Raw genomic sequence first — 55,129 nt, forward strand, 5'->3', positions numbered from 1 at the left:
CGCAGGGCCCTGATGCCGAGGTGGAAGCCGGAGCCGGTCTGATCCTGCTCGACCCAGCCGGTACGGACCAGTGTCATGAGCAGGGCGTAGGCGCTGGCCCGCGGGATGCCGAGGTCGCCGGTGACGTCCCGCAGCGTACGGGGCGACTCGGCGGCGCTGAGGTATTCGAGCAGGGCGATGGTCCGGTCGGCGGATTTCACGCTGCGTACTCGACCGGCGTCCTGCGGCCCGTCCGATTCCGTCACGGTTTTCTCCTCTGCATCTCTTGACGCCTGCGCCCGGGCAGCACTTTACTCCCGTCTACAAAGTTAGACGACGTCTTCATACGTAGACGACGTAGACAGTGCAGACGACAGATGGACAAGGGGTTTTCCGGTGCCGGCACTTCCACAGCGGCCGAACGCTCTCCAGGGGCTGCTCGCCTTCCCCGTCACGCCGTTCCGCGAGGACGGTGAACTCGACCTCCCGCGCTTCGAGGAGCACCTGGCCGACATGGCGGACGCGGGTCCTTCCGCCCTCTTCGTCGCCTGCGGGACCGGCGAGTTCGCCTCGCTCACCCCCGCCGAGCACCGCGAACTCGTGCGCGTCGCCGTGTCGGGCACCGGCGGCCGGGTGCCCGTCTACGCCGGGATCGGCGGCGGCACCCGGCTCGCGGCCGAGTTCGCCGTGGCCGCGGAGCAGTCCGGCGCCGACGGGGCCCTCGTGCTGCCGCCCTACCTCCAGGTCGGCCCGCCCGCCGGTCTGGTCGCGCACTACCGGCAGATCGCCGCGGCCACCGGCCTGCCGCTGGTCCCCTACCAGCGCTCCACCGCGGTCTTCACCCCCGAGGCCGTGGCCGAACTTGCCGAGATCGAGCAGGTGGTGGCGTTCAAGGACGGCCACGGCGACCTGGAGCTGCTGCAGCGCGTCCACACCGCGACCGGCGGCGCGCTCCCGCTGCTCAACGGGATGCCGACGGCCGAGACGTTCGCCCGCGCCTACGCCGCGGTCGGCGCGCGCGCCTACTCCTCGGCGACGCTGGCCTTCGCCCCCCGCATCGCCCGCGCGTTCTTCGACGCCTTCGAACGCGGCGACGACACCGTGCAGCGCACGCTGCTGCGGGAGTTCTACGTGCCGCTCACCCAACTGCGGCTCACGACGGACGGCTACGCGGTGGCCCTGGTCAAGGCTGGTCTCGCGGTGCAGGGCAGGTCCGCGGGCCCGGTGCGCCCGCCGCTGGCGGACGTCACGCCCGAGCACCGGGACCGGCTCGCCGGCCTGATCGAACGCGGCCACGCGGCCCTGGACGCCGCCGCGCACGCCTGAGGCCCGCGCCAGGAAGCTACCCCGCGAAGGGAGAACGATGAAGTCCCCTCTCCGCCCGCGCCTCGCCGGACCACCGGGCCGGCGGACCGCCGCCCTGCTCGGCGCGGGCGCGATGCTGCTCGCGGCCGGCTGCACGGTCGCCAACTCCGGCTCGGCCGCGGCCGGCGCCGACACCGTGCGCATCGTCCTGCCGGAGGAGCCGCCCACGCTCGAACCGTGTGACGCCTCCCTGACCGCCACCGGCCGCGTGACGCGTTCCAACATCACCGAGCCCCTGACCGAACGCGTCCCGGCCACCGGCGAGCTGGAGCCCAAGCTCGCCGAGGAGTGGGAGCAACTGGAGCCAACGACCTGGCGGTTCACCCTCCGCGAGGGCGTGACCTTCCACGACGGCACGCCGTTCACGGCCGAGGCCGCCGCGTTCTCCATCGACAGGACGGTCAACTCCGACATCGGCTGCAACGTGGACGGTTACGTCTTCGGCGACATCGAGATCTCCGCGACGGCCGTCGACGCCACGACACTTGAGGTCACCACGGGCGAGCCGGACCCGATCCTGCCGCTGCGCCTGTCGTTCGTGGAGATCGTGCCGACGGACACCGCCACGGACGGCAAGGTGCGCGAGCCCGTCGGCACCGGCCCCTACCGCATCGACACCTGGAACCAGGGCATCAACCTGCGGCTCGCCCGCTACGACGACTACTGGGGCGAACGGCCGGACTACGCCGCCGCCCTCTACTCCTGGCGCTCCGAGGGCAGCATCCGCGCCGCGATGGTCACCAGCGGCGAGGCGGATGTCGCGGTCGGCCTGGCACCGGCCGACGGGGCAGGCGACACCGCGGTCGAGTTCCCCAACAACGAGACGTCCTACCTGCGGATGGACGCCACCAAGGCGCCGCTTGACGACATACGCGTGCGGCAGGCCATCAACTACGCCATCGACCGGGAGGGTCTTGTCGCCTCGGTGTTCGCCGGGCTCGGCGAGCCCGCGGGCCAGGTCGTCCCGGACGGCGTGACCGGCTACAACCCGGACATCGCGGCCTGGCCCTACGACATGGACCGTGCCAGGGCCCTGATCGACGAGGCCCGCGCCGACGGCGTGCCGGTGGACGAGACGATCACCCTCATCGGCCGCAACGGCATCTACCCGAAGGCGGCGGAGGCCCTGGAAGTGGTACAGAACTCACTACTTGAGGCGGGTCTTGACGTGGACATCCAGATGCTGGACGTGAACGCCTGGATGGAGTACCTGCTCCGGCCGTTCCCCCAGGACATCGGCCCGACGCTGCTCCAGGCCCAGCACGGCAACCAGGCCGGCGACGCCGCGTTCACCATGGACCAGATCTACGGCAGCGAGGGCGCGCAGAGCAGCTACGGCACCGCCGAACTCGACCGGCTGATCCACGAGGGCGAACTGGCCGCGGAGGACGAGCGGCAGGCCGCGTTCGCCGACGCGCTGGCCCACCAGAACGACGAGGTCGTGCGGGACGCCGTGCTGGCGCACATGACCGGCATCATCTCGATCGCGCCGAACGTGACGTACGAGCCGAATTCGGCGACCAACGACGAGATGCATCTGGCCGCGATGCACCCGGCGGACTGAGGGGGCGCCATGTTCACCTTCCTGAGACACCGCATCCTCTCCAGCGCCATTCCGCTGCTGTTCGTCGTCCTCGGCGTCTTCTTCCTGGCCCGCCTCACCGGCGACCCGGCCAACCTCTACCTCCCGCTCAGCGCCACCCCGGAGATGAGGGAGACGTTCTCGGCGCAGCACGGCTTCGACGAACCGGTCTTCGTGCAGTTCGGGGACTATCTCGCGCAGATCGTGCAGTTCGACTTCGGCGAGTCGCTGCGCACCGCGCAGCCGGCCGCCGAGGCCGTGCTGCGCGCGTTCCCCGCGACGCTGCAACTGGCCGGGTTCACCATGCTGTTCGCGATCGTCGGCGCCGTGGTCGTCGGCAGCCTCGCCGCGTACCGGCCGAACTCGGCGATCGACCGGATCGCCAGCTTCCTGTCGGCCACGGCCGCGAGCACGCCCGACTTCTGGTTCGCCATCATGGGCGTGCTGATCTTCGCCGTTCAGCTGGAGTGGCTGCCGACCTCGGGCACCACCGGCGCCGGCGTGTGGGTGCTGCCCATCGCGACGCTGCTGATCCGGCCGTTCGGCGTGCTCGTGCAGGTGGTACGCGGCGCGATGGTGTCCGCGCTGTCCGCGCCCTACATCAAGGTGGCGCGCAGCAAGGGCGCGAGCGAACCGCGCGTCGTCTTCCGGCACGCGCTGCGCAACGCGGGCGCCCCGGCCCTCACCGTGGCGGGCGACCTGGCGGTCGGCCTGGTCAACGGGGCGGTCGTGGTCGAGACGATCTTCGGCTGGCCCGGCATCGGGAAGCTGATGATCGATTCGATTCTCCAGCGGGACTTCGCGGTGCTCCAGGCGGCGGTGCTGCTGACGGCGCTGACGATCTTCGTGCTGAACATCCTCATCGACATCGGTTACGCGCTGCTCGACGCGCGGGTCAGGCAGGGGGCGCTGGCATGACCACCGCGAACGAGACACCCCGCAGAGCACGCTGGCTGCACCTGCTCCGCAGGGACCGCATGGCCTCGGCCGCCGCCGTCGTCCTGCTGCTCGTGGGGCTGTGCGCGCTGCTGGGCCCGATGCTGCTCGGTGACCTGGCCAGGGAGCAGAACCTGCGCGCGATCAACCTGCGGCCACTGAGCACCGACGAAGGCTGGGAGTTCCTGCTCGGCAGCGACTCCCTGGGCCGCAGCGTCCTGGCCCGGCTGATCGTCGCGGCCGGCACGACGCTGGCGGTGGCGGTGCCCGCGGTGCTGCTTTCGCTGCTGATCGGCTCGCTGTGGGGGATGTGGGCCGGATTCCACCGCGGCTGGCGCGAGAACGTGTCCATGCGTATCGCCGACGTGATCCTCAGCTTCCCCTCGCTGCTGCTCGCCGTCGTGGTGCTCTACGTGTTCGACCCGAGCGTGGCCAACATCATCGCGGTGCTGGCCCTGGCCCGTATCCCGGTGTACCTGCGCACGGCGCGGGCGGAGTCGGCGGAGCTGCGCAGCAGGCTGTTCGTGGACGCGGCCCGCACCTTCGGCACCGGCAACTGGGCGGTGATCCGGCGGCACGTCGCCCCGGTCGTCGCCCCCACACTGCTGACGGTGGCCGCGGTGGACTTCTGCTTCGTCATGCTGACGGAGTCCTCGCTGAGCTTCCTCGGCATCGGGATTCAGCCGCCGGACGTTTCCTGGGGCCTGATGGTCGCCCAGGGCCGGCAGGAACTCCAGACCGCCTGGTGGATCGCGGTGTTCCCCGGCCTGGCGATCATTCTCACCACCGTCTCGGCGACCGTGCTGGCCTCCTGGGCCCGGATCGCCGGCGACCCCGCGCAGCGCTGGCGGCTCACCGCGCCGCGGCGCGGCCGCCGCGACCGGAAGGCCGCGGCGGCAGCCGCGGCGGCAGCCCCGGCCCAGGCCCCGACCGAGGCCGCAGGAAAGGAGTCGGCATGACGACCGTCACGAGCACCGAACCGGACGTCGCGCTGGAGGTGAAGGGCCTGTCGGTGGAGATCCGCACGCCCTCCGGGCCCGTTCCCGTGGTCAGGGGCGTCGGCTTCACCGCGCACTCAGGACAGACCCTGGCCCTGCTCGGCGAGTCCGGCTGCGGCAAGAGCATGACGGCACAGGCCGTCGCGGGGCTGCTCGACCCGGTCGCGGAGGTCACCGGCGGCGAAGTGCTGCTGAACGGGCGGGACGTGCTGCGGCTCGGCGCCCGCGAACGCCGCCGCCTCGCCGGGCCAGGGCTCGCCGTCGTCTTCCAGGACGCGCTGACCGCGCTGAACCCGGTCTACCCGGTCGGATCACAGCTGGCCGAGCCGTTCCGCATCCACGAACGGCTCTCGCGCAGGGCCGCCGCCGAGAAGGCCGTCGCACTGATGGAACGGGTCGGCATACCCGAGCCGCGGGCCCGCGCCAAGGCGTACCCGCACCAGTTCTCCGGCGGCCTGCGGCAACGGCTGCTGATCGCGATGGCCGTCGCGCTGCGGCCCACGGTGCTGCTCGCCGACGAGCCCACCACCGCGCTCGACGTCACGGTGCAGGCCCAGATCATGGAACTGCTCGCCGAGTTGCGCCACGAGACGCGGATGGCGCTCGTCCTCATCACCCACGACCTGGCCGTGGTCGCGGAGGAGGCCGACCGGGTCGCCGTGATGTACGCGGGCAGCGTCGTCGAATCGGGGCCCACCGCCGAGGTGTTCAACGCGCCGCGGCACCCCTACACCCGCGGTCTGCTGGACTCCGTCCCGGCCGGGCGGCCCCGCGGCTCGCGGCTGAACTCGATCGAGGGCGCCCCGCCGCAGCCGGCCGCGGTGCCCTCGGGATGCGCGTTCCGCGACCGCTGCCCGCTGGCGCGCGAACGGTGCGCCACCGAGGCGCCGCCGCCCGCCGCGACGGGACCGGCGCGGATGTCGGCGTGCCACTACTGGAAGGAGCTGGCCGATGCCTGAGTCCGGCGCGGCCGAGGCCGCACCGCTGCTCGAAGCCCGCGGCCTGGAGAAGACGTTCCGGGTGCCGCGCAGCGCCTCGGGCAGCACCCGGCTGCACGCCCTGGGTGGCGTGGACCTCACGGTGCACCGCGGCCGCACCCTCGGCCTCGTCGGCGAATCCGGCTGCGGGAAGTCGACTTTGGCGCGGGTACTGCTGATGCTGGAACGCCCCGACGCGGGCACCGTCCGCTTCGACGGCGTCGACCCGTTCGCACTGCGCGGCAAGCAGTTGCTTGCGTGGCGGCGGCGCGTGCAGATGGTGTTCCAGGACCCGTTCGCCTCGCTCAACCCGCGGCTGACCGCGGCCGAACTGATCGCCGAGCCCTGGCTGACGCACCGCGACCTCGTTCCGCGGGCGGACCGCCGCAAGCGGGTCGGCGCGCTCCTGGACATGGTCGGCCTGCGTTCCGGCGACGCGGACAAGTACCCGCAGGAGTTCTCCGGCGGGCAGCGCCAGCGCATCGGCATCGCCAGGGCCCTGGCCCTGAAGCCCGAGCTGATCGTGTGCGACGAGCCGGTGTCCGCGCTCGACCTGTCGGTACAGGCGCAGGTCCTCAACCTGCTGACCGACCTCCAGGCCGAGCTGGGCGTGGCGTACGTGTTCATCTCGCACGACCTGTCGGTGGTCCAGCACGTCGCGGACCACGTCGCCGTGATGTACCTGGGCAAGGTCGTCGAATCCGGCGCCGCCGAAGAGGTCTTCGCCACACCGCGGCACCCCTACACCGCGTCGCTGCTGTCCGCCGCACCGTCCCTGAAAACGGTACGGGAACGGCGCGAACGGATCGTGCTGTCCGGCGAGGTGCCCTCGCCGGTCGACCCACCGTCCGGCTGCCGCTTCCGCACCCGCTGCTGGAAGGCCGAGGACGTCTGCGCGACCACCGAGCCCGCACCGACGGGCGAGCACCACCTGGCAGCCTGCCACTTCCCCCTCGAACCAGCCACGGCCCACTGACCCCCGCCCCCCCGCGGACGAGGCCCCCGCCGCCCGTTCAGCCGGGCGGCGGGGGCCGACGGTCCGGCGGCAGCTCGTACAGGAACGCTCGCGGGGCGGGCGATCCACCCCGCCGAGGCGAGCCCCGACGCACCGAGTCCAGCCACTCGACCAAGCCGACGTACCGCGGATCGACCCACTCCACAGGCCGCCCGTCATCCGGCTGCCCGAGACTCCCTGCTGCACTCATGGCTGCCCCTCTCGTGTGCGTCCGGTTTCAGACTGTACCGGCCGATGCCGTTGTCGGTTTGGGCTTCGGCTTGGGCTGGATCACCGTGCAGTTCGGCCCTTTCGGCGTGTGCTGCGCCGGGGCCCGGACCGGGACGGTGACGTCTTCCGGGCCGCGCCACAGATCCTCGTCGACCTCGTACCCGGCCTGCCGGATCGCGTCGGTCGTGCGGGGGAGCCAGTCAGGGTCGTATGCCGCCCGGGTGCTGTCGGGGCGCTCGGGCACGTGGTGCACGAACTGGCCCAGACGGTTGCCCAGTGCTTCGTACAGCCGGGTGTGCAGGATCAGGGCGTGCCAGCCTTCGTCAACCACACGCGAGGGCGCAAGAGGCAGTTCCGTGCCCGCGGCCGTGGCGACGAACGCCAGGGCCTGCTCGGCGATCCGCTCCGCAGTGACCATGCGCATGCCGGGGTTGTTGTCCAGCACGGTGGCCGTGACAGCGGCGAACTCTTCGTCGGTCAGCAGTTCACGCCCGGTGCGCGGCGCTACGGTGGGAATGCTGCTCATTCCGGTTTCCTTTCGGGTGACTGGTGTGTCGCGGGCCCGTCTCGGCGCTTGGCTGTCCAGGCGAGAGCGCCGGGACGGGAGTCAGTGGTGCTGTCGTCGGCGGGGGTCGACGCGGCGGGCGGCCCACAGGACCGTTGTGCGGGTCATGACGAACGACTCGCCCGAGCCGAACACGAGCCGCTTGCGGCCGGGCCCGAGCGCCGCCATGTCGTGAACGGTGAACGCCTGCCCCCCGACCATGATCTGATCCCCGCGCCGCACAGTGTGCGCGTCGACCTCGACCGATACGACCACCCCCTTCATGAGGCGGCCCCCTCGGTCCGGACCGGCGGCGGAGCCGGGGGCGCTGTCTCAGCGGGATAGATCAGGACATCGCAGTCCTGACAGTGCGCGCCGTCCTCGCGGCGGTCGAGCTGGCCAGTATGGGGACATCCGGGCACGTGCACTCCTACGAGGTGAGAGAGGTACAGCAGCGGGATCAACGCGACCGCGTTGGCTGTGATCAGTAGTGGGCCGCCACGTCGGGCCCGTGTGTCAGCGACCGAGGGCGGCGGAGATGGCGCGCGCAGTGTCGAGGTTGCATCGGCCGAGTTCGATCAGCGGTTCGGTGTACGGACTCGTGAGGGTGGCTCGGTCCAGTTCGAGCGAAGGCAGTGTGATGCCGTGCTCGGCGAGGACGGCGGTCAACTCGGCCAGCACGTCGTATGCGTTGCCCGGCGAGGACGGCGCGCCGGTGAGGGGCGCGGGGGTGTGCGGCATGTTTGCCTCCAAGGCCAGCCCGGGCCATCCGAACGTGATCGATTCAACACGCCCAGTGGCCATCGGTAGCCAGACTGCACCTCATCCAATTGAATCTGCAAGCCTTCATTCACGCTCTTTCACTAGAAAATTTCGATGAGTTGACCAGCATTGCGGAATCAAGCACACGATGCTTTCATTTTGATGGTCAGAGATACTTCGCAATGGAGAGGAGGGCGCCATGGCAGCAGTGACAGGCTCGACGGTTCCGAGACGGCAGTTGGGTCGGCATCTTCGAGAACTCCGCATGCGGGCACGGTTCACGCTCAAGGCGGCTGCGCACGAACTGGAGTGGTCCGAGGCAAAGATGTGGCGCATCGAGTCGGGTCAGACCTCGGTACGCAGCCACGATGTGCGCACCATGTGCGAGATCTACGGCGCACCACCGGACCTGGCCGAGGCGCTGCTCGGGCTGGCGAAGGAGACCAAGGCCCGCGGATGGTGGCACAGCTACGGTGACGTCATCCCCGAGCAGTTCGACGTGTTCATTGGTCTGGAGGAGGCGGCAAGCGAGATCGACTGGTACGAATCCGACCTCGTACCGGGCCTGTTCCAGACCGCGGACTACGCGCGCACGGTCATGCACGAGTACGACCCGAAGTTGAGTCCGGAAGAGGTGGGCCGACGGGTAGCCCTGCGGCTCGCTCGGCAGGCACTGCTCACACGGCCAACGAACGCTGCTCTGTTGCGCGTTGTGCTGAGCGAGTCAGTCGTCAGACGGCCCGTGGGCGGGCATAAAGCCATGGCCCAGCAGATCCGGCGGATGATAGAGCTAAGCGCACTCCCCGTGGTCAGCCTGCGTGTCGTCCCGTTCAGCGTGGGGTTCCACCAAGGCGTGCTCACCAGTCAGTTCGGCATCCTGCGGTTTCCGACGAACGGCAATGGTGCACCTACCGAGCCGCCCACCGTCTACGCGGACGGCTACACCGGAGACCTGTACCTGGACAAGGAGAAGGAGGTGAACCTGTATGACGAAGCGTTCGCGAACATCTGGTCTGTGGCGCTCAGCGAAGAGGCAACGACCGATCTACTGACAGACCTGGTAGGGAGATATGAACAGGTACAAGACTGACGCCCGCGGGTGGCGCAAGTCCAGCTACAGCAACGGACAGTCGGCCTGCGTGGAGGTTGCGGATGGCGTGCCCGGTATGGTGCCGGTGCGCGACAGCAAGACGGCCGGTGGACCGGTCCTCGTCGTTCCGGCGCACAGTTGGACGGCATTCCTCGCATCGCTCGACATCGACGACGCCTGAGACGACGACAGCGCCGCCGTGCGCCGGCCCGGCTTGGATTCCGCTTCGCAACTCCGGGCTTTGGAGCCACGATGGCCTTGAAGATGCGCAAGGTCCACACGTCACAGGGACGCGGGGGACTGGTCCGTGAGCTGGAGAAGCACTTCCGGCCTCAGGAAGCATGCCGACTTGTCGGCAGCAACCGCCGGGCCGACAAACGGTGGCGCAACGGCATCCCAGCGAAGAAGCGACCCGCTCAGCCCGCACCGAGTGCGGGCCGGGCGGGGTAAGCAGGACACTCGTGCTGTCGTCCCTCCCACGGTCTTGAAGCAGGACCAGACGATTTTCGCCTGGAGGTGTCCGTGTCGGCGGCCTGCCGGGCCTCGGGGGGCGGCGGCTGTCGTGTTCTTCCGTGGGGCGTCTTGGTCAATCACGGTCCTCATGACTCGGTGTCCAGGACTATCGAGGGCATCAAGGCCACGAACGAGGGGCCGACCGGCCTCCGGCAACGGTGACCAGGGAGAAGATCGCGTGAGCAACGACCAGCAGGGGATCACCGGGGACCAGTGGCGCCAGGCCAAGCTGATCTGGGACTACCACCAGATGCGGCACGAGCTGCGGCCCGTCAACGTGGCGATCGGGCTGGGCAGCCACGACCTCGGCGTCGCCGCCCACTCCGCCGAGCTGTATCGCTCCGGGCTCTTCCCGACCCTGGTGTTCACCGGCGGCAACAGCCCCACTACCGCCGAGGTCTTCCCGCGTGGGGAAGCCGTCCACTTCCGCGAGCACGCCATCGACCTCGGCGTCCCTGCCGAGGCGATCCTGCTGGAACCGAACGCGACCAACACTGGGCAGAACATCACCCTTTCCCGTGAGGTCCTCGCCGCCGCCGACATCACCCCGGAGTCGGTACTGCTGGTCTCCAAGCCGTACATGGAAAGGCGATCGTTCGCGACCGCCCGCAAGCTGTGGCCCGACGTCGAGATCCTCTGCGCGTCGGAGCCGCTGGAGTTCGACGACTACGTGAAGTCCATCGGCGACGAGAAGCTCGTTCTGGACATGCTCGTCGGCGATCTACAGCGGGTCATCGAGTATCCGAGGCTCGGATTCGCCATCGAGCAGGAGGTCCCGGAGGACGTGCATGCCGCGTACGAATCCCTCATCCGCAACGGCTTCACCAGCCGCCTCATCACCTCGTGACCTGCCGGAACCGGGCGGATTGTTCGCGTTCCACCAGCCTGGATGCCTTCGATTGTCCACCTGACCATCGGCGCGTAGACGAGGACTCCCATGCCGACCATCGCCGTCACCGGCCATATGGATCTGACCGAAGCGACCGTTCCCCTGGTTTCGGCCGCCCTGCGTGACTTGCTGGCAGACCACCCGGCCGCCGGGCTTGTCGGTGTCTCCTGTGTCGCGGCGGGTGCGGACAGTCTGTTCGCCGAGGCCGTGGTGGCGGTGGGCGGGCGGCTGGTCCTGGTGATTCCGTCGCGCGACTACCGGGCGCGCAAGGTGAAGCCCGAGCAGGCAGAGCAGTTCGACCGGCTGGTGGCAGCCGCGCACGAGGTGATCACGATGCCGTTGGAGCGCGCCGACCGGGCGGCGTACGAGGCCGCGGGCAAGGAGCTGCTCCGGCGCGCCGACCGGCTCGTTGCGGTGTGGGACGGCTCGCCGCCGAGCGGTAAGGGCGGGACCGCCGACGTGGTGCGCGCCGCGCGCGACGCGGGCCTTCCCGTGGACGTGGTGTGGCCGGAGGGCGCCGCCCGCGGCTGAGACGCTGCGGATTCGCGCCGCGCGGCGCGTTCGGCCATTGGGGGGCGCCGCCGGGGGCGTCCGGCGTGCCGGTCGGTCCCCTCAACGGCCTGCTGCTTACCGTCCGTGAACCGAGAAGGGCGCGGCCACTTGGCGCTTCGCGACCCGACCACCGGCACGAAGGGGAGAGCAGCATGACGGACGATTTCGTCGTCGACGTGACCAGGATTCGCGACGAGGCGCGGCGGCGGATGGAAGCCGGCCCGGTGACGGACACCTACGGCGTGGACAAGGACCGGGTGATCGCCATTCTCAACGACGTGATCGCCACGGAGGTGGTGTGCTGGCTGCGGTACACGCGGCACGCGATCGCGGCGACGGGGATCGACAGGGCGCAGGTGTCCGCGGAGTTCACCGAGCACGCGAAGGAGGAGATGGACCACGCGCTGCGCGCGGCCGAACGCGTCTCGCAGCTCGGCGGCGACCCCGACTTCGACCCGGCGACGCTGCACGAGCGGGCGCACACCGACTACACGACGCCGGACGACGGCGATCTGAAGGAGATGCTGCGCAACAACCTGTACGCCGAACGCATCGTGATCTCGACGTACCAGGAGATCATCCGCTGGCTCGGCGACCACGACCCCACCACGCGGCGGCTGCTGGAGTCGATCCTGGAGGAGGAGGAAGAGCATGCCGACGACCTCGTGGACTTGCTGGGGATGTGACCCGCGGTGAACAGCAGGCTGGTGCACGAGCACGGCGGGCTGCGGACGTTCGTCCTCGTCCTCGTGAAGGGCGACGAGGCGTACGCGGAGATCTCGGCGTTCGCCGCCGAGCAGCGGGTGACGGGCGCGGCACTGACGGCCGTCGGCGGCTGCCGGGAGGCGACGCTCGGCTACTTCGACCCGGAACTCCTCGACTACCGCAGCACGCACATCGACGAGCAGACGGAAGTGCTGTCGCTCATCGGGGACATCGCCATCCACGACGACGTCCCGGCCCTGCACGCGCACCTGGTGCTCGGCCGCCGGGACTCGACGGCGCTCGGCGGCCACCTCCAGCGGGCGGTCGTCTTCCCGACGATGGAGGTGGTCGTCACCGAGACGCCCACCCACCTGCGCAAGCGCGTCGACCCGCAGACCGGCCTCGCACTGATCGCCCTCGACGCGTCCTGACCTGCCCCGCCCGGCCCCGCCCGGCTCACGTTCCCGCGGCCGGGCGGTGGGCCACCACGACGGTCGCGTGGCGGCCCGCGTCGTCGAGCACGCGGGCCGTGAGGCCGGCCTGCCGGGCGGCGGTCACGGCGCCGGCGGCCTGCCGTTCGCTCGTTTCCACCAGCAGGTGGCCGCCGGGTGCCAGCCAGCGGGGCGCGCCCGCCGTCACCCGCCGCAGCACCGAGAGGCCGTCCGCGCCGCCGTCGAGCGCCGCGCGCGGCTCGTGGTCGCGGGCCTCGGGGGGCAGCAGGCCGACCTCGCCGGTCGGCACGTAGGGGGTGTTGGCGACCAGCACGTCGATCCGGCCGCGCAGTGCGGCGGGCAGCGGGGCGTACAGGTCGCCCTCGTACACCTGGCCGCCCGTGGCGGCGACATTGCGGCGGGCGCACGCGGTGGCGGCCGGGTCCGAGTCCGCGGCGTGCAGGATGATGCCGGGCACGGCCGCGGCCAGCGCGGCACCGACCGCGCCGGAGCCGCAGCACAGGTCGAGGACGACCGAACCGGGCGCGGCCAGGGCGGCGGCCTGCCGGGCGAGGAATTCGGTACGGCGCCTCGGCACGAAGACGCCGGGGCCGACGGCGACGCGCAGGCCGCAGAACTCGGCCCAGCCGACGACCTGTTCGAGGGGCAGTCCCGCGGCACGCCGCGCCACCATGGCGGCGAGGTGGTCGGGCGAGCCGGCGGTGGACAGGAGGATGCGCGCCTCGTCCTCCGCGAAGACGCAGCCCGCGGCACGCAGCCGCGTGGCGATGCGGGAGGGGGAGGAAGAGAGGGAAGAAGAAGGGGGCGGGGGAACCGACATGAGGGCCTTCCGGGGAACCGAAGGGCGCTCCGCCGTTCACCTGCGCGCGGGCGACCGCGCGGGGCGGGACGGAAGCACCCGGACCGACCTGGCAGTAATGGGGCTCACCTCCCGGAACCGGACGTCTGACGAACGGATGGCCACTCTACCCGAGGCGGTCGCGGCCCCCCGGCGCCCGTACCGCGGTGAGCCGCGCCAGGTGGGCTTCGAGGGCGGCGCGGGCGGCGGCGGGGGTGAGGTGCCCGACGAGGACGTGGGTGGTGAGGCCGTCGGCGAGGGCGAGGAGGGTCTGTGCCTCGCGCACGGGATCGGCGGCGCCGCCGGCCGCGGCGACCAGCCGGGCGAGCATCTCCGTCAGGCCGGTGTACGCCTCGCGCAGCACCGCGGCGAGCGGCGGGCTGACGGCGGCCTGGGCGACGAACGCCAGCCAGACCCGCGCCTCGGCGCGCTGTTCCCCGCGCAGCAGCGCGGTTTCCACGGCGGCCCTGGTCAACGTTTCCGCCGCGTCGCCGCCGGTGCCGCCGCCGGTGCCGCCGTCGTCGCTTCCGTCGTCGCTTCCGTCGTCGCCGGTGCGGATGCGGGCGAGGACGCGGCGGCCGACGTGGGCGAGCGCGAAGCGCAGCATCTCCTCCTTGGTGCGGAAGCAGCGCTGCACGGCGCCCATGGAGACCCCGGCGCGGGCGGCGACGTCCCGCAACGTGACGCCTTCGAGGCCGTGTTCGTCGGCCAGCGCGCAGACCGCGTTCGCGATCAGGCGGCGTCTGGCCTCGTGGTCGATCTGCCGTGGCACCGTGCCCCCTCGTTTCCCTCATTCCCCTCGGCCCGCCGCCAGGACCGTTATTGCGATGCAACTGTATCGGAAGCCCTCTAGGATGCGATGCACTTGCATCGGAACGAGGTTCGAATCATGGAAAATGCGCTCTGGGCCCGGTCGGCCACCGAGCAGGCGGAGCTGGTGCGTTCGGGCGCGGTGTCCGCCGCCGAGCTGGTCGGCAGCCACCTGGAACGGATCGAGGCGGTCAACCCCGAGGTGAACGCGATCACCCAGCTACTCGCCGACCGGGCCCGCGCGGACGCGGCCGAGACCGACCGGCGGCGCGCCGCCGGGGAGGAGGCGGGGCCGCTGGCCGGGGTGCCGTTCACGGTGAAGGAGAGCATCGGCATCGGCGGCGTGCCGACCACGCACGGCGCACAGCGGCTGCGCGGCCTGGTGGCCGGGGCCGACGCCCCGCCGGTCGCCCGCCTCCGCGCCGCGGGCGCCATCCCCGTCGGGCACACCAACATGCCCACCCTCACCCTCGCGGGCATGCACACCAGCAGCGAGCTCTTCGGCGACACCGTCAACCCCTGGGACCCGGGCGTCACTCCGGGCGGCAGCAGCGGCGGCGATGGCGCGGCCGTGGCCACCGGGATGACCGCGCTCGGACTCGGGAACGACGCGGGCGGCTCGGTCCGGGTGCCCGCGTCGTTCTGCGGGGTCGCCGGGCTGAAGCCGACGTACGGCCGCTTCCCCGCCGACCACCGCATCGGCCCGGACGATCCGCCGCTCGGCGCCCAGCTGTTCGTGGTGGACGGCCCGCTGGCCCGCCGCGTCGGCGACCTGCGCGCCGCCTGCCGGGTGCTGGCCGGCACCGACCCGCGCGACCCGCGGGCCGTTCCCGTTCCATTGGAAGGCGCGCCGCTGCCGGGACCCGCGCGGGTCGCCGTCGTCACCGACCCGGGCGGGCTCGGCGTTCACCCGGCGGTGCGGGAGGCGGTGCGCACCGCTGCCGGGGCACTGGCCGAAGCCGGGTACGCGGTGACGGAGGTGCCGGACGTGCCGCGCCTCGCGGAGGCGGTCGAGACCTACGGCAGCCTGCTGATGACGGAGTTCGCGCCGTCCTGGCCCACCGTGCGCACCCTGCTCGGCGAGGGCGGGCACCGCTACATCGAGATGTCCCTGGCCAAGACGAACCCCGTCGACGTGGCGGAGTACCTGCGGCTGACCGGGGTACTGCTCGGTCTCAAGCGCGCCTGGTCGGAGTTCCTCGACACCTATCCGCTGCTGCTCGCGCCGGTGTTCACCGAGCCGCCCGTCGAGCCCGGCATCGAGTCGCGGGACACGGCGGGCCACGAACGGGTGGGCACCGCGATGCGGCTGTGCTCGGCGACCAGCCTCGCCGGGGTCCCCGCCGTCGCCGTTCCGGCCGGGGTGGCGGACGGGCTGCCGATCGGCGTGCAGATCATCGGCCGCGCCTACCGCGAGGACCTGTGCCTCGACGCCGCCGAGGCCGTAGAACGGCACGTCGGCCCCCTCACCCCGATCGACCCGGCGCGGCGCGGGTGAACGGTTGCGCATCGTGAACGGGCGCGGGCCGCACGCCGGTTGACGCCCCCGGCCGCCGCGGGGCACTCGCGGCGGCCGGGGACCGCCGCCGGCGCCATGTACCGGAACGGTCCCGAACGCCGGACGACGTCCGCCGACCGGCCGCCGAGGCGGTACCGTCACCGCTCAAGGGGTCGCACATACGTCTCAGTCCGACGCCAATTGCGATTGGTTCGTAACACTATGTCCCGCCCCTCCCGCGCCGGGGATAGCCTGCCGGGAACAAGCACATGTACGAGGGGAACACTCCATGCGTAGGTCCATACGACTCGCCCTGCCCGTCGTCGCAGCCGCGACGGCCCTGGCTCTCACCGGCTGCAACAGCGACGAGGAGTCGCCGTTCGACGGCCCGAACCCCGGGGACGGTGGCCAGGAGGAAACCGAGGGCGGGGCCTCCGAGGGAGAGACCGGCGGCGAGACGCCGGAGGAGACCACGGGCGGCGAGACCGGCGGTGAGGTCCCCGGCGACACCACCGGCGGCGAGACCGGCGGGGACACCGGCGGCGAGACCGGCACGATCGGCGGGGACACCGGGGGTTCGGGCGGCGGCGACGCCGGAGGCAGCGTCGAGGGCGACTGGTACACCGGCACCACGATCGACGACGCCAACCTGGAGATCACCAGCGGCGACGACACGGTCACGTTCTACGAGGACTTCGGCCAGGAGGGCGACGTCTGCGAGGGCACCATCACGAACGGCACCATCAGCCTCGACTCGTGCGACCTCTACGGCGACAGCGAGTGGACCGACATGGAGGCCACCTACACCGTCGACGGCAGCACCATGCAGGTCACCTGGTCCTCCGGCGCCAGCCAGACGTACTACAACGCGCTGGGCGGCGGCTTCAGCGAGGCCGAGATCACCGAGCTCCAGGAGATGCTGCAGAACCTCCCGGGCGCGCAGAACAACTTCTGACGCCGAACGGCCCGGCCGGACAACGGCCCGGCCGGACAACGGGGCGGCCCGACAACGGGGCGGCTGTGCGGTGCGGAAGCACCGTGCAACCGCCCCGTCGGCATGCCGGGGCGAGGGCGGAGACAGGGATCACAGACGCGGCCCTCTTGACGGGACGGGAAACCTCCCCGCAACATCTGTAAACGATTCCAGCAGCTGGAAACGTTTACAACAATCCGAAGTTCGTCAAGGAAAAGGACAATTGGGATGCCGAACGGCGGCCAGCCGACCATCGTGTCGATCGCGGCGCGCGCGGGCGTCTCCATCGCCTCGGTCTCCCGGGTCCTCAACGGCCAGGGCGCGCGCCGCGACACGGTCGAACGCGTCAGGCGCGCCGCCGCCGAACTGGGCTACGTGCCCAACGCGGTGGCCCGTTCGCTGAAGGACGGCAGGACCAGGCAGCTCACGTTCGCCATGCCCGACATCGGCAACCCGGTGTACGTGGCGATGGTCCGCGCCATCCAGGCCGTCACCAAGGCCGCCGGCTACCGGCTGCTGCTGCACTCGACCGACGCCGTCGCCGAGGACGAGCTCGCCGTGCTGCACAGCCTCGGCGACCGCACCAGCGACGGGCTCATCCTGTGTCCCATCCGCATCACCGACGAGCACATCGAGGCCCTGACCACCGCCGCGGGGCCGGTCGTCGTCATCGGCTCGCTGCCCGACGGCGTGCCCGTGGACAGCGTCCGCGCCGACTCCGTCGCCGGGTCCGCCATGGCGGTGGCGCACCTGTTCCGCACCGGCCGGCGCCGCATCGCGTTCATCAACGGACCGTCCGACACCGTCCCGGGACGCAACCGCGACCTGGGCTACCGCACCGCGCTCACCGCATGCGGCCTGCCCCACGACGAGGCCCTCGTCGTCCACACCGACTTCGGCATCGACTCCGGTGCCGCCGCCGTCCGGCGGCTGCTGCCCGCCCGGCCCGACGCGCTGTTCTGCGCCAACGACCAGCTCGCGCTCGGCGCGGCGCACGCGCTGCTCGCGCGCGGCGTGCGCATACCCGAGGACATCGCGGTCGCGGGCATGGACGACAGCGCCCTCGCGCAAGCCGGGTGGCCGCCGCTGACCAGCGTCGACCTCGGCTCGTCGACACGCGGCCGACGCGCCGCCGAGTTGCTGCTCGACCGCCTCGAAGCGCGCGGCGGCACCGGGACCGCTCCCCCGCCGCGCACCACCACCGCCCCGCCCCGCCTCGTCGTGCGCGCCTCGACCGCGCCGGCGACCGACTCCCCCGTAACGAGGACCGCATGAGTCTCACCGCCCGCCGGGCCAAGGCCGTCCCGGGCAGCCGCGGCACCCCGCCGCCCAGAACACCGGCCGGACGCAAACGGGCGCTCGGACTCGACCGGGGGGCGTGGTTCCTGCTGCTCCCCGCGCTGATCCCGATACTCGTGCTGAGCGCGGGCCCGCTGCTGTACGGCGTGGCCCTGGCGTTCACCGACGAGCAGGCGGGGCGCACCGAGTCGGCCGAGTTCGTCGGCCTGCTCAACTTCACCGACCTGCGGCACGACTCGCTGTTCTGGGAGTCGTTCCGCGTCGGCCTGGTGTGGGCGGTCTGCGTGACGACGCTCCAGTTCGTGCTCGCCCTCGGCCTCGCCCTGCTGCTGAACCAGAACCTGCGCTTCCGCTGGCTGGCCAGGACGCTGGCGCTGGTGCCGTGGGCGATGCCCGAGGTGGTCGTGGGCATCATGTGGCGGCTCGTCTACCACCAGGACGCGGGCATCCTCAACAAGACGCTTTCGCAGCTCGGTCTCATCGGCGAGAACGTCGACTGGCTGACCAACATGTCGCTCGCGCTCCCCGCCGTCATCGTCGTGGGCATCTGGGCCGGGATGCCGCAGACCACCGTGGTCCTGCTGGCGGGCCTCCAGAATGTGCCGCACGAGCTGCGCGAGGCGGCGCACATAGACGGCGCGGGTCTGTGGCGCCGCTTCACGACGGTGACCTGGCCCGCGCTGCGGCCGGTGGTCCTCGCGATCACGGCGCTCAACTTCATCTGGAACTTCAACTCCTTCGGCCTGGTGTACGTGCTCACCCAGGGCGGGCCCGGCAGCCAGACCCGGCTGCCGATGCTGTTCGCGTACGAGGAGGCGTTCAAGTACGGCCAGTTCGGCTATGCGGCGGCGATGGGCCTGGTGATGGTCGCGGTCATCGCCGTGCTGCTCGCCGTGTTCCTGCGGAACCGCCTGAAGGAGGACTCCGAGTGAGCGACGCACGCGCGGCTGCCGGGCCGCGGACGACGACGCTTTCCGCAGCATGCCGCGCGGGCGGAGAAGCGAACCACAAAAACCAGCGCAACGCACGCGCGGCTTCCGGGCCGCGGACGACGATGGTCCGCTTGGGCGGACGAGTGATGGGGGAGAACCGATGAGCCGTACCTTCTCCCCCGCACCGCCCGTTCCCCGTGGGCGGCGGGCCGGGCGGGCCGCCGGGCGGGTCGGGCAGTACGCGGCGCTGCTCTGCTACCTGGTCTTCCTGGCCTTTCCGCTGCTGTGGCTGCTGTCGACATCCTTCAAGTCGCCGCAGGAGCTGGGCTCCATCGACCCGACGTGGATTCCGCGCGAGCCGAGCCTGGAGAACTACCGCATCGCGTTCGACGCGCATCCGCTGGCGCGTTCGGCGCTCAACAGCCTGCTGGTGGCCGGCAGCGCCGCGCTGATCGCCGTGACGATAGCCGTGCCGGCCGCGTACGTGATGGTCCGCTACCGCTCGCGGGTCAGCAAGGCCGGGACGGTGTGGATTCTGGTCAGCCAGATGTTCCCGCTCGTGCTGATCATCATTCCGCTGTTCCTGGTGCTGAAGAACCTCCAGATGATCAACTCCCTGCCCGGCCTGGTCCTGGTGTACGTGGTGTGGAACCTGCCGTTCTCGCTGTGGATGCTCCAGGGCTACGTCAAGGCGGTGCCGCTGTCCCTGGAGGAGGCCGCCGCCGTCGACGGCGCGAGCCGTCTCCGCGTCCTCACCGGCGTCGTGCTGCCACTGCTGACGCCCGGTCTGGTCGCGACGCTGATGTTCTCGTTCGTCACCGCGTGGAACGAATTCTTCTTCGCCCTGGTCCTGCTCAAGTCCCCCGAGAGGCAGACGATGTCCGTGATCCTCACCCACTTCGTCGGCGCGGAGGGCGTCGCGGACCTGGGCCCGCTGGCCGCCGCCTCCTTCCTCGCCACCCTGCCCAGTCTGCTGTTCTTCGCGCTGCTCCAGCGGCGGCTGGTGAACGGCATGCTCGCCGGGTCGGTGAAAGGCTGATGCGCGCCCCCCACCGGCGGACCCTGCGCGCCGGAACCGCCGCCGCCCTCGCCCTCTCCCTCGCGGTGCTCGCCGGCTGTGGCAACGGCGACGACGCGGCCGACGGCACGGTCACGCTCGACTTCCTCAGCCTCGCCTGGCAGGCCGAGTCCGTGACGGCCTACAAGGCGCTCGTCGACGAGTGGAACGAGGCCAACCCCGACGTTCAGGTGCGCTACGTCCAGGGCTCCTGGGACAACATCCACGACCAGCTGCTGACCTCGTTCATGGGCGGCGAGGCGCCGGACATCATCCACAACGACGCCTCCGACCTCACCGACTTCGCGAACGGCGGCTACCTCGCCGACCTGACCGGACTGCTGCCCGAGTCGCTGGTCGAGGACATCCCGCAGCAGGCGTGGGACACCACGGCGTACGAGGGCGGCACCTACGGGGTGCCGTTCCTCCAGGAGCCGCGCGTCCTGGTGGCCAACACGCGGCTGCTGGAGGAGGCCGGGGTACGCGTTCCCACGCCGGAGGACCCGTGGACGTGGGACGAGTTCGAGGAGGTCAGCGCGGACCTGACCCGGGACACGGACGGCGACGGGGACACCGACACGTACGGCGTCGCCTGGTCGATGAAGGAGCCGGTCACCCAGTCGGTGAACCTTTCGCTGTCCACCGGCGGCCGGATCTTCGACCGCGAGGACGGCGAGAACGTGATCCGCTTCGGCGACGATGAGTCGGCGGTCGCCGAGCTGATCAGCCGGCAGGTCAACGAGGACGGCACCGCGCCGCGCAGCAGCCTGGGCATGTCGGGCTCCGACACGCTGCCCGGCTTCTTCGCCGACCGCTACGCGATGCTGCCGCTCAACTTCTCCTTCCGCCAGCAGGTGGACCAGCAGGCGCCCGACGACTTCGAGTGGAGCGTGCTGCCGATGCCGTCCGGCGGCGGCGAGGACGGCCTCGCGCAGGGCGTCGCGCCGCAGACGCTGTCCGTCGCCGAGGACGCCGAGGACCAGCAGGCCGCCGCCGACTTCATCGCTCATCTCACGCGCGCCGAGCACGCCATGGACCTCGCCCGCGGCGACTGGATGCTGCCGACCAGCGAAACGGCCCTGTCCGATCCGTCGCTGAACACGGCGGAGCACGGCTGGCGCACCGGCGTCGAACTGGCCGCGCACCTGCGGCCCTCGCCGGTGCTCGGCGTCCGCGGCTACCCGGAGTGGAAGGACAAGATCGCCACCCCCGCGTTCCAGGAGTTCTACAGCGGCGCGTTCGGCCTGTCCGAGCTGCGCGGGCGGCTCCGGGACGACGGAAACCGGGTCCTCGACCGCTACCAGCGCTGACCTGCCCGTGTGACGCACGGGCCCGCACGACAACGGAAGAAAAGAGCACGAGAACACGATGAGCCCCGACCCCGACCCACGTGACCCGCGTGACCCACGTCAGGAACTGGACGGCACGGACAGATCACGGCGGCTCCGCACGGTGCCGCTCCAGCAGCCGCAGGCCCCGGCGGTGCCCAGGGACCGGGCCAGGGGCGCGCTGCTCGGGCTCGCGGTCGGCGACGCGCTGGGCGCCCCCGCGGAGAACATGAAACCGTCGCAGATCAGGGAGCGGTGGGGCCGCATCGAGGGCTTCGTGTCGGACGACCCGGCCGGGACGGACGACACCGAGTACGCAATCTTCTCCGGTCTGCTGCTCGCCGAGCACGGCTCCGCGCTGACCGTGGGGCATGTGGAGTCGGCGTGGCACGAGTGGATCGCGGACCGGGACGAGGGCCCGTTCCGCGGCGCCGGGTTCAGCGAGCGCGGCACGCTGGAGAACCTGCGGCGCGGGCTCGCCGCGCCGATTTCGGCGCAGCACCGGCACGCGTGGAGCGACGGCCTCGCGATGCGGGCGGCGCCGTTCGGGGTGTTCGCGGCGGGCAGACCGGCCGAGGCGGCGCGGCTGGTGTCGATCGACGGAACGGTGTCGCACGACGGGGAGGGCATCTACGGCGGGCAGGCGGTCGCGGCCGGTGTCGCGGCGGCGATGGTCGGCCACAACCCGGACGCGGTGGTGCAGGCCGCGCTCTCCGTGGTTCCGGAGGACTCGTGGACCGCGCGCTCCCTGCACCGGGCGGTGTCCGCGGCCCGCAGGGCGCGGCGCGATCCGCGGGCCACGCAGCTGTCGGTGGAGCGGACCGTCCGTTCGGCCACGGTCATCGGCGGCTACCCGTGGACGGACCTGGCGCCCGAGGCGGTGGGGCTCGCGTTCGGCGCGTTCGTGGCGGCCCGCGGCGAGCTCGCCGAGGCGGTGCCCATGGCGGTGAACATGGGCCGCGACGCCGACACCACCGCCGCCGTCGCGGGCGCCCTGTCGGGTGCGCTGCGCGGTGAGGGCGCGATTCCCGCCGAGTGGGCGAAGGCGATCGGCCCGGTGCGGGGCAGCTGCCTGCCCTCGATGGCCGGCATGCACATCCTGGACGTCGCCGACCGGCTCACGCCGCCGCCCGACGACCACGAGGGGGCCGCGGCATGACCGTTCTTCCCCTGAGCCGCGCCGCCCGGCCCGGCAACCGGCCCGGCAACCGGTCGGGCAACCGGCCCGCTGCCGGGACCGCTGCCCGCAGGACCATCCGCACGCCACGCACCGAAGGACACCGGAGATGACGCCGCCCACCGTGACCGAAGCCGCTCTCGGGGGGCCCGTCGCCGCGAACGGACCCCGGCGCATCGAAGGGCTGCTGCTCGGCATCGCCGCGGGGGACGCCGCCGGCTGGCCGTCGGGGCGCCACCGCGCCGCCCGGCTGCCGGACTGGACCAGGCGGCTGACCCGCGAACTCGACACGTTCGCCGAGCAGAACGCGACCACCACCCTGCCCGTTCCCATAGCGCTCAACCAGCCGCCAGAGCCGCTGCGCCTCGGCCCCTCCGACGACGCGGAGTGGGCGGCGTTCACCGCGCAGTCCGTGCTGTCCGCGACGGCCGCGGGGGGCAGCGACCTGCCCGCCGGGCAGCGGGTGCGCTCCGCGCTCGCGCTGGCGTGGAACTCGCTCGCCGACGAGGTGGCCGCCGCGGCCGACCGCGCCGACGAGATCGAGTCGGCCGAGATCCCGCTGCGCGCGCGGATCTCGGTGCGCGCCGGGCTCGGCAACCTGGCGGCCGGTCTGCGCCCGCCCGCCACCGGCCACGACAACCCGCACTACTTCGACGACGCGGCCTGCGTGCGGGCGGCCGTGCTCGCCGTCGTCCACCCGGACGAGCCGGAGGCGGCGGCCGACCTGGCCGAGTTCGACGCCCGCTACACGCAGGACGGCGACGGGGTGCACGGCGCGCGCGCCATGGCCGCCGCCGTCGCCGCGGGGCTCGGCGGCCTGCCGGTGGACGAGTGCGTCGACGCGGCGCTGCGGCAGCTGCCCGAGGGCAGCGAGATCCGCCGCAACGCGCTGCACGCCGTCGAACTCGGCCGCGCCGCGGTGGCCGCGCGGCCGGGGCTGCCAGGTAACGCGTTCGCGCTGGTGCCCGTGCTGGAACACGAAATCGTCGACCACGTCTACAGCTACGGCATCGCCGCGGCCGAAACCGTTCCCGTCGCGCTCGCGGTGGCCACCGCCGCCGCGGGCGCCGTCACCGAGGCGGTGCCCACCGCGGCCTGCCTCTCCCGCGTGGCCGACTCGGCGCCGGCCCTGGCCGGGGCGCTGACCGGCGTCGTCGGCGGCGCGGACGCGCTGCCCGCCACGTGGCGCGACGCCTGCCGCACGCTGGCGGGCTGCGCCCTGCCGCGGCTGGCCGGCCTCGACCTCGTCGACCTCGCCGAGCAGCTCACCCGAACCCCCCTCACGGCCTCCTCGGAAGGACCCCTCGCATGACGACGACGCAGACACCGACCGCACCGCCCTCGTCACTGGAAGACCGCACGGCCGGCGCGCTGGTGGGCGCGGCCGTGGGCGACGCCCTCGGCGGGCCGGTCGAGGGCTGGACACCCGAGGCCATCGTCGAACGGCACGGCGGCCGGGTGCGCGGCATCGTCGAGCCGTTCCACCGGGACAACTGGCGCACCGCCCGGCCCATCGCGCCCTACCACAAGGGCGACGGGCACGTCACCGACGACACGCTCATGACGCATGCCCTGGTGCGGGTGTACGAGCGGGTGCGCGACCACCTCGACGCGTACGCGGTCGCCGACCACCTGGTGCCGGACCTCATCACGACCCCCCGCTGGATTCCCGAACTCGGCGCGGAGGCCCTGCCGCTGCAACGCATCTTCCTCGCGGAGAAGTGGATCGTGGCGCGCATCCACTACGGGCACGTCGACCCGCGCGAGGCGGGCGTCGGCAACATCGTCAACTGCGGCGCGGCGATGTACATGGCACCGGTCGGCGCCGTCAACGCCGGGAATCCGCGGGCCGCTTACGCGGAGGCGCTGGACGTGGCCGGCGCGCACCAGTCCAGCTACGGGCGGGAGGCCGCCGGGGTGTTCGCGGCGGCGGTGGCCGCCGCGTTCAAGCCGGGCGCGACGCCCGCGTCCGTGGTGGCGGACGCGCTGGCCCTCGCCAAGGACGGCACGCGTGCCGCGATCGAAGCGGTGTGCTCGGTGGCCGCCCGCTACGACGACTTCGAGGAGGCGCTCGTGCCGCTGCGCGAAGCCGTCGCCCCGTTCGACACCGTCGGGCCCGAGTACCGCAATCCCTCGCTCGGGGCGCGCCGCCCCTCGCGGCTGCACGCCATCGAGGAGCTGCCGGTCGCGCTCGGCATGCTGCTGGTCGGGCGCGGCGACTACCGGCACACGGTGCTCGGCTCGGTCAACTACGGGCGCGACTGCGACTCGATCGCCACGATGAGCGGCGCCATCGTCGGCGCGCTGCACGGGGAACGGGCCGTGCCCGCCGAGTGGAGCGACGAGATCGCGCAGGCCAGCAAGCTGGACCTGCGCGCCCCCGCGGCGGCGCTCTCCGCGGTGACGCGCGAGGTGTTCGCGCGCGATCTCGAACGCCGCCGCGCGCACGAGGCGCTGTTCGGCGCGATCGCGGGCGCCTGATGGGCGGCCGGCAGGGCGCCGCCGACGCGGTGCGGCTGACGTGGGTGCAGCCCGAGGACCTGCTCGGGCACGAGCTGCGCCAGGCGGAGCAGGACGGGCGGGACGCCGCCGCGGTCCGGGAACGCTGGCTGGCCGCGGGCGGCCGGCTCGCGCCCGAACGCGCGGGCGCGTCCCCCGCGCCCGCGGCGCCCGGGCTGCGGGCGCTGGCCTGCGACCTCCTGGACGAACTCGCCGCGCTGCCATCGCCGCTGGCCGGGGCGGAGCCGACCGGGCTCGCGGAGATCAGGGCCGCCTGCCAGGACTGGCCGGAACCGCACCGCGCCTCGGCCCCGCACCGCGCCTCGGCTCCGGCTCCGGCTCCGGCTCCGGCTCCGGCTCCGGTGGAACGGCTGCACGCCGGCTGGCTCGGGCGGGCCGCGGGGTGCGTGCTGGGCAAGCCGGTCGAGAAGGTCACCCTGGCCGGGATCAGGGCGCTGGGCCGGGCCGTCGGCAACTGGCCGCTCGACGACTGGTTCACCGAGGTGGGGCTGCCGCCCGAGGTGGCCGCGGCTCACCCGTGGAACCGCCGCTCCCGCGCCACCTCGCTCGCCGAGACCATCGACGGCGCGCCCGAGGACGACGACCTGAACTACCCGCTGCTCGGCCTGCTGCTGCTCCGGCGGTACGGGCGGGACTTCACCTCCGCGGACGTGGCGCGCCTGTGGCTGGACGAGCTGCCCGCGGGCCGCACGTTCACCGCGGAACGCGTCGCCTACCGCAATCTGCTCGACGGTATCGAGCCGCCGCTGACGGCCGCGTACCGCAACCCGTTCCGCGAATGGATCGGGGCGCAGATCCGCGGCGACATCTTCGGCTGGACCCACCCAGGCGATCCCGGCACCGCCGCGGCCCTCGCCCACCGCGACGCGGTGCTCACCCACACCGCGAACGGCGTGTACGGGGAGATGTTCGCCGCCGCGGCCGTCGCCGCCGCGGCGGGCGGGGCGGCCGACGTGCACGCCTGCCTGCGCGCCGGGCTCGCGGTGGTGCCGCCGGGCTCCCGGTACGCGCACGCCGTCCGCGCGGGGATCGACGCGGCGCGCGCCCGGCCGGCCGCGGCGGAGTTCGACGCCGTCGTGGACGTGCTGCACGCCGAGTTCGGCGCGTACCACTGGGTGCACGTCCTGCCGAACGCGGCGCTGCTCGCCGCCGCGCTCACGCACGCGGACGGCGACTTCACCGCGTCGATCTGCCGGACGGTGTCCGGCGGCTGGGACACCGACTCCAACGGCGCGACGGCCGGTTCGGTGGCCGGCCTGCTGGCCGGGTCGCCGGAGGCGATTCCCGGCCGGTGGACCGCGCCGCTGAAGAACCGGCTGGCGACCTCGGTGGCCGGCTTCGACGGCATCGGCTTCGACGCACTGGCCACGCTCACCCGGGAGGCATCCGCATGACGACCAGCCGCACGACGGCCCTCACCGTCCTCGGCTCCACCAACATGGACCTGGTCGCCTACGTACCGGCCGCGCCGCGCCGCGGCGAGACCGTGTTCGGCCGCGAGTTCAGAACCGTGCCAGGCGGCAAGGGCACCAACCAGGCCATCGCCGCGGCCCGCGCCGGGGGCGCGGTCACCATGATCGGCGCGGTCGGCGAGGACGACTTCGGCCCGCGGCTGCGCGCCGCGCTCGCCGGGGCGGACGTGTCCGTCGAGGCGCTGCGCACCGTGGCGGGGCCGAGCGGCACCGCGCACATCGTCGTCGACGACGACGGCGGCAATTCGATCGTGGTCGTGCCCGGCGCGAACGCCACCGTCACCGGCCTCGCGCCGGGCGACGAGGAACGTATCGCCGCCGCCGACGCGCTGCTGCTCCAGCTCGAACTGCCGATGGAGGGCGTGCTCGCCGGCGCCCGCGCGGCCCGCGCGCACGGGGTGCGGACCGTCCTGACCCCGGCGCCCGCGCAGCCGCTGCCCGCCGAACTCCTCGCCCTGACCGACCTGCTGGTGCCCAACGAGCACGAGGCCGCGGCGCTCACCGGAATCGACGACCCGCGCCGCGCCGCCCTCGCGTTCCTGGACGACGTGCCCGAGGTGGTCGTCACCCTGGGCGCCGCGGGCAGCCTGTACGTGGCGCGCGGCTCCGAACCGGTGACGGTGCCCGCCGTACCGGCGCGCGCGGTGGACACCACGGCCGCCGGGGACACGTTCGTCGGCGCGCTCGCCGTGGCGCACGGCGAGGGGCGGCCGATGCCGGAGGCGATGGCCTGGGCCGCGTCGGCCGCCGCCCTCGCGGTGCAGCGGGCGGGCGCCTCCTCCTCCATGCCGGACCGTGGGGAGATCGACGCCGGGTACGGCGCGCACGCGGAAGCCGCGGCGCGGACCGGGCAGCACCGGGAGCGGGAGAACGCCCCACCCGCCGGGGAAGCACAACGAGCCGGGGAACCACGATGAGCCGGGGAACCACCATGGACAGCCACGCACCTCTGGAGGGCCTGAAGGTCCTCGACCTCGCCACTCTCTTCGCCGGGCCGCTCGCCGCGACGATGCTCGGCGACTTCGGCGCCGAAGTGATCAAGGTGGAGCACCCGCGCAAGCCCGACCCCTCCCGCGGCCACGGCCCGAGCAAGGACGGCGTCGGCCTGTGGTGGAAGCTGCTGGGCCGCAACAAGCGGAACGTCACCCTCGACCTGTCGACGCCCGGCGGCCGGGACGTGCTGCTGCGGCTGGCCGCCGAAGCCGACGTCGTCATCGAGAACTTCCGACCCGGCACGCTGGAGCGCTGGCAGCTCGGCTGGCCCGAGCTGTCCGCGGTCAACCCGCGGCTGGTCCTCGCCCGCGTCACCGGCTTCGGCCAGGTCGGCCCGTACGCGCGGCGCCCCGGCTTCGGCACCCTGGCCGAGGCGATGAGCGGCTTCGCCGCGATCACCGGCGAGCCGGAAGGACCGCCGACGCTGCCGCCGTTCGGCCTCGCCGACTCCATCGCCGCGCTGTCCACGGCCTACGCCGTGATGACGGCGCTGGCCGGACGGGACCGCACCGGGCACGGCCAGGTCGTCGACATGGCCATCATCGAGCCGATGCTGACCGTCCTCGGCCCACAGCCGATCTGGTACGACCAGCTCGGCTACGTGCAGCAGCGCACGGGGAACCGCTCGGCGAACAACGCACCCCGCAACACCTACCGCACCGCCGACGGCTCGTGGGTCGCCGTGTCCACCTCCGCCCAGTCCATCGCCGAACGCGTGATGCGGCTCGTCGGCCGCCCGGACGTGATCGACGAGGACTGGTTCGCCACCGGCTCCGGCCGGGCCCGGCACGCCGACGAGCTGGACGAGGCCGTCGGCGCGTGGATCGGACGCCACGACCGTGCCGAGGTGATCGCCGCCTTCGAGAAGGCGGAGGCGGCGATCGCGCCGGTCTACGACATCCGCGACGTGCTCGCGGACGAGCAGTACCGGGCGCTCGGCTCCATCACCGAGGTCGAGGACGAGGAACTGGGCCGCGTGCGGATGCAGAACGTCCTCTTCCGCCTCTCCGAGACGCCGGGCGCCGTGAAGTGGGCGGGCCGCCCGCACGGCGCCGACACCGACGACATCCTGTCCGGACTCGGCCTGAGCGCACAGGAGATCGCCGCACTGCGCGCGGACGGTGCCCTGTGACGGCCGCCGGCTGCCTGACGTGGCTCTACGCCCCGGGCGACCGGCCCGCGGTGGTCGCCAAGGCGCTGGCCTCCGGCGCGGACGTGGTGCTCGTCGACCTGGAGGACGCCGTCGCGCCCGACCGCAAGCGCTACGCGCTGGACGCCACCGCCGACCTGCTCGCCACGCCGCCCCCGGTGCCGGTGCACGTCCGCGTCAACGCCCTCGACGGGCCGCTCGCGGAGACGGAGGTGCGCCGCCTGGCCCCCCTCCCCGGACTCGGCGCGCTGCGCCTGCCCAAGGTGACCGGGCCCGCCGACATCGGCCGCGTCGCCGACTGGACCGGCGCCCGCGTCCCCCCGCTGTACGCGCTGTTGGAGAACGCGCTGGGCGTGGAGCACGCCTACGCGGTCGCCACCGCGCACCCGGCGGTCACGGGCATCGCGCTCGGCGAGGCCGATCTGCGCGCCGACCTGGGCCTGACCGGGGATGCCGGACTCGCGTGGCCGCGCAGCCGGGCCGTCGTGGCGGCCCGCGCGGCGGGCCTGGCCCCGCCGCCGCAGTCCGTCTACCCGGACGTGCGCGACACCGAGGGTCTCGCCCGGTCCTGCGCGGCGGGCCGGGCCCTGGGCTTCCTCGGGCGGACCGCGATCCACCCGCGGCAGCTCCCGGTCATCGAGGAGGCGTACCTGCCGACCCCGGCCGAGGTGGCCGCGGCCACCGAGGTCGTCAGGGCGGCGGCCACCGAGGCGGGGGCCCTGGCCCTGCCGGACGGCCGCTTCGTGGACGCGGCCGTCGTGGCCGGGGCGCACCGCACCCTGGCCCTGGCGCGCCGCTGCCCGCAAGGCGTCTGACCGCAAGGCGTCTGACCGCAAGACGGCTGCTCGCGGGGCGGCTCACCCCGGGACCCGCGCACCTCGGCGACGGGGGCGCCGGGCCCCGCCCGCGGATCAGCCGGCATGTGCCTCCCGCAGCGCCTGGATGTCGAGCTTGCCCATGCCGAGCATGGCCTTCATGACCCGTCCGGACGCGGCCGGGTCCTGGTCGCTCAACAGGTCGGTCAGCACCCGAGGAACGATCTGCCACGAGAGGCCGAACCTGTCCTTCAGCCAGCCGCAGGGACCCTCCTGGCCGCCTGCCGAGAGCCGGGCCCACAACTCGTCCACCTCCTGCTGCGACGCGCAGTCCACGTACAGGGAGATCGCCTCGGTGAACGGGAACTCCGGCCCGCCGTTCAGCGCGATGAACTCCTGCCCGGCCAGCTCGAAGTTGATCGTCATCACGGTGCCCTCGGGCCCCGGGCCCACCGCCCCGTACCGCTGGACCCGCGTGACCCGGGAGTCGCCGAAGACGGAGGTGTACAACTCCACCGCATCCTCCGCCTGGCTGTCGAACCAGAGGTGGGTCGTGATCTTCTGCATGATCGCCCTCTCCTGCCGCATGCGGTCTGCTCGACCTGCCGTGTCTGCCAGCGGGCAGACACGGCCTCACCGCGGAACTCATCGGCGCACCGGCCCGCCGCCGGACCTGGCGGCGGCCTCCACGACCTCGGCCACCGCCCGGGGGTGGGTGAGCATGACGCCGTGCGACGCGTCGACCTCCGTGGCGATCCCGCCGGCCCGCTCCGCCATGAACCGCTGCGACTCGGGACTGAGCCCCTTTGTCCTCCGTCGGGATCAGGAACCAGGAGGGAACCGTGCGCCACGCCTCCCGCACCGACTCGGCCCGGTACGCGTCGGAGTCGATGGGCCGTTGCGAAACGGCCATGGCCGCCGACTTCCATCCGGGAACGCCGGGACCGGTGACGGTATCGGCGAACACCTCCCGTCTGACGTAGATCTCGCTGCCGGTGCTGCCGTCCGGCTCGGTGTAGGGCACTTCCACGAAGTCCTCCGGCAGCGCTCCGCCGGACGACGACGACGGCGTGCTTGGTCGCTCGCCCGCTCGCCCGCTCGCCCCGCGCCGGGGCGGACGCGGCCACGTACACCAGGGCCCGCAGATCCGGGCGGGCCGTCACATTGGTGCTGACGGCACCGCCGTAGGAGTGTGCGACCAGCACCGTGGGGCCGCCCACATGATCGAGCACGCTGTCGACGTAGGCCGCGTCGGACAGCAGGCCGCGCAGCGGATTGGTCGTCGCGAGGACCTGATAGCCGCGCTGCTGGAGCAGGGTGGTGACGTCCTGCCAGATCGACGCGTCCGAGAAGGCACCGTGGAGCAGCACCACGGTCGGCCGTGCCGCCCGCCCGGGCGCCCGCTCCGCGGCGGGCCGGGCCGTGACGCCCCGTGCGCCGGGCGGCCCGTGCGCCCCCGCGTCCCCCGCGGCGCGGGCGGCCGGTCCCGCACCGGCTCCGCCCAGGACCGCACAGGCCAGGGCGATGACGAAGGCCACCAGAACGGGCCGTGAACTCTCCTGCATGTCACACCTCCGGTAACGGCGTGACACCCCCCGATGGTCACGCTGAGTAATCAGTCTACTCAGAGTGCTGGTGGAATTACCAGGGGTGGCGCCCGGTGGGTGCGGACGAGTTCGGACGAGTCCGGATGAGTCCGGCCCCCCGGCCCCCCGGCCCCGCCGGCTAGTCCTAGTCCTAGTCCTAGTCCTAGCCCTCGGGGACTTCCGGGCACTCCTTCCAGGCGAGTTGATAGGTGGTGTTGACGTCGCCATCCGTGGAGTCCATGGCGATGAAGCTGGTGGTCTCCTCCGGGTTCGACGTCCCCGCGCCGACGCGCAGTTCGGTGTTGATGTTGAAGTTCCGCAGCTCGCCGCAGGGCGCCCAGACGAGCGCCTCGATGTCGGTCACGTCGTTCGTCGCCCAGTTGTCGTCGTAGGCGCCGGCGAAGGTATGCGTGAACTGGTCCGTCTCCGGTGAGCCCTGGAAGTAGTACTGCGCCCTCTGCGTGGCCGAGGCGCCCTCTTCCAGATAGGCGTACCCGCGGTAGTCGACGCTGGCGACGGCGTACGTGAAGCCCTGCGGCACCCGGATGGCCAGGTTGAGCTGGCAGTTCTTCCTGAAGTCGGTCGGACCGGCACCGATACCCACCTGGGCCAGGTATTCGCTGTAGGTCACCGTGAACGCCGTGTTGTCCTCCGAGACGGCCACCGCGGCCGTTCCCGCCGGGCAGCCGGACCCGTTGACCGTGACGACCTCGATGACCATTCTGTCGGTCGGCGCGTCGAGGAAGTAGGGTGGAGTCGCGATGTGAGAGGAGGGCGTCGTGGTCAGTAATGCCACGACGGCGCTGCCAATGACCAGTGCACCGGGCATGGTTCTCCAATCGATCGTCTGCGGACTCTCGCGAGGGCACGGCAATGCCCCCGCGCGGTCCGTGCTGAATTGAGCTGATGCTCCCGCGCCTCGGCAGATCGGCGGCCGAGACGCGGGAGCACCGGTTTCCCGGGCCCGTGACGCGCGGCCCGTTCGCGGTGGACGGCCCGGATCAGCTGCTCGGGCATTCCTTCCATCTGAGGTGGTACGTCGTGCTCACCGCGCCGTCCGTCGAGTCCATGGCGATGAAGCTCGCGCTCTGCCGCGGATCGGAGTTGCCCGCGCTGACGCGCAGTTCCGAATTGATGTTGAAGTTCCGCTGTTCGCCGCAGGGCGCATAGATGAGCTCGGCGACTTCGGTCCTGTCCGAGGTCTGCCAGTTGTCGTCGTAGGGGCCGCTGAATCCGGTGCTCTGCGAGGCCGTTTCGGACGAGCCCTGGAAGTAGTACTGCGCCTTCTGGAGCGCGGAGGCCCCGTCGGACAGATACGCGTACCCGCGGTAGTCCACGCCCGCGACGGCATAGGTGAAGCCCTGCGGGATCTGCACGTTGAGGTTGAGCTGGCAGTTCTTCCTGAAGTCGGTCGGCTGCGCCCCGGCCCCGACCTGCGCGATGTAGTCGCTGTAGGTCACGGTGAACGCGGTGTTGTCCGCGGAAGCGGCGACCGCGGCGGAACCGGCCGGGCAGCCGGACCCGTTGATGGTCTGGATACTGATTTCGATTCTTTCCTGCGGCGCGTCGGAAACCGCCGGCGCACCCTGGGCGGAAAGCGTCGAGGCGAATAACGCCACGGCGGCCCCGCCGGCGGCGAGAACACCAGACATGGTTCTCCAATCGGTCATTCAAGGGCGGCACGGGACACACTCCTGCACCGCACACGACTGAGGGAAAGCGGGAGACGAAACGCCCCCTGGGGCACCCTGGCTCTTTGTGGGGCAGGGCGGCGCGAGGTCGCTCGACAAGGGATCACGGTCGCTGAACAGCCGACCGCAGGGGGAGCAACCGGGGGAATTCGGCTCTTTCCTGCCGGGAGCGAAAGGCGACCGCGCTGTCCCGCGCAGACTGTCCCTCGGGGTCCCGCGCCCCCACGAGTGGGAGCGCTCCCAGCGTAGGGCTTTCTTTCCGGCCGCGATAGATGTGGGACCGCATTCCACAAGCCAGGCTGATACTGGCCCACGGGCAGGTGGCATTCCGGGTGGAAATGTAGAGGAACGGACCGGCAGCACTCCGGAACGGGCACGTGCGGGCCGTTCGCGCCCCGCGGCCCGCGCCCTGGGGCGGCGACGGCAAGGGGTACTTCACGTCGACACGGGCGCTCTCCTTTCGAACCGACGCGGTCAGGCGCAGGGCCCGGGCGGCGCGAAGCCGTTGCGCACCGCGAAGACGGCGAGATGGACCCGGGTCGCGCTGCCCGTCTTCCGCATCAGGCTGGCGATATGGGTCTTCACGGTGGTGAGGCCGACGTGGATGCGCGCGGCGATCTCGGCGTTGGACAGCCCGTCGCCCACGTGGGCCAGCACCTCGCGCTCCCGGGTGGTCAGGTCCTCGCCCGCCGGTGCCGCGGCGGTCCTGGGCGTCCACGAGCCGGTGGCCCGCGTGACCAGCCGCTGGAGCACGGCATTGCTGAACGGGCTGCCGCCGCCCGCGGCCTGCCGCACGGCGTCGAGCAGTTCGTCGGGGGCCGCGTCCTTGGCGAGGAACCCACAGGCGCCCGCGGCCAGCGCCGGGTACAGGTGGTCGTCGTCGTCGAACGTCGTCAGCACGACGATCCGGGTCGCCGGCCGGGCCTGGAGGATGCGGCGGGTCGCCGTCGTTCCGTCCATGCCCGGCATGCGCAGGTCCATGAGCACCACGTCCGGCCGCACCGCATCGCATCGCCGCACGGCCTCGGCGCCGGTGGCGGCCTCGCCGACGATACGGATGTCGGTGGTGGACTCGCAGAGCATCCGCAACCCCGCCCTGATCAGCCGCTGGTCGTCGACGAGCAGGGTCGCGATCACGGCATCCCCTCCACCGTCCCACCCGCCGTCCCGGCCGCGGTGACCGCCGTGGCGCCCCGTTCCCCCGGCGGCACGGGACACGGCTCCCGCTCGGCGAGACCCGCGGGGAACGCGGCGCGCAGACGCCAGCCGCGGCCGTGCGGGGCGGCGGTCAGGGTGCCGCCCACGAGCCCGACGCGTTCGCGCAGACCGGTCAGACCGTAGCCGGGCCCGGCCCCCGGCAGCGGTTTGGCGGACTCTCCCGCGGGGGCGCCGCCCTCGTCCCGCACCTCGATGGCCAACTCGCCGTGCGCGAGGGAGACCGAGACGTGCGCCCGCGCGCCCGCCCCGGCGTGCTTGGCCGTGTTGGTCAACCCTTCCTGCACGACGCGCAGCACGACGAGCCCGCGGACCGCGTCGAGCCGTGCCACGTCCGGGTCGACGTGGCACTCCGCGTCGAGGCCGGCCTGCGTGCTGCGGTGCACCACCGTGGCGACCGCGGCCGGGAGTTCGTCGGGCCCGGCCAGCAGCAAGCCGGGGGCGTCCTGCACGGCGGCTGGGTCGCGCAACACGCCGACCATGCGCCGCAGGTCGGTCAGGGCCGTGCCGGCGGAGGCGTGCACGTCGTCCAGGACGGCGCCCACCTTGGGGTCGAGGCCGGGCAGCACGGCGCGCGCTACCCCGACGCGCAACGCGATCGAGGCCACGTGGTGGGCCACGAGGTCGTGCAGTTCGCGGGCCAGCTCGGTGCGTTCGGCGAGGCGGGCGCCGCGCGCCTCCAGGGCGCGGCGCGCCTCGGCCTCCTCGGCCCTGGCCCTGGCCTGGGCCAGGGCCCGGGCGGCGGCGCGCAGGTAGGCGCCCAGGAGCACCGGGGCCGCGGTGACGCACAGGATGCGGTAGCCGACGGCCAGGATGCCGTCGGCCTTTTCGTGCTCGCCGATGACGGCGAGGTAGGCGCAGGCGACGGCGGCGGTGCCGATGGCGGCGACGCGGAGGGGGCGGCGGACCGCGAGTTCCAGCAGGGCGAGGCTGGCGAGCACCTTCACGGCGACGGGGGTGGCGTCGGCCAGCGGCTGGGCGGCGACGACGAGCGCGGCCTCGGCGCAGGTGACGGCGAGCGGCCAGACGCCGCCCGGCAGGAACACCACGCCAGCGGCCAGCGTGACCAGCCAGTCACCGGTGGTCGGGTCCGATCGCTGTACGAACAGCAGGTAACCGACTGCGATCAGCAACGGAATGAGGCGCACCGGACCGAACCGATTGCCGAGTGCTCGTGCCAACCGCGTGTTCATCGGTCCTCCCCCGCGCGCTCCTTTCGCCCGCTCCGCGTCCCGACAGTAACCGCTTCCCGGCCATCGCCCGTACTCCCCCAGGAGGAGACGGGCCTCCGCCGCGAGGCCGCCCGGTCCGGCCGCTTCGCCGATGCCGGCCCGCGGAGCGGCACGGAGGGTGTGAGCGAGATCCGCAGAGCCACCGTGGGAGACCCCATGAGCGAACGTTCCGAACGCGCCCTGTTCCTGTCCGAGTTTGTCCGCGACCCGGTCCGAACGGCTTCGGTCATGCCCAGTTCCTCCGCGCTGGCCGCACGGATGGTGGCCGCGCTGCCCGAGCACGGGAACCCGGTCGTCGTGGAACTCGGCCCGGGCACCGGCGCGTTCACGGCGGCCATCCGGGAGCGGCTCGGCGGGCGGGGCAGGCAGCTGGCGGTGGAGGTGAACGAGCGCATGTCCGTCCGCCTCCGCGGGCGCTTCCCCGGTGTCGAGGTGGTGACGGCCGGGGCGGACGACCTGCCCGGCCTGCTGGCGGAACGCGGCATCCCCGCGGCCGACCTGATCGTCAGCGGGCTGCCGTGGACGGTGTACTTCGGCGGCGCGCGTCCGCTGGCGGACACGCTCGCCTCGGTGCTCGCGCCCACGGGTGCGCTCACGCAGTTCACCTATGCGTGGAGCAGTTGGACGCCCCAGGCCCGGCGGCAACGCGCCCACCTGCGGGCCGCGTTCGAGGAGGTCGTGCTGAGCAGGACGGTCTGGCGGAACGCGCCGCCCGCCTTCGTCTATGTGGCCAGGCGCCCGCGCACGCCCCGCACGCTTCCGGTCCCGGCGTACACGACCTGGGCGCGTCCGTCCTGCACGCACCGGCGTGCGCTGTCCACACCGCAGGCGGCCCCGTGCTCCCCGCGCACCCTCTGGAACGCGCGCCGGCGCTAAGACCTGCGGCGATCAGGTCCCGGCAGCAGGGTCGGGAGCGTAGCCCGGGTCGGGAGCGTAGCCCGGGTCGGGGTCGGGGTCGGGCAGGACGTGGGCCATGACCGTGACGCGCGCGGCGCCGGCCGGTGCGGCGGCCCGCAGCGCCGGGACGTCGCGGCGGAAGCGGCCGACGAGATCCCACAACTCGGCACGCAGCCGCCCCGCCTCCTCGGGGGTGAGGAGCAGCGGCACGTCACCGAGGTCGACCACCTGCCGCCACTCGGCGGGCAGCGCCTCCAACTCCCCCACCGTCTGCTGGACGCGGACCGCGTGCGCGGCGGCCATCGCCCGCAGGCGCGCGGGGGCGGCGCCCGGCTCGTGCCCGGCGGGCCGCGCGTCGTGGAGGTGGGTGGCGCGATGCGTCGAACGCCACCAGCGCTCCCGCGCGTTCCCCCGGTCGTCCGCCTCCTCGACGAGGCCGGCGGCGGCGAGCCGGCGCAAGTGGTAGCTGGTGGCGCCGGAGGTGAGCCCCGTGTCCCGGGCGAGCCCGGTCGCGGTGGCGGGGCCGTGGCGCCGCAGCAGGCCGAGCAGCCGCACGCGCACGGGGTGCGCGAGGGACCGCAGGCCGTCGGCAACGGCCCTGTCCTGCCGCCCACCTGGCGCCGGCTCGGACTGCTGCGGAACGGAGGGCCCGGGAACGGCGGATGGCGGCCCGGGGTCGGCGGCGGAAGGCGGCGTCATGGGAACACCGTAGGGCCGTAGGGAAAGCTTTCACAAAATCTCTTTGCAAAGGCTGTTTGCGGTGGTCTGCTACTGTGACGTCCGCACACGACAGGAAGAAATGCCGGGGGCTGGCGTGTTGCCCCTCCGCGTTGTCAGCGGCCGGGCCGAGGAGGACCTTTCATGGTGACGCGACGCACCCCCCTGCCGGGCGTCGGCACCCAGTACGACATGACGACCAGGGACGGGCGGCACCTCTCGGTCGTCGCCCACGAGGACGGACGGCGCTTCCTCGCCTTCTACAACCCGGACGATCCCGACGCCTGCCAGGGCACCGTTCCCCTGGACGCGGAGGAGGCCGCCCGGCTGGCCTCGATCATCGCGCCGGACCGCGCGGAAAGCGGCCTGCCCGGCAGCGAGTTCGGCCTCGATCTGGTCACCGAGCGCATCTCCATCGAGCCGGACTCCCCCTACCGGGGCCGCCCGATGGGCGACACGAAGGCCCGTACCCGCACCGGGGCCTCCATCGTCGCCGTGCTGCGGCGGACCGGGGCGTACCCCTCCCCCGGCCCCGACCACCGGCTTGAGGCAGGTGACACCTTGCTCGTCGTCGGCACCCGAGAGGGCGTCGACGACCTGGCCGACATCATCGCGGGCTCGTGAGGCGGCGTCCGGCGACACGACCCGCACCACGCGGCCGCCTGCGCGGCGCGGCTAACGGAAAGGTGCGGTGACCGTGCACGACACCACGACCATGCTGATCGAACTCGGGGCCGTCGTCCTCGGTCTCGGTCTCGTGGGGCGGCTGGCCGGCCGGCTGGGTCTTTCGCCCATTCCGCTCTACCTCCTGGTGGGACTGGCCTTCGGCCACGGCGGACTGCTGCCGCTGTCCACCACGGAGGGCTTCATCGAGGTGGGCGCCGAGATCGGCGTCATCCTCCTGCTGCTGATGCTCGGCCTCGAATACAGTGCGACGGAGCTGGTCGACAGCCTGCGCACCCAGTACCCGTCGGGCATCGTCGACCTCGTGCTGAACGCGGTGCCGGGCGCGGTGGCCGGCCTGCTGCTCGGCTGGGGGCCGGTGGGCGCGCTGGCGCTCGCCGGCGTCACGTACATCTCCTCCTCCGGCGTCATCGCGAAGGTACTCACCGACCTCAACCGGCTGGGCAACCGCGAGACGCCCGTCATCCTCGGCATCCTCGTCATCGAGGACCTGACGATGGCCGTCTACCTGCCGGTGCTCTCGACCGTGCTGGCCGGGGTCGGCCTGGCGAGCGGCAGCGTCACGCTGGCCATCGCGCTCGGCACCGCGGGCATCGCCCTCTTCCTGGCCGTGCGGCACGGCAGGGTCATCAGCAAGGCCGTCTCCTCGGACAACCCGGAGATGCTACTGCTCGTCGTGCTCGGCCTGACGCTGCTGGTCGCGGGGGTCGCGCAGCGCCTCCAGGTGTCGGCCGCGGTCGGCGCGTTCCTGGTGGGCATCGCCCTGTCGGGCGAGGTGGCGCACACCACCCGGCGGCTGTTCACGCCGCTGCGCGACCTGTTCGCCGCGGTCTTCTTCGTCTTCTTCGGTCTGTCCACCGACCCCGGCGCTATCCCGCCCGTGCTGGCGACCGCGCTGGTCCTGGCCGTCGTCACCGCGGGCACGAAGATCGCCACCGGCTGGTACGCGGCGAAACGTGCGGGGATCGGCCCGAAGGGCCGGCTGCGGGCGGGCGGCGCGCTGGTGGCGCGCGGCGAGTTCTCCATCGTCATAGCCGGACTCGCATCGGCGACCGAGCCACGGATCGCGCCGGTGGCGACGGCGTACGTGCTGATCCTCGTCATCCTCGGACCGTTCGCGACCCGCTGGACCGAGCCGGCGGCCCGCTGGCTGCGCGAACGCCGCGCGTCGTCCGGAAGCCGCGCGTCCGACGTGGTCACCGAGGTTCGCGCCGCCGAGTCCGGCGCCTGACCGCGACGACCGGGCGCCGGGTCGCGACTGCGACTGCGACTGCGACTGCGACCGCGACCGCGACCGCGACCGCGACCGCGACTGAACGTGACAGAACCGATCGCGCATGACCCGTAAACGGTCACAATGCCGGATCGCGGTCCGCTGGTCCGAATGGATGAGGCATCATCTGATCTCATGGGATTGGTCGCCGGTCTTGACAGCTCGTCCGCATACACCCGCATCGTCGTCTGCGACTCCGACACCGGAGACGTCGTCCGGCACGGGCACGCCGATCACCCGGAGAGCGAGGCCGCTCCCGGCGCCTGGCTGCTGTCGCTCGGCGAGGCCGCGGACGGCGGCATCCTGGAGGACGTGGCGGCCATCGGCGTCGCCGCCCAGCCGCACGGGGTCGTCGCGCTCAACGCCGAGGGCACCCCGGTCCGGCCCGCGCTGACCGGCGGCGACGAACGTGCGCAGGCCGCGGCCCTCGGCCTCGTCGACGCGCTGGGCGGGCGCACGGCCTGGGCCGAAGCCGTCGGCTCCGTTCCGCAGCCGGGCCAGCCCGTGGTCCAACTGCGCCGTCTGGCCCGGGAGGAGCCGGAGGCCGCGCAGCGGGCCACCGCGGTACTCCAGGCACAGGACTGGCTGGTCTGGCAGCTCCTCGGCCGCCCGCAGCGCTGGACGACCGACCGCGGCGGCGCGTCGAGCACCGGCTACTGGTCCGCGATCTCCGGGGCGTGGCGTCACGAGCTGGCCGAGCTGGCCATCGGCCACCCGGTGGCCCTGCCCGACGTGCTCGGCCCCGCCGAGGCCGCCGGCCGCACCCCCGAAGGGCTGCTCATCTCGGCCGGTACCGGCGAGACCATGGCCGCCGCGTTCGGCCTCGGAGTCGGCCACGGCGACGCGGTGATCTCGCTCGGCGCGTCCGGGTCGGTGTGCGCGGTGCACCACGAGGCACTGACCGACCCGACCGGCACCATCACCTGCTATGCCGACGCGACCGGCCACCACCTGCCGGTCGTCCGCACCCTGAACGCGACGCGGGTGCTCCGCGGCACCGCCGAGCTGCTCGGCACCGATCTGGCCGGTCTGTCGGAGCTGGCGCTGCGATCCACCCCGGGCGCGCACGGGCTGGTCTTCCTGCCCTACCTCGCGGGCGAACGCACCCCGGAACTGCCGCACACCGCGGGCACCCTGTCCGGGATCAGACGGGAGAGCATGCAGCCGGAGCACCTGGCGCGCGCCGCGTTCGAGGGCATGCTGTGCGGGCTCGCCGACGCCGCCGAGGTGCTGCGGGGGCGGGGCGTGCGCATCGACCGCGTCTTCCTGCTCGGCGCCGCCGCGGCCCTGCCCGCGGTCGTGGCGCTGGCCCCGGCGTTGTTCGGCGCGCAGGTGGTCATACCGGCGCCCGCCGACTACACCGCGCTGGGCGCGGCCCGGCAGGCCGCCTGGGCGCTGGGCTTCGCGGACGGCACCCTCACCGCGCAGGACCCGCCCGACTGGCCGTCTGCGTCCGGCGAAACGCTGGACCCGGGCGAGGACCTGGCGGTCGGCACGGCGGTACGGCAGCAGTTCGCCGCGGTGCGGGACCAGACGCACCCGGGCGCGTTCGGCTGAGACATCCGCCGCGGGGCACGGTTCAGCGGTGCGCGCGGGGGTGCACGCGGGGGTGCATGCCGGGTGCGCGCGGGGCGGCGCGCGCGCCGTTCAGTCGAGGTAGCCGCGCAGCTGCTCCGCGTACGCGTGGTCGCGGAGCTTGCCGAGCGTCTTGTGCTCGATCTGCCGGATGCGTTCGCGGGTGACGCCGAAGAGGCGGCCGATCTCCTCCAGCGTGCGGGGCCTGCCGTCGAGCAGGCCGTACCGCAGCTCGACCACGCGCCGTTCGCGGTCGCCGAGCGTCGAGAGGACCGCCTCAAGCTGCTCCCGCAGCAGCAGGAACGCGGCCGACTCGGCCGGGGAGAGAACGTCGGCGTCCTCGATGAGGTCGCCGAGGTTCACGTCGTCCTCGTCGCCGATCGGGGCCTGGAGGGAGACCGGGTCCTGCGCAAGCCGCAGGATCTCGCTGACCCGGGCGGGCGTGAGGCCGAGCAGGACCGCGACCTCCTCGGACGTCGGCTCGTAGCCATGCTCCTGGAGCACCCGGCGCTGGACGCGGATGACGCGGTTGATCAGCTCGACGACGTGGACCGGCACCCTGATGGTGCGGGCCTGGTCGGCGATGGCACGGGACATGGCCTGTCTGATCCACCAGGTGGCGTAGGTGGAGAACTTGAAGCCGCGCGTGTAGTCGAACTTCTCGACCGCGCGGATCAGCCCGAGGTTTCCCTCCTGCACCAGGTCGAGCATCGTCAGCCCGCGGCCGATGTAGCGCTTGGCGACGGATACCACGAGCCGCAGGTTCGCCTCGATGAGGTGACGTTTCGCCAGCCGGCCGCGCACCACCAGGCGGTCGAGGTCGAGCGCCAGCCGCTCGTCCAGGCCCGTCGCCGTCAGCAGCCGCTCCTCCGCGAAGAGCCCGGCCTCGATCCGCCGGGCCAGCTCCACCTCGTCGGACGCGCTCAGCAGGGGTATGCGGCCGATCTCGCGCAGGTACTGGCGGAAGAGGTCGCCGGTTGCACCGTTGCCCTCGTGCCGTAGGGTCACACCCGGCTGGGCTGCCGGGGCCGTACTGTCGGCGGGGAGGGTCGGAGTCTGCACGGAACGGCCTCCAGGTCTCGCGAGTTCGCGGCAAGCGGGGGGAAGGGGCGGGAGGACGGGGAGCGGCACCGCCCCCAGTGTGAGGTACGGCGTACTCCGGCCACGAGATGCGTGCGGTGACTTTTTGCGGGCGCGGCTACACAGAGGCTGTGCCCAACCAGCAGGGAGTTACACGGGCAGGCCGCGGCCCGCCGCCCGCCGGGACGCCCGCCGGGGCGGGCGCGGGTCAGGCGTAGAGGGCGGCGACGCCGCGCTCCTCAAGGGCCGTGCGGTACTGCTGCAACGCCCACAGCTCCTGGCGCACTTCGGCGGCGTGCGCGTTCCCGTTCTGCGCCTCGGCGCGCCGCGCGGTCGATTCGAGCTGGGCGATGCGCCGGTTCACCGCGGCGAGCCGCACCTGCACCAGGCGCCGCCCCGCGTACACGTCCGTCTCCTGCTGCCGGCGGCGCGGCATGGTCAGCGGCTCGACGGTCAGCTCGGTGATCAGGGTGCGCACCGAGTCGTCGGGCGCCGCGTCCCGCACCCGGTCGAGGAACTCGCCGTCCGCCGCGGCGGCGCCGCCCGCGTCCGCGATGGCGCGGCGCACCACCGTGTAGGGCGGCGCGGTGAACTCGTCCTCGCCGTAGGCGTCGAACGCGGGCGAGACCAGCTCCGGGTACTGGAGGGCCAGCTTCAGCAGCTCGCGCTCCTCCAGCAGGGCGGGACTGCGCAGATTCAACGGGGGGCCGTGGCGCACCTCGCGGGGCGCGGGGGCTTCCGGCCGCCCCGGCGCCCTGGCGGCCGGCGGGGCGCTCCGGCGCGCGCCGCCGCCCGCGGCGGCGGCGGCGCGCTGCCGCTCCCGGCCCCACTGGGCGAGCTGGCTGATGCGGCGCACCACGAACCGCTCGTCCATGATGCCGAGCAGCCCGGCGAGCCGGACGGCGTACTCGTGCCGGATGGCCGCGTCCTTGATCTGGGCCACGATCTGCGCCGTGTAGTCCAGGGCGGCGGAACGGCCCTCCGCGGTGTCCACATTGTGCTGCCCGACGACCGACTCGATCGCGAACTGGAAAAGGGGCGACCGGGTTTCGACCAGCTCGCGCACCGCCTCGTCGCCCTCGGCGATCCGCAGCTCGCAGGGGTCCATACCGCGGGGCGAGACCGCGATCCACGTCTGGGCGGCGAACTTCTGGTCGTCCTCGAAGGCGCGCAGCGCCGCCTTCTGCCCCGCGGAGTCGCCGTCGAAGGTGAAGACGACCTCGCCCGCGCTGTGCGAACTGGAGCTGTCCATCAGCAGCCGCCGCAGGATCTTCACGTGGTCACCGCCGAACGCGGTGCCGCAGGTCGCGATGGCGGTGGTGACCCCGGCCAGGTGGCAGGCCATGACGTCCGTGTAGCCCTCGACGACGACCGCCCGGTTGGTCTTTGCGATGTCCCGCTTGGCCAGATCGATCCCGTACAGCACCTGCGACTTGTGGTAAATCGGCGTCTCCGGGGTGTTGAGGTACTTCGGCCCGTTGTCGTCGTCGCGGAGCTTTCTGGCGCCGAAGCCGACGACCTCGCCGGTGATGTCGCGGATGGGCCAGATCAGGCGCCCGCGGAACCGGTCGATCGGGCCGCGCCGCCCGTCCTGCGCGATCCCGGACGTCAGCAGCTCCCGGTCGGTGAAGCCGCGCCCGCGCAGGAACCGCACCAGGTGGTCCCACCCGGCCGGCGCGTACCCGACGCCGAAGTGCTCCGCCGCGGCCTCGTCGAAGCCGCGCTCGCGCAGGAAGTCGAGGCCGATCCTGCCCTCGGCCGAGGCCAGCCGCTCCCGGTAGAACTGGGCGGCGGCCCGGTGCGCCTCGATCAGGCGCGTGCGCTCCCCCTGCTGCCGCCCCGGGCTGTACCCGCCCTGCTCGTACCGCAGCGTGATCCCGGCCTGCGCCGCCAGCCGCTCGACGGCCTCGGAGAAGGACAGATGCTCCATCTTCATCACGAAGGCGAGAGTGTCCCCGCCCTCCTGGCAGCCGAAGCAGTGGTAGAGGCCCTTGCTCGGACTGACGTGGAACGAGGGGGACTTCTCGTCGTGGAACGGGCACAGGCCCTTGAGATTGCCGCCGCCCGCGGCGCGCAGCTGGAGGTACTCCGAGACGACGGCGTCGATCGGGACCGCGTCCCGCACCGCCTTCACGTCCTCGTCGTTGATCCTGCCCGCCACAGCAGAAGTCTACGGCGCCCCTCGGACAGTCCCGCGGCCGAGCGCCGCCTCGATCCCGTCGAGGATCAGGTCGAGGCCGCGCGCGAAGCCGTCGCCGAAGGCCGCGTCACCGAAATCCGGGTCACCGAGATCCGCGTCACCGAGATCCGCGCCGCCGTCCGGGCCGGGGCCCACGCGGTCAAGCCCCGCGTTCCTGGCGAGCGCCGGGTAGCGGTCGGCGTGCGCGACGACGTGGCGCTGCGCCCGGCGCCGCAGGTCCAGCTCGTCCTCGCGGCTGCCGACCCGGGAACGCCACACGTTCTCCGCGGCGACGTAGCCGTGGACGTAGGAGAAGAGGGTGCTGACCGCGGCGACCAGCTCGGGTCCTGAGAGCCCGGCGCGCTCCAGGGCGGCGTAGAAACGTTCCGAACGCGCCAGCGAGGTGGGGCCGAGCAGCGGGCGGGTGCCGATCAGGGCGGTGATCCAGGTGTGGCGCTGCATGACGCGGCGGCTCTGCACCAGCTGGCCGGTCAGGTCGGCGCGCCAGTGCTTCGGCGGCGCGTCCTCGCCGTCGAGCTCGATCTCGTCCATCACGGCGTCGAGCGCCAGGTCGAGCACGTCTTCCTTGGTGGCGACGTAGGAGTACAGCGACATGGTGCCCGCGTGGAGCCTGGCGGCCAGGCGGCGCATGGAGAAGCCCTCCACGCCCTCCGCGTCGAGCAGCTCGATGGCGGCGGTGACGATGCGCTCCCGGGACAGCCGCGGCCGGGCGGTCCGCTCGTCGGCGCGGAACCAGACGCTGCCGTGGGGACGCTGCTCCGGCACCGAACCTGCCTTTCGTGCACTGTACGAAAATCCGTACAACTAGCTTAACGGCATGACGGAACACGGGATCGAACAACTCTCCGACGCCCCAGGGGCCGCCTGGTCGCGTGATTACGCGATGCTGGCCCTGCGCGTCAACCGGAGGCTCACCGAGGGGTCAGGGAGCACCCTGCTGATCTACCGCGGCCCCGACAGCTGGGCGGCGGCGGCCGGGCGGGAGGAGCCGCCGCCGGCCGCGCGGCTGGTCGAGGACGCGGAACGGCTGCTGGCCGACGTGCCGTTCGAGGGCACGCGCGCCGCGTGGCTGCGGGCGCAGGTCAGGGCGCTGCGCGCCGTCGCCCGCGGGGCGGCCGGGGCCGAGGCGCCGCTGGCCGAGTTCGCCGGCGAATGCCTCGGCATCGAGGCCGGGCCGGTGCCGGAGTCGGTGTTCGAGGAGGCGCACGCGCGACTGGACGCCGCGCTGCCGCGCGGGCCCGGCACGACGGCGGAGCGGCTGCACGCCTGGCAGGCCGCGCACCGGCTGCCGCAGGAACGGATCGGGCTGCTGCCGGACCTGGTGCGCCGCGCGGCGGTGGAGAGCAGGGCGCGCACCGCGCGCATCGTTCCGCTGCCCGCGGACGAGGAGGTCGGCTGCACCGTCGTGCCCGAGGCGCACTTCCTCGGCGCGGGCCACTACGAGGGCGGCGGCCGGTCGACGATCTTCGTGAACGGCGGGCTACCGTGGAACCTCGCGGACCTGCTGTACGTGGTCGCCCACGAGGGCCACCCGGGGCATATCGCGGAGTCGCTGCTGAAGGAGCACGCCCCCGACCAGGAGGTCCGGTTCCTGCTGTCGCCGCCGTTCGTGCTCAGCGAGGGCCTGGGCCTGTGCGCGCAGGAGATCGCCTTCCCCGGCGACGAGGCGCAGGAGTGGCTGACCCGCACCGTGCTGGCCGAGCAGGGCATACGGCCCGACGGCAGCGACTTCGCGGCGATCCACCGGGCCAGGACGGCGCTGTGGGGAACGTGGGCCAACGCCGCGTTCCTCGCCGCCGAGGGCAGGCCGCGGGCCGAGGTCCGCGACTGCCTGACGCGCTGGGGCCTGCTGAGCGAGGAGGAGGTGGCCGCGGCCCTGAAGTCCGTGACGGCACCCGGGATGAACGCCTACGTGCTGGGCTACTACTACGGCTGGCGGCTGGTGGACACCTGGCTCGCGCGGGCCGCGCCCGGGCCGGAACGCGAGGCGCGGGTGCGGCGCCTGCTGACCGAGCCGCTGCTGCCGGCCGACCTGGCGGACGCCTGACCACGGGACGGGCCGGCCGGTTAAGCCCCCGGAGCCGAAGGCGAACCAGTCGAGCATGACGAGCATGACGAGCATGAGATGCGGGCGACCCGTTCCCTGTGACACCACCCCCGCGTGACGTGCGCCAGAACGGGAACGGAGCCGGTGCCGCCGTCAGGGCTCGATCTTGCGCACGAAGACGAGGTGCGGGCCGACGCCTTCGATGACGAACTCCTCCCCCATGGCCGCGAAGCCCTGTCGTTCGTAGAAGCCGCGCGCCGCCAGGCGGCCGTTGCACCACAGCAGTTCCGCGCCGCGGGCCGCCGCCTCCGCGGTGGCCGCGGCCAGCACCGCCGCCCCGTACCCGCGGCCCCTGGCCTCGGGCGCGGAGGCCATGCCGCGGAAGCGGTGGGCCGTGGCGGAGGTGCCGGGCAGCGGGTCGGGGAAGAGCGTGATGCAGCCGAGCACCTCCGGGGCGTCGCCCTCGTAGGCGGCCAGGTGGAACGTGCCGGAGCGGCCGTCCTCGGCGAACTCGGCGGTCGCCCGCGCCAGCCCGGGGCGCAGCACGCGGTGACGCAGGGCGAATATGTCGGCGAGCGGAACGACGGCGGTGCGGATCGGCATGGCCGCCACCCTACGTTCGCGGGCACGGGCACGGGCGCGGGCTCGGGGCGGCGGTGAGGGAGGCCAGCGGGGCGTCCGCGTCGGCCAGCGCGTCCGGGTCGACCGGCCGGCCGTCCCGTATCAGGCCCTGGATGGCGTCCGTGGCACCGCCGACGTTCATGCTGAGCCCGGCCAGCACCCGGCCCTCCCGCAGCCAGAACGCGAGGAACGTGCGCGCCGCCACGTCGCCGCGGAAGACGACGCGGTCGTAGGAGCCGGGCGGGGCCCAGCCGGAGTATTCGAGGCCGGCGTCGTACTGGTCGGAGAAGAAGTAGGGCACGCGGTCGTAGGCGATGTCCTGCCCGAGCATGGAACGGGCGGCCGCCGGGCCGGAGTTGAGGGCGTTCGCCCAGTGCTCCACCCGCAGCCGCGGCCCGCCGCCGCCGACTCCGACCGCCGCGACGTCGCCCGCCGCGAAGATCCGCGGGTCGCTGCTGCGCAGCGAGGCGTCGACGGCGATGCCGCCGCTCTCCGCCAGGGCCAGGCCCGCGTGCTCGGCCAGCGCCGTGCGCGGTCCCGCGCCGATCGCGGCGAGCACGGCGCGGGCGGGCAGTTCGCGGCCGTCCTCGGTGCGCACCCCGGCCACCATGCCGTCGCGGCCAGTCACGGCGGCGGGCCGGGTGCCGAAGTGGAACGTCACCCCCCGTTCCCTGTGCAGCGCGGCGAGGACGGCGCCCAGCTCGGGCCCGAGCACGGCGTGCAGCGGCGCGGGCCCCGGCTCCACCACGACCACGTCGGTGCCCAGGCTGCGGGCGGCCGCGGCGACTTCGAGCCCGATCCAGCCGGCCCCCGCGACGACCAGCGGCTCCCCCGCCCCGGCGCGGCTGGTCAGTACGCCCCGCAGGTGGTCGGAGTGGGCCAGGCGCCGCAGGTGGTGCACCCCGGCCAGGTCGGTGCCCGGGATGCCGAGGCGGCGCGGCTCGGCGCCGGTGGCCAGCAGCAGCGCGTCGTAGGGCAGGCGCGTGCCGTCGCCGAGCCGGACCTCGCGGCGGGCCCGGTCGACGGCGACGGCGGGCTGGCCGAGGTGCAGTTCGATGCGGTTGCGGGCGTACCAGGAGGGCTCGTGCACGAAGACGCTGCCGCGGTCGGCGCGGCCGGTCAGGTAGTCCTTCGAGAGCGGGGGGCGCTCGTAGGGCTGCTCGTGCTCGTCGCCGATGAGGATGACCCGCCCGTCGAAGCCCTCCTCCCGCAGGGTTTCGGCCGCCTTGGCCCCGGCCAGCCCACCGCCGATGATGACGAACGTCCGGTATGTACCGTGCACGCAGTGCCTCCCGCTTAAGGTCTGCCGTCGGAAGGAGACTGCCCCACCTGCGGCCATGCCGGAAGGGGGCAGGTCACCCCGGGCCGCCCCGGCCGGGGTCACACAACGGTCGGGCCGCCGTCAGGTCCCGGCCAGCCGGGCGTGCAGGGCGCGGGCGCTGGCGTCCGTGAGCGCCGCCAGCTGGTCCACGATCACCCGCGACCGCGCCGTGTCCGTTCCCGCGGCGGCGAACAGCGCCAGGTACTGCGGGTCGAGCCCGTCGGGGGCGCGGTCCTTGAGCGCCTCGGCCAGCTCGGTGAGCAGCGCGCGCTGCCGCACGCGCAGCAGCTCCTGCTCGGGCCGCTGCATGACATGCACCTCGGCGACGGCCTTCAGCACGTCGCACTCCAGGCGCGTCGCGGCGGGCACCACGAGATCGGCCGCGTACCGCCCGAGCGGGCCGGGGCCGTACCGCTCGCGGGTGGCCCGCTCCGCGGCGAGGCAGAACCGGCCGATGAGCTGGCTGGTGGCGTCCTTCAGGCGGGCCTGCGCGAGCGCGCTGCCGTCGTAGGAGTGCGGCCACCACTCCTGCGCCGTCAGCCGGTCGAGGGCGGCGGACAGGGCAGCCGGCTCGGTGCCCGGCGGCGCGTAGCGCCGGGCGGCGACCGCGCAGACCTCCGCGCGCTCGGGGCCGGCGCGCAGCGCGGCCGGGGACAGGTGCCCGGCGTGCAGGCCATCCTCCAGGTCGTGCACCGAGTAGGCCACATCGTCCGACCAGTCCATCACCTGCGCCTCGAAGCACCGGCCGCCCGCCGGGGCGTGCCGCCGCAGCCACGTGAACACCGGCAGGTCGTCCGCGTACACCCCGTATTTGGGCGAGGCCGGGTCCTTGGGGTGGGCGCCGCGCGGCCAGGGGTACTTCGTCGCCGCGTCGAGGGTGGCGCGCGTCAGATTGAGCCCGACGGAACGGCCGTCCGCGCCCGCGAACCGCTTCGGCTCAAGACGGGTGAGCAGCCGCAGCGACTGGGCGTTCGCCTCGAACCCGCCGCAGGGCGCGGCGATCCGGTCCAGCACCCGCTCCCCGTTGTGGCCGAACGGGGGGTGCCCGAGGTCGTGCGCGAGGCAGGCGGCCTCCACCACATCGGGGTCGCAGCCGAACGCCGCCCCGAGGTCGCGCCCGACCTGCGCGCACTCCAGGGAGTGCGTCAGGCGCGTGCGCGGGGCCGCCTCGGCGTCCGGCGCGTCCGGCGTGACGACCTGCGTCTTCCCGGCCAGCCGCCGCAGCGCCGCTGAGTGCTGGACGCGGGCGCGGTCGCGCTGGAAGGCGGTGCGGCCGGGGCGCTTGTCCGGCTCGGGGTCCCAGCGCTCCGCCGCGGCCTCGTCGTACGGGCCGGCCTCGTCGTACGGGCCGGGCTCGTCGTACGGGCCGGGCTCGCGGGCGGCGGGCTCGCGGGCGGCGGGTCGGCAGGCGTCTCGGGCGGCGTGCATACCCCGAAGGTAACCGGGCGAACCGACAGGCGCGCGCGGCGGCTTCAGACCGTTTCAGACCGTGGCGGCCAGCACGGGCCCCGGCGGGTAAGGACCGGTGCGCGCGCCGCGCGCCTGGTCGTAGCGGTGCAGCAGTAGGCGCGCGAGCGCCGGGTGCGCCCCCAGCGGCGCCGCCACGACGCCGGGCGCGGCGGCGGCGCAGCGCGCGGCGAACAGTCCTGGCGCGACGAAGCAGGAGGCCACGGCCACCTCGCGGTGGCCTTCGGCACGCAGTTCCTCGACGGCCAGCGGCACGGTCGGGGCCGCCGCGGAGGCGTAGGCGGGCCGCACCGGGGCGCCGCCGATGCGGGCCGAGAGCATGCGCGCGGTGTACCGCGTCCCGGCCGCGGACTCCGGGTCGCGCGACCCGGCCGCCGCGAGCACCACCGCGGTGCCGCGCCGGTACCCCGCTTCGGCGAGGCGGCTGTGCAGCGCCTCGGCCAGCAGCGGGTGCGGGCCGAGCGACCCGGCGGTGACCACGTTCAGGTGACCGGCCTGTGCGACCACGCCCGGGATGTCGTGCTTGACGTGGTAGCCGCGGCCGAACAGCAAGGGCACCAGCACCGCGTCGCCGTGCAGCCGGGCGAGCGTGTCGGCCAGCAGCGGCCGGTCGGTCTCCAGGTGGCCCAGCTCCACCCGCGTGCCCGGCCGCATCGCCCTGACCAGGCGGATCAGCGCCGATACGGACCGCAGCGCCCCCGGTTCCGGGGAGCCGTGGGCGACGGCGACCAGGGTCGGCGCGGGGCGGGCTGTCCTCATGCCGCCAGCCTGCGCCCGTGGCATTTCGGACGTGTTGCACCGGTGTCACCAAACGCCGCCCGGCTCCTCACCGGGCCGACGGCCCGCGGTTGAGCGGGCCGCCGCGGCCGGGTAACGCGGCGGGCGACGTCACGTAACACGCGCGGCGCACCATGCCGGTATGAGCGCTCCCGCACCGGCCGTCACGGACACCCACTGCCCGTACTGCGCCTTGCAGTGCGGCATGTCGCTGCGCCAGGAGCCGGACGCCCCCGGCGGCCTCGACGTGGTGGAGCGCACGGCGTTCCCCGTGAACCGCGGCGCGCTGTGCGGCAAGGGCCGCACCGCCCCCGGCGTGCTGGCGGCTGGGGCCCGGCTGACCACGCCGCTGGTGCGCCGCGGCCGTTCCGGCCCGCTCGAACCGGCCGGCTGGGACGAGGCGCTCGACCGCGTCGCGGCGGGCCTGGCCGGGGCCCGCGAACGGCACGGCCCCGACGCGGTTGGCGTGTTCGGGGGCGGCGGCCTGACCAATGAGAAGGCGTACGCGCTGGGCAAGTTCACGCGTCTGGTGCTCGGCAGCTCGCAGATCGACTACAACGGCAGGTTCTGCATGTCCTCGGCCGCGGCGGCCGGGACCCGCGCGTTCGGGCTCGACCGCGGGCTGCCGTTCCCGCTCGCCGACATCCCGCGCACCGGCTGCGTCCTGCTCGTCGGCGCCAACCCGGCCGAGACCATGCCGCCCGCGCTGCGCTACTTCACCGAGCTGAAGGCGAACGGCGGCACCCTGATCGTCGTCGACCCGCGCCGCACCAGGACCGCGGAACAGGCCGACCTGCACCTCGCCCCGCGCCCCGGCACCGATCTGGCGCTCGCGCTCGGCCTGCTGCACCTGGTGGTGGCCGAGGGCCGCACGGACGAGGAGTTCATCGCGGCCCGCACCGCCGGCTGGGACGAGGCGCGGGCTGCGGCGATGGCGCACTGGCCCGAGCTGGTCGAACGGATCACCGGCGTGCCCGTTCCGCAGCTGCGCGCCGCGGTGCGGATGTTCTGCGAGCCGGAGGCGGCGATGGTGCTGACGGCCCGCGGCCCCGAGCAGCAGTCCAAGGGCACCGACACGGTCGGCGCGTGGATCAACCTGTGCCTGGCCACCGGCCGCGCGGGCCGCCCGCGCTCCGGCTACGGCTGCCTGACCGGGCAGGGCAACGGGCAGGGCGGGCGGGAGCACGGGCAGAAGGCCGACCAGCTGCCCGGCTACCGGATGCTCGCCGACGCCGCGGCCAGGGAGCACGTGGCGCGCGTGTGGGGCGTCGACCCGGAGGTGCTGCCGGGGCCGGGGCGCAGCGCGTACGAACTGCTCGACGCGCTCGGCGGCGACACCGCGGACGGCGTGCGGGCGCTGCTGCTGATGGCGTCGAACCCGGTGGTGTCCGCGCCCCGCGCGGCACACGTCGAGGAACGCATGCGGGCGCTCGACTTCCTCGTCGTGTGCGACGTGGTGCTCTCCGAGTCCGCCGGGCTCGCCGACGTGGTGCTGCCGGTCACGCAGTGGGCGGAGGAGACGGGCACCCTCACCAACCTGGAGGGCCGGGTCCTGCTGCGCCGCAAGGCCGCCGAGCCGCCGGCCGGCTGCCGCAGCGACCTGGCGGTGCTGAACGCGCTGGCCGCGCGGCTCGGCTGGGAGAAGGGCTTCCCGGTGGACCCGGAGGAGGTGTTCGAGGAGCTGCGCCGCGCCTCGGCGGGCGGCAAGGCCGACTACTCGGGCATCACCTACCGGCGGATCGCCGAGGAGGACGGCGTGTTCTGGCCCTGCCCCGAGCGGCCGGGCCCGGAGCCCGGCGACGCGGCAACCATGCCCGACGCGGCGGCTCCCGGCGACGCAGGGCCCGGCGCGGCGGCTCCCGGCGCGGCGGCTCCCGGGGGCAACGGCAGCGTGACGGGACGGGCCGGGGCGACGACCGGGCACGACGCGGCCGACGGCGGCGCGGCGGGCTACGGCGGCCCGGCCGACGAGACCCGCCTGGCCGCCCAGGCCGGGCCGCACCCGGGGACGCCGCGGCTGTTCCTCGACCGCTTCGCCACGCCCGACGGCCTGGCCCGCTTCGCGCCGGTCAGCCACCGGCCCGCCGCGGAGGAGCCGGATGCCGAGTACCCGGTGTTCCTGACCACGGGGCGGGTGCTCGCCCAGTACCAGTCCGGCGCGCAGACGCGGCGCGTGGCGGAGCTGAACGCGGCGGCGCCTGGACCGTTCGTGCAGCTGCACCCGCAGCTCGCCGAGCGCCTCGGCGCCCGCGACGGCGACCGGCTCGCGGTCGTCTCGCGGCGCGGCCGGGCCGTCGCCCCGGCCCGTATCAGCCGCGACATCCGGCCGGACACGGTGTTCATGCCGTTCCACTGGCCCGGCGAGGGCCGCGTCAACACGGTGACCAATCCGGCACTCGATCCGGCGTCGCGCATGCCGGAGTTCAAGGTGTGCGCGGTACGGGTGGAACGGGCGGACGCGCCCACGGGCGGCGCGGCCCGCGGCGCGTGAACCGGTCGGCCGTCCGGGTTGCGGGCGGCCCGCCACCCGGCAGCATGGGTGTCATGAATGACCTGACCTTGCTCGCCGAACAGCATCTGACCCTGGCGCACGGGGCGGACCACGGCCGCAGCGCCCATCTCTTCCTGCACGACGGCCCGTTGCGGCAGAGCGTGATCGCCCTGGTGGCCGGGGCCGAGCTGGAGGAGCACAACGCCCCGCCCGCGGCCAGCCTCCACGTGCTGCGCGGCCGGGTGCGGCTGCACACCTCCGACGGCGACACCGATCTGGCGGCGGGGCAGGTGATGTCCGTTCCGCAGGGCAGGCACGCCGTCACCGCGCTCGACGACGCGGTGGTCGTGCTGACCACGGTCACCGCGAACCAGGAGCCCGTCGTCGTCTACGACACCCGCCGCGGCACCGGCGCGGCGTAGCGGCGCGGCGTAGCGGCGCGGCGGCGCGGCGGCACGGCGGCACGCGTTCGGGAGTCTTGTCGGTGCTCGGGGGTAGGTTCGAAGGGCACGCGCGGACCGGCCGCGCGGGGACCGGAGGGGGCACAGGTCATGGGACGGCTCAGCCGTCTGGACCGGCGGATCTTCGAGCGGGTCGCCGCCGCCCACCCGCCGACTCTCCAGTCCTTCCTGCCGCGGCTGAGCCACGCGGCCGACCACGGGCGGCTCTGGCTCGGCGCCGCCGCGGGCCTGGCGGCGGCGGGCGGCAGGCCGGGGCGGCGCGCCGCGCTCCGCGGGGTGGCGGCGCTGGCGCTCGCCTCGTTCACGACCAACACGATCATCAAGTACGCCACCCGCCGCCAGCGGCCCCTGATCGACGCGGTGCCGCTGGCCCGCAGGCTCGCCCGCCAGCCGCTGACCAGCTCCTTCCCCTCCGGGCACTCGGCGTCCGCCGCGGCCTTCGCCACCGGCGTCGCGCTGGAGTCCGGCCGCCACGGCGCCGCCGTCGCGCCGGTGGCCGCGGCCGTCGCCGGCTCCCGCGTCTACGTCGGCGTGCACTACCCCTCGGACGTGGTCGCCGGCTGTCTGCTGGGCGTGAGCGCCGCGCTGGCCACCGTTCACTGGTGGCCGCGCCGCCCGCCGCCGGGCCGGCTGGTGCACCACAGGGCCGAGGCGCCCGCGCTGCCGGAGGGCGAGGGCCTGGTCGTGGTCATCAACGAGAGCGCGGGGCCCGGCGCCGCGGACAGCGACGCCGACCGGCTGCGCGCGACGCTGCCGAAGGCGGAGCTGGTGCAGCGCACCGGCGAGACGGACCTGGGCGAGCTGCTGGACGAGGCGGCGGAGCGCGCCGCGGCGCTCGGCGGGGCGCTGGGGATCTGCGGCGGGGACGGCAGCGTCAACGCTGCGGCGGCGCGGGCCGCGGCCCGCGGCCTGCCGCTGGCCGTCTTCCCCGGCGGCACGCTCAACCACTTCGCCCTCGACACGGGGATACACACCTTCGCGGACACCGGCGGCGCGGTGCTCGGCGGCGACGCCATCCGCGTCGACCTGGCCCGCGTCCGGCCGGTGGACGGCGCGGAGGGCCAGGACCACCACTTCCTCAACACCTTCAGCCTCGGCCTGTACCCGGACCTCGTGCGCATCCGCGAGTCGCTGGAGCACCGCATCGGCAAGTGGCCGGCGGCGGCCGTGTCGCTGGCCCGGGTGCTGCGCACCGGCCGCCCGGTGGAGCTTGAGCTGAACGGGCAGCCCCACCGGCTGTGGCTGCTGTTCGCGGGGAACGGACTGTATTCGCCCGAGGGCTTCACGCCCGCGCACCGCACGCACCTCGACGACGGGCTGCTCGACGTGCGGATGGTGGCCGCCGACAAGCGGCTGGCGCGGACCCGCATCGTGCTGTCCGCACTGACCGGCACGCTGCCGCGTTCGCACGTGTACTCCTCGGCGCGGCTGCGGTACCTGCACCTGTCGAAGCTGGGCGAGGGCACCAGCATCGCACTCGACGGCGAGGCCGGTCCGGCACCCGAGTCGGTACTGCTGGACAAGCTCCCCGGCCACCTGACCGTCTACCGCCCAGCCCGCCCAGGCGACGAGCCCCTGCCCGGCCCCGGCGGAGGGCTGTGAGGCCGCCATGAGACCCCTGCCTTTCGGTTCGTCGAGTAGAGACGAATGGAAAGGTAGGGACGGCGCAGAGGCGTCGGCTACGAATGTGCGCCAACTTGCGCAGCGCTCACCCGAGCGCGTCAATCGCGGCCGTAATACGTGCGCGGGCGGCCGGGCCGTATACGGCCATCTCGGCGAGTGCGGCAAAGGTCCGTTTATAAATGGCGACCTCACTGGGCTGGGTGACGGTGACCTCTGCCGTTGCCAGTTCCACCTGCACACTGGTCTCGTCAAAGATCCAGAATCCTTCCAGCGGCCACATCACCCGATCCGCGCTCGCCGGAATGATCCCAAGGCTGACTTGCGGCAGCGAGGCCAGGACCAGAAGGTGGCCGAGCTGGGCAGACATCACATCGCCGCCGCCAACTCGTGTGCGCAGCACCGGTTCCTCCAGCAGTACGGCGAATCGGTGATCCCCCTCGTGAAGCACCCGTTGACGCGCGACGCGTGCCGCGACGGCCGCTTCCGTGTCGTCGGGCAGCTGCCGGAAGGCGATAATCGCTCCCATCAGCGCCCGCGCGTACGCCTGTGTTTGGAGGAGCCCGGGGACCACACCGGGTTCAGACTCGGAAGCGGCGCGTACTTTCGTACAGCGGAACCGCGTTCTCCTGATGCTGCCGAAGCCCAGTGCGGCACAGACGCTGCCATTCGAGATACATACCCTCTATGCCGTGCGCGGCGGCGATAAGGTCCTCCACCTGCTGTTCCGCACCGCAGTGGTG

55 protein-coding genes and 1 pseudogene (2 of these 56 only partly in view) are annotated in these 55,129 nt (G+C 73.4%); 33 read left to right on the forward strand and 23 right to left on the reverse strand.

Going from position 1 to position 55,129, the window contains the following annotated elements; all coding sequences use genetic code 11:
- A protein-coding gene (locus tag RM779_RS14810) for an IclR family transcriptional regulator (protein WP_311618153.1) crosses the window boundary here: on the reverse strand, positions 1 to 245 show its 5' end (the start). The gene continues 526 nt to the left of window position 1, outside the view; only the first 245 of its 771 coding nucleotides appear in the window; its start codon is at positions 243 to 245; its stop codon lies beyond the left edge, outside the window.
- Positions 246 to 375: 130 nt separating this feature from the next.
- On the opposite strand from RM779_RS14810, the gene RM779_RS14815 reads away from it, so the two are divergent.
- Genes RM779_RS14815 through RM779_RS14840 form a run of 6 tightly spaced genes read left to right on the forward strand, consistent with a single transcriptional unit; the run spans position 376 to position 6,813 of the window.
- The gene (locus RM779_RS14815; protein WP_311618154.1) at positions 376 to 1,305 is read left to right on the forward strand and encodes a 5-dehydro-4-deoxyglucarate dehydratase; all 930 of its coding nucleotides are present in this window, start codon (positions 376 to 378) and stop codon (positions 1,303 to 1,305) included.
- Between the two features lie 37 nt (positions 1,306 to 1,342).
- A complete protein-coding gene (locus RM779_RS14820; RefSeq protein ID WP_311618155.1) occupies positions 1,343 to 2,908 on the forward strand; it encodes an ABC transporter substrate-binding protein in 1,566 nt (521 codons plus the stop codon).
- Positions 2,909 to 2,917: 9 nt separating this feature from the next.
- On the forward strand, positions 2,918 to 3,844 hold the full coding sequence (locus RM779_RS14825; protein ID WP_311618156.1) for an ABC transporter permease: 927 nt from the start codon (positions 2,918 to 2,920) through the stop codon (positions 3,842 to 3,844).
- Entirely contained in the window at positions 3,841 to 4,821 is a 981-nt protein-coding gene (locus RM779_RS14830; RefSeq protein WP_311618157.1) for an ABC transporter permease, read from the forward strand. Before RM779_RS14825 ends, RM779_RS14830 begins: the two co-directional genes overlap by 4 nt.
- Complete coding sequence (locus RM779_RS14835) at positions 4,818 to 5,819, forward strand: ABC transporter ATP-binding protein (RefSeq protein WP_311618158.1); 1,002 nt, start codon at positions 4,818 to 4,820, stop codon at positions 5,817 to 5,819. Before RM779_RS14830 ends, RM779_RS14835 begins: the two co-directional genes overlap by 4 nt.
- Positions 5,812 to 6,813: an ABC transporter ATP-binding protein gene (locus tag RM779_RS14840; RefSeq protein ID WP_311618159.1), complete on the forward strand. Its 1,002-nt coding sequence runs from the start codon at positions 5,812 to 5,814 to the stop codon at positions 6,811 to 6,813. The genes RM779_RS14835 and RM779_RS14840 overlap by 8 nt, the downstream gene beginning before the upstream one ends.
- Before the next feature lie 256 nt (positions 6,814 to 7,069).
- Here the strand turns inward: RM779_RS14840 and RM779_RS14845 are convergent, their stop codons facing one another.
- The 3 genes from RM779_RS14845 to RM779_RS14855 all read right to left on the reverse strand — a co-directional run bounded on the left by RM779_RS14845 (position 7,070) and on the right by RM779_RS14855 (position 8,347).
- On the reverse strand, positions 7,070 to 7,588 hold the full coding sequence (locus RM779_RS14845; protein WP_311618160.1) for a glycine-rich domain-containing protein: 519 nt from the start codon (positions 7,586 to 7,588) through the stop codon (positions 7,070 to 7,072).
- A gap of 81 nt (positions 7,589 to 7,669) precedes the next feature.
- Entirely contained in the window at positions 7,670 to 7,891 is a 222-nt protein-coding gene (locus RM779_RS14850) for a hypothetical protein (RefSeq protein WP_311618161.1), read from the reverse strand.
- 231 nt (positions 7,892 to 8,122) lie between these two features.
- A complete protein-coding gene (locus RM779_RS14855; protein ID WP_311618162.1) occupies positions 8,123 to 8,347 on the reverse strand; it encodes a hypothetical protein in 225 nt (74 codons plus the stop codon).
- 220 nt (positions 8,348 to 8,567) lie between these two features.
- Here RM779_RS14855 and RM779_RS14860 point away from each other — a divergent pair, with 220 nt between their 5' ends.
- The 6 genes from RM779_RS14860 to RM779_RS14885 all read left to right on the forward strand — a co-directional run bounded on the left by RM779_RS14860 (position 8,568) and on the right by RM779_RS14885 (position 12,548).
- Positions 8,568 to 9,458, forward strand: coding sequence for a helix-turn-helix domain-containing protein (locus RM779_RS14860; RefSeq protein WP_311618163.1), 891 nt, complete (start codon positions 8,568 to 8,570; stop codon positions 9,456 to 9,458).
- Positions 9,439 to 9,639, forward strand: a complete 201-nt coding sequence (locus tag RM779_RS14865; RefSeq protein ID WP_311618164.1) for a DUF397 domain-containing protein — start codon at positions 9,439 to 9,441, stop codon at positions 9,637 to 9,639. Before RM779_RS14860 ends, RM779_RS14865 begins: the two co-directional genes overlap by 20 nt.
- Before the next feature lie 510 nt (positions 9,640 to 10,149).
- Positions 10,150 to 10,818, forward strand: coding sequence for a YdcF family protein (locus tag RM779_RS14870; protein WP_311618165.1), 669 nt, complete (start codon positions 10,150 to 10,152; stop codon positions 10,816 to 10,818).
- Positions 10,819 to 10,908: 90 nt separating this feature from the next.
- Positions 10,909 to 11,391, forward strand: coding sequence for a hypothetical protein (locus tag RM779_RS14875; protein ID WP_311618166.1), 483 nt, complete (start codon positions 10,909 to 10,911; stop codon positions 11,389 to 11,391).
- Positions 11,392 to 11,564: 173 nt separating this feature from the next.
- A complete protein-coding gene (locus RM779_RS14880) occupies positions 11,565 to 12,098 on the forward strand; it encodes a ferritin-like domain-containing protein (protein ID WP_311618167.1) in 534 nt (177 codons plus the stop codon).
- 6 nt (positions 12,099 to 12,104) lie between these two features.
- Positions 12,105 to 12,548 (forward strand): PPC domain-containing DNA-binding protein, encoded by a 444-nt coding sequence (locus RM779_RS14885; RefSeq protein ID WP_311618168.1) that lies wholly within the window; start codon positions 12,105 to 12,107, stop codon positions 12,546 to 12,548.
- Positions 12,549 to 12,573: 25 nt separating this feature from the next.
- On the opposite strand, the gene RM779_RS14890 is transcribed toward RM779_RS14885, so the two are convergent.
- The gene (locus RM779_RS14890; RefSeq protein ID WP_311618169.1) at positions 12,574 to 13,389 is read right to left on the reverse strand and encodes a putative protein N(5)-glutamine methyltransferase; all 816 of its coding nucleotides are present in this window, start codon (positions 13,387 to 13,389) and stop codon (positions 12,574 to 12,576) included.
- Positions 13,390 to 13,534: 145 nt separating this feature from the next.
- A complete protein-coding gene (locus RM779_RS14895) occupies positions 13,535 to 14,179 on the reverse strand; it encodes a TetR/AcrR family transcriptional regulator (protein WP_311618170.1) in 645 nt (214 codons plus the stop codon).
- Positions 14,180 to 14,296: 117 nt separating this feature from the next.
- Here RM779_RS14895 and RM779_RS14900 point away from each other — a divergent pair, with 117 nt between their 5' ends.
- From RM779_RS14900 to RM779_RS14960, 13 genes are all read left to right on the forward strand, one after another.
- A complete protein-coding gene (locus RM779_RS14900) occupies positions 14,297 to 15,715 on the forward strand; it encodes an amidase (RefSeq protein WP_311618171.1) in 1,419 nt (472 codons plus the stop codon).
- Positions 15,716 to 16,004: 289 nt separating this feature from the next.
- Positions 16,005 to 16,670, forward strand: coding sequence for a hypothetical protein (locus RM779_RS14905; protein WP_311618172.1), 666 nt, complete (start codon positions 16,005 to 16,007; stop codon positions 16,668 to 16,670).
- A gap of 246 nt (positions 16,671 to 16,916) precedes the next feature.
- Positions 16,917 to 17,963 (forward strand): LacI family DNA-binding transcriptional regulator, encoded by a 1,047-nt coding sequence (locus tag RM779_RS14910; protein WP_311618173.1) that lies wholly within the window; start codon positions 16,917 to 16,919, stop codon positions 17,961 to 17,963.
- Positions 17,960 to 18,919 (forward strand): carbohydrate ABC transporter permease, encoded by a 960-nt coding sequence (locus RM779_RS14915; protein ID WP_311618174.1) that lies wholly within the window; start codon positions 17,960 to 17,962, stop codon positions 18,917 to 18,919. The genes RM779_RS14910 and RM779_RS14915 overlap by 4 nt, the downstream gene beginning before the upstream one ends.
- Positions 18,920 to 19,079: 160 nt before the next feature.
- Complete coding sequence (locus RM779_RS14920; protein ID WP_311618175.1) at positions 19,080 to 19,958, forward strand: carbohydrate ABC transporter permease; 879 nt, start codon at positions 19,080 to 19,082, stop codon at positions 19,956 to 19,958.
- Positions 19,958 to 21,286, forward strand: a complete 1,329-nt coding sequence (locus tag RM779_RS14925) for an ABC transporter substrate-binding protein (protein WP_311618176.1) — start codon at positions 19,958 to 19,960, stop codon at positions 21,284 to 21,286. The genes RM779_RS14920 and RM779_RS14925 overlap by 1 nt, the downstream gene beginning before the upstream one ends.
- Before the next feature lie 58 nt (positions 21,287 to 21,344).
- Positions 21,345 to 22,463 (forward strand): ADP-ribosylglycohydrolase family protein, encoded by a 1,119-nt coding sequence (locus tag RM779_RS14930; RefSeq protein ID WP_311618177.1) that lies wholly within the window; start codon positions 21,345 to 21,347, stop codon positions 22,461 to 22,463.
- Positions 22,464 to 22,590: 127 nt separating this feature from the next.
- The gene (locus RM779_RS14935) at positions 22,591 to 23,793 is read left to right on the forward strand and encodes an ADP-ribosylglycohydrolase family protein (RefSeq protein WP_311618178.1); all 1,203 of its coding nucleotides are present in this window, start codon (positions 22,591 to 22,593) and stop codon (positions 23,791 to 23,793) included.
- Positions 23,790 to 24,962 carry an ADP-ribosylglycohydrolase family protein gene (locus RM779_RS14940; protein WP_311618179.1) on the forward strand — a complete coding sequence of 391 codons (1,173 nt, stop codon included), beginning with the start codon at positions 23,790 to 23,792 and terminating at the stop codon, positions 24,960 to 24,962. The genes RM779_RS14935 and RM779_RS14940 overlap by 4 nt, the downstream gene beginning before the upstream one ends.
- The gene (locus RM779_RS14945) at positions 24,962 to 26,395 is read left to right on the forward strand and encodes an ADP-ribosylglycohydrolase family protein (RefSeq protein ID WP_311618180.1); all 1,434 of its coding nucleotides are present in this window, start codon (positions 24,962 to 24,964) and stop codon (positions 26,393 to 26,395) included. Before RM779_RS14940 ends, RM779_RS14945 begins: the two co-directional genes overlap by 1 nt.
- Positions 26,392 to 27,390 (forward strand): ribokinase, encoded by a 999-nt coding sequence (locus tag RM779_RS14950; RefSeq protein ID WP_311618181.1) that lies wholly within the window; start codon positions 26,392 to 26,394, stop codon positions 27,388 to 27,390. Before RM779_RS14945 ends, RM779_RS14950 begins: the two co-directional genes overlap by 4 nt.
- Positions 27,387 to 28,598 carry a CaiB/BaiF CoA transferase family protein gene (locus RM779_RS14955; RefSeq protein WP_311618182.1) on the forward strand — a complete coding sequence of 404 codons (1,212 nt, stop codon included), beginning with the start codon at positions 27,387 to 27,389 and terminating at the stop codon, positions 28,596 to 28,598. The genes RM779_RS14950 and RM779_RS14955 overlap by 4 nt, the downstream gene beginning before the upstream one ends.
- Positions 28,595 to 29,431, forward strand: a complete 837-nt coding sequence (locus tag RM779_RS14960; protein WP_311618183.1) for an HpcH/HpaI aldolase/citrate lyase family protein — start codon at positions 28,595 to 28,597, stop codon at positions 29,429 to 29,431. The genes RM779_RS14955 and RM779_RS14960 overlap by 4 nt, the downstream gene beginning before the upstream one ends.
- A gap of 96 nt (positions 29,432 to 29,527) precedes the next feature.
- Here RM779_RS14960 and RM779_RS14965 read toward each other — a convergent pair whose 3' ends face one another.
- From RM779_RS14965 to RM779_RS14990, 7 genes and pseudogenes are all read right to left on the reverse strand, one after another.
- A complete protein-coding gene (locus RM779_RS14965) occupies positions 29,528 to 29,998 on the reverse strand; it encodes a VOC family protein (RefSeq protein ID WP_311618184.1) in 471 nt (156 codons plus the stop codon).
- Positions 29,999 to 30,076: 78 nt separating this feature from the next.
- Positions 30,077 to 30,208, reverse strand: coding sequence for a hypothetical protein (locus RM779_RS14970; RefSeq protein ID WP_311618185.1), 132 nt, complete (start codon positions 30,206 to 30,208; stop codon positions 30,077 to 30,079).
- 284 nt (positions 30,209 to 30,492) lie between these two features.
- Positions 30,493 to 31,245, reverse strand: a pseudogene (locus RM779_RS33700) (alpha/beta fold hydrolase); the annotation flags it as partial.
- Positions 31,181 to 31,846 (reverse strand): DUF4360 domain-containing protein, encoded by a 666-nt coding sequence (locus tag RM779_RS14975; protein WP_311618186.1) that lies wholly within the window; start codon positions 31,844 to 31,846, stop codon positions 31,181 to 31,183. The gene RM779_RS14975 and the pseudogene RM779_RS33700, both read right to left, overlap by 65 nt.
- 172 nt (positions 31,847 to 32,018) lie before the next feature.
- Positions 32,019 to 32,669, reverse strand: coding sequence for a DUF4360 domain-containing protein (locus RM779_RS14980; protein ID WP_311618187.1), 651 nt, complete (start codon positions 32,667 to 32,669; stop codon positions 32,019 to 32,021).
- Positions 32,670 to 33,182: 513 nt separating this feature from the next.
- Entirely contained in the window at positions 33,183 to 33,845 is a 663-nt protein-coding gene (locus RM779_RS14985) for a response regulator transcription factor (RefSeq protein WP_311618188.1), read from the reverse strand.
- Positions 33,842 to 35,116 (reverse strand): sensor histidine kinase, encoded by a 1,275-nt coding sequence (locus RM779_RS14990; RefSeq protein ID WP_311618189.1) that lies wholly within the window; start codon positions 35,114 to 35,116, stop codon positions 33,842 to 33,844. Before RM779_RS14990 ends, RM779_RS14985 begins: the two co-directional genes overlap by 4 nt.
- A gap of 195 nt (positions 35,117 to 35,311) precedes the next feature.
- Here RM779_RS14990 and RM779_RS14995 point away from each other — a divergent pair, with 195 nt between their 5' ends.
- Positions 35,312 to 36,031 (forward strand): class I SAM-dependent methyltransferase, encoded by a 720-nt coding sequence (locus RM779_RS14995; RefSeq protein WP_311618190.1) that lies wholly within the window; start codon positions 35,312 to 35,314, stop codon positions 36,029 to 36,031.
- Positions 36,032 to 36,043: 12 nt separating this feature from the next.
- Here RM779_RS14995 and RM779_RS15000 read toward each other — a convergent pair whose 3' ends face one another.
- Positions 36,044 to 36,751 (reverse strand): winged helix-turn-helix domain-containing protein, encoded by a 708-nt coding sequence (locus RM779_RS15000; RefSeq protein WP_311618191.1) that lies wholly within the window; start codon positions 36,749 to 36,751, stop codon positions 36,044 to 36,046.
- Positions 36,752 to 36,913: 162 nt separating this feature from the next.
- Here RM779_RS15000 and RM779_RS15005 point away from each other — a divergent pair, with 162 nt between their 5' ends.
- The 3 genes from RM779_RS15005 (at position 36,914) to RM779_RS15015 (ending at position 40,283) form a co-directional block, all read left to right on the forward strand.
- Positions 36,914 to 37,393, forward strand: a complete 480-nt coding sequence (locus RM779_RS15005) for a cation:proton antiporter regulatory subunit (protein WP_311618192.1) — start codon at positions 36,914 to 36,916, stop codon at positions 37,391 to 37,393.
- A gap of 73 nt (positions 37,394 to 37,466) precedes the next feature.
- Positions 37,467 to 38,684, forward strand: coding sequence for a cation:proton antiporter (locus tag RM779_RS15010; protein ID WP_311618193.1), 1,218 nt, complete (start codon positions 37,467 to 37,469; stop codon positions 38,682 to 38,684).
- Positions 38,685 to 38,861: 177 nt separating this feature from the next.
- Positions 38,862 to 40,283, forward strand: coding sequence for an FGGY family carbohydrate kinase (locus RM779_RS15015; RefSeq protein WP_311618194.1), 1,422 nt, complete (start codon positions 38,862 to 38,864; stop codon positions 40,281 to 40,283).
- A 90-nt stretch (positions 40,284 to 40,373) separates the two neighbouring features.
- Here the strand turns inward: RM779_RS15015 and RM779_RS15020 are convergent, their stop codons facing one another.
- The 3 genes from RM779_RS15020 to RM779_RS15030 form a co-directional block, all read right to left on the reverse strand.
- A complete protein-coding gene (locus RM779_RS15020) occupies positions 40,374 to 41,441 on the reverse strand; it encodes an RNA polymerase sigma factor (protein WP_394813302.1) in 1,068 nt (355 codons plus the stop codon).
- Between the two features lie 148 nt (positions 41,442 to 41,589).
- Complete coding sequence (dnaG, locus tag RM779_RS15025) at positions 41,590 to 43,542, reverse strand: DNA primase (RefSeq protein WP_311618195.1); 1,953 nt, start codon at positions 43,540 to 43,542, stop codon at positions 41,590 to 41,592.
- A 9-nt stretch (positions 43,543 to 43,551) separates the two neighbouring features.
- Positions 43,552 to 44,346 (reverse strand): TetR/AcrR family transcriptional regulator, encoded by a 795-nt coding sequence (locus tag RM779_RS15030; RefSeq protein ID WP_311618196.1) that lies wholly within the window; start codon positions 44,344 to 44,346, stop codon positions 43,552 to 43,554.
- 52 nt (positions 44,347 to 44,398) lie between these two features.
- Between RM779_RS15030 and RM779_RS15035 the strand changes: the two genes are divergently transcribed.
- Positions 44,399 to 45,628, forward strand: coding sequence for a hypothetical protein (locus tag RM779_RS15035; protein ID WP_311618197.1), 1,230 nt, complete (start codon positions 44,399 to 44,401; stop codon positions 45,626 to 45,628).
- A 153-nt stretch (positions 45,629 to 45,781) separates the two neighbouring features.
- Here the strand turns inward: RM779_RS15035 and RM779_RS15040 are convergent, their stop codons facing one another.
- From RM779_RS15040 to RM779_RS15055, 4 genes are all read right to left on the reverse strand, one after another.
- Positions 45,782 to 46,231: a GNAT family N-acetyltransferase gene (locus RM779_RS15040; protein WP_077063612.1), complete on the reverse strand. Its 450-nt coding sequence runs from the start codon at positions 46,229 to 46,231 to the stop codon at positions 45,782 to 45,784.
- Positions 46,232 to 46,241: 10 nt separating this feature from the next.
- Positions 46,242 to 47,531 (reverse strand): NAD(P)/FAD-dependent oxidoreductase, encoded by a 1,290-nt coding sequence (locus tag RM779_RS15045; RefSeq protein ID WP_311618198.1) that lies wholly within the window; start codon positions 47,529 to 47,531, stop codon positions 46,242 to 46,244.
- Between the two features lie 120 nt (positions 47,532 to 47,651).
- The gene (locus RM779_RS15050) at positions 47,652 to 48,998 is read right to left on the reverse strand and encodes a deoxyguanosinetriphosphate triphosphohydrolase (RefSeq protein WP_311618199.1); all 1,347 of its coding nucleotides are present in this window, start codon (positions 48,996 to 48,998) and stop codon (positions 47,652 to 47,654) included.
- Positions 48,999 to 49,052: 54 nt separating this feature from the next.
- Positions 49,053 to 49,820 (reverse strand): sirohydrochlorin chelatase, encoded by a 768-nt coding sequence (locus RM779_RS15055; protein ID WP_394813294.1) that lies wholly within the window; start codon positions 49,818 to 49,820, stop codon positions 49,053 to 49,055.
- A gap of 136 nt (positions 49,821 to 49,956) precedes the next feature.
- Here RM779_RS15055 and RM779_RS15060 point away from each other — a divergent pair, with 136 nt between their 5' ends.
- The 3 genes from RM779_RS15060 (at position 49,957) to RM779_RS15070 (ending at position 54,368) form a co-directional block, all read left to right on the forward strand.
- Positions 49,957 to 52,305 (forward strand): molybdopterin oxidoreductase family protein, encoded by a 2,349-nt coding sequence (locus tag RM779_RS15060; RefSeq protein ID WP_311618201.1) that lies wholly within the window; start codon positions 49,957 to 49,959, stop codon positions 52,303 to 52,305.
- Between the two features lie 44 nt (positions 52,306 to 52,349).
- Positions 52,350 to 52,727 (forward strand): cupin domain-containing protein, encoded by a 378-nt coding sequence (locus RM779_RS15065; RefSeq protein ID WP_311618202.1) that lies wholly within the window; start codon positions 52,350 to 52,352, stop codon positions 52,725 to 52,727.
- Between the two features lie 129 nt (positions 52,728 to 52,856).
- Positions 52,857 to 54,368: a bifunctional phosphatase PAP2/diacylglycerol kinase family protein gene (locus RM779_RS15070; protein ID WP_311618203.1), complete on the forward strand. Its 1,512-nt coding sequence runs from the start codon at positions 52,857 to 52,859 to the stop codon at positions 54,366 to 54,368.
- A 106-nt stretch (positions 54,369 to 54,474) separates the two neighbouring features.
- Here the strand turns inward: RM779_RS15070 and RM779_RS33705 are convergent, their stop codons facing one another.
- Both RM779_RS33705 and RM779_RS33710 read right to left on the reverse strand, forming a co-directional pair.
- On the reverse strand, positions 54,475 to 54,915 hold the full coding sequence (locus RM779_RS33705; protein ID WP_394813295.1) for a Scr1 family TA system antitoxin-like transcriptional regulator: 441 nt from the start codon (positions 54,913 to 54,915) through the stop codon (positions 54,475 to 54,477).
- A gap of 52 nt (positions 54,916 to 54,967) precedes the next feature.
- A protein-coding gene (locus RM779_RS33710; RefSeq protein WP_394813296.1) for a helix-turn-helix domain-containing protein crosses the window boundary here: on the reverse strand, positions 54,968 to 55,129 show its final stretch. It continues 186 nt past the right edge of the window; 162 of the gene's 348 nt are visible here — the last part of the coding sequence; the start codon falls outside the window, past its right edge — the gene reads right to left on this strand; it ends in the stop codon at positions 54,968 to 54,970.

Source organism: Streptomyces johnsoniae (assembly GCF_031845565.1).
In the GTDB taxonomy this organism is placed as follows: Bacteria; Actinomycetota; Actinomycetes; order Streptomycetales; family Streptomycetaceae; genus Streptomyces; species Streptomyces johnsoniae.

Bases quoted from the DNA above. Each gene is read 5' to 3' on its own strand.
- RM779_RS14820 (WP_311618155.1), top strand. From the start codon at position 1,343: ATGAAGTCCCCTCTCCGCCCGCGCCTCGCCGGACCACCGGGCCGGCGG.
- RM779_RS14825 (WP_311618156.1), top strand. From the start codon at position 2,918: ATGTTCACCTTCCTGAGACACCGCATCCTCTCCAGCGCCATTCCGCTG.
- RM779_RS14830 (WP_311618157.1), top strand. From the start codon at position 3,841: ATGACCACCGCGAACGAGACACCCCGCAGAGCACGCTGGCTGCACCTG.
- RM779_RS14835 (WP_311618158.1), top strand. From the start codon at position 4,818: ATGACGACCGTCACGAGCACCGAACCGGACGTCGCGCTGGAGGTGAAG.
- RM779_RS14840 (WP_311618159.1), top strand. From the start codon at position 5,812: ATGCCTGAGTCCGGCGCGGCCGAGGCCGCACCGCTGCTCGAAGCCCGC.
- RM779_RS14845 (WP_311618160.1), bottom strand. From the start codon at position 7,588: ATGAGCAGCATTCCCACCGTAGCGCCGCGCACCGGGCGTGAACTGCTG.
- RM779_RS14850 (WP_311618161.1), bottom strand. From the start codon at position 7,891: ATGAAGGGGGTGGTCGTATCGGTCGAGGTCGACGCGCACACTGTGCGG.
- RM779_RS14855 (WP_311618162.1), bottom strand. From the start codon at position 8,347: ATGCCGCACACCCCCGCGCCCCTCACCGGCGCGCCGTCCTCGCCGGGC.
- RM779_RS14860 (WP_311618163.1), top strand. From the start codon at position 8,568: ATGGCAGCAGTGACAGGCTCGACGGTTCCGAGACGGCAGTTGGGTCGG.
- RM779_RS14865 (WP_311618164.1), top strand. From the start codon at position 9,439: ATGAACAGGTACAAGACTGACGCCCGCGGGTGGCGCAAGTCCAGCTAC.
- RM779_RS14875 (WP_311618166.1), top strand. From the start codon at position 10,909: ATGCCGACCATCGCCGTCACCGGCCATATGGATCTGACCGAAGCGACC.
- RM779_RS14880 (WP_311618167.1), top strand. From the start codon at position 11,565: ATGACGGACGATTTCGTCGTCGACGTGACCAGGATTCGCGACGAGGCG.
- RM779_RS14890 (WP_311618169.1), bottom strand. From the start codon at position 13,389: ATGTCGGTTCCCCCGCCCCCTTCTTCTTCCCTCTCTTCCTCCCCCTCC.
- RM779_RS14900 (WP_311618171.1), top strand. From the start codon at position 14,297: ATGGAAAATGCGCTCTGGGCCCGGTCGGCCACCGAGCAGGCGGAGCTG.
- RM779_RS14905 (WP_311618172.1), top strand. From the start codon at position 16,005: ATGCGTAGGTCCATACGACTCGCCCTGCCCGTCGTCGCAGCCGCGACG.
- RM779_RS14910 (WP_311618173.1), top strand. From the start codon at position 16,917: ATGCCGAACGGCGGCCAGCCGACCATCGTGTCGATCGCGGCGCGCGCG.
- RM779_RS14915 (WP_311618174.1), top strand. From the start codon at position 17,960: ATGAGTCTCACCGCCCGCCGGGCCAAGGCCGTCCCGGGCAGCCGCGGC.
- RM779_RS14920 (WP_311618175.1), top strand. From the start codon at position 19,080: ATGAGCCGTACCTTCTCCCCCGCACCGCCCGTTCCCCGTGGGCGGCGG.
- RM779_RS14925 (WP_311618176.1), top strand. From the start codon at position 19,958: ATGCGCGCCCCCCACCGGCGGACCCTGCGCGCCGGAACCGCCGCCGCC.
- RM779_RS14930 (WP_311618177.1), top strand. From the start codon at position 21,345: ATGAGCCCCGACCCCGACCCACGTGACCCGCGTGACCCACGTCAGGAA.
- RM779_RS14935 (WP_311618178.1), top strand. From the start codon at position 22,591: ATGACGCCGCCCACCGTGACCGAAGCCGCTCTCGGGGGGCCCGTCGCC.
- RM779_RS14940 (WP_311618179.1), top strand. From the start codon at position 23,790: ATGACGACGACGCAGACACCGACCGCACCGCCCTCGTCACTGGAAGAC.
- RM779_RS14945 (WP_311618180.1), top strand. From the start codon at position 24,962: ATGGGCGGCCGGCAGGGCGCCGCCGACGCGGTGCGGCTGACGTGGGTG.
- RM779_RS14950 (WP_311618181.1), top strand. From the start codon at position 26,392: ATGACGACCAGCCGCACGACGGCCCTCACCGTCCTCGGCTCCACCAAC.
- RM779_RS14955 (WP_311618182.1), top strand. From the start codon at position 27,387: ATGAGCCGGGGAACCACCATGGACAGCCACGCACCTCTGGAGGGCCTG.
- RM779_RS14965 (WP_311618184.1), bottom strand. From the start codon at position 29,998: ATGCAGAAGATCACGACCCACCTCTGGTTCGACAGCCAGGCGGAGGAT.
- RM779_RS14970 (WP_311618185.1), bottom strand. From the start codon at position 30,208: ATGGCGGAGCGGGCCGGCGGGATCGCCACGGAGGTCGACGCGTCGCAC.
- RM779_RS14975 (WP_311618186.1), bottom strand. From the start codon at position 31,846: ATGCCCGGTGCACTGGTCATTGGCAGCGCCGTCGTGGCATTACTGACC.
- RM779_RS14980 (WP_311618187.1), bottom strand. From the start codon at position 32,669: ATGTCTGGTGTTCTCGCCGCCGGCGGGGCCGCCGTGGCGTTATTCGCC.
- RM779_RS14990 (WP_311618189.1), bottom strand. From the start codon at position 35,116: ATGAACACGCGGTTGGCACGAGCACTCGGCAATCGGTTCGGTCCGGTG.
- RM779_RS14995 (WP_311618190.1), top strand. From the start codon at position 35,312: ATGAGCGAACGTTCCGAACGCGCCCTGTTCCTGTCCGAGTTTGTCCGC.
- RM779_RS15000 (WP_311618191.1), bottom strand. From the start codon at position 36,751: ATGACGCCGCCTTCCGCCGCCGACCCCGGGCCGCCATCCGCCGTTCCC.
- RM779_RS15005 (WP_311618192.1), top strand. From the start codon at position 36,914: ATGGTGACGCGACGCACCCCCCTGCCGGGCGTCGGCACCCAGTACGAC.
- RM779_RS15015 (WP_311618194.1), top strand. From the start codon at position 38,862: ATGGGATTGGTCGCCGGTCTTGACAGCTCGTCCGCATACACCCGCATC.
- RM779_RS15035 (WP_311618197.1), top strand. From the start codon at position 44,399: ATGACGGAACACGGGATCGAACAACTCTCCGACGCCCCAGGGGCCGCC.
- RM779_RS15040 (WP_077063612.1), bottom strand. From the start codon at position 46,231: ATGCCGATCCGCACCGCCGTCGTTCCGCTCGCCGACATATTCGCCCTG.
- RM779_RS15050 (WP_311618199.1), bottom strand. From the start codon at position 48,998: ATGCACGCCGCCCGAGACGCCTGCCGACCCGCCGCCCGCGAGCCCGCC.
- RM779_RS15055 (WP_394813294.1), bottom strand. From the start codon at position 49,820: ATGCCACGGGCGCAGGCTGGCGGCATGAGGACAGCCCGCCCCGCGCCG.
- RM779_RS15060 (WP_311618201.1), top strand. From the start codon at position 49,957: ATGAGCGCTCCCGCACCGGCCGTCACGGACACCCACTGCCCGTACTGC.
- RM779_RS15065 (WP_311618202.1), top strand. From the start codon at position 52,350: ATGGGTGTCATGAATGACCTGACCTTGCTCGCCGAACAGCATCTGACC.
- RM779_RS15070 (WP_311618203.1), top strand. From the start codon at position 52,857: ATGGGACGGCTCAGCCGTCTGGACCGGCGGATCTTCGAGCGGGTCGCC.
- RM779_RS33705 (WP_394813295.1), bottom strand. From the start codon at position 54,915: ATGGGAGCGATTATCGCCTTCCGGCAGCTGCCCGACGACACGGAAGCG.